Genomic DNA, 55,465 nt, shown 5'->3' with positions numbered 1-55,465 from the left:
ACGGACCAGACCACCCAGATCATCCGTCGAACCACGCGTGTCACGCTGCAGCGTGGACAGCGTCTGAGCCCCCATGTCGAACTTCATCGCGCTAACTCGCCTCCCCCGGCCACCGATCGGTCGGTGATGAACGTTTCTACCTACACCATGTTCACCGTTTGCGATCACAGTCGCAACAGCCTCACCGTCACAGCCCCGCCACAGCAGCAGTCCGACAGCCCTCCACCCGCCGATTTCCGGTTGCACGGTCCGACCGCTCGGGGCAACGTCCCCCTGACGCCGACGAAAGCGGAGCCGATGACCACACAGTCCCGCCCCCCACAGCCCCACCCCGCCCCACCCCGTGCTGTCGGGGTGAGAGCCACACCATGGCCGCCGCGGGGCGTGCTCGGGACGGGCGGATCGTGACCGCGGTGAACGTCTACCACTTCACCGGAGGGCCCCGCGTCGAGCTGACGCTCATCGGCGCGGGCGACGATGTCCGGGCCGTCCCCGTCGCGGACCTGCTGCCCGAGAGCTACGTCTGGGCCGATCAGCTGGGCGGTGCCGAGTGAGCCCCGCCCTGCCCCCGGCCCTGCGCACCCCCCGCCTCCTCCTCACCCCCTACACCCCGGACGACGAGGACGACTTCGTCGCCTTGTTCCAGGACGCCCGGGTGTCCCGGTGGATGGGGGACGGCACCGCGTCCGAGGCCGACGACCGGGCCCTGTTCGGGCGGGTCTTCAGCAAGGTGTACGCGCGGGAGCTGTTCGACGTGTGGGCGGTCCGGCGCGACGGGCGGCTGGTCGGGCACGCGGAGATCAAGCGGACCGAGGAAGTCGACGGACACGAGATCATCTACGCCCTCGCCCCCGAGGCCTGGGGCGGCGGGCTCGGGACGGAGCTGGCGCGGGCGCTCGTGGCGTACGGCTTCGAGACCCTGAGGCTCACCGAGGTGCACGCCACCGTGGACGCGCGGAACGAGCCGTCGCTGCGGCTGCTGGGCCGGCTCGGGTTCGCGCACGTCCGGGACATCGTGGAGGACGACGGCGGGCTCACTCACGTTCTGACCTGCCGTAACCCGGCGAGGGGCACCGCCCGGGGACGACAGTAAGAATCCGGCAAGAAAATCTTGCCCGGCCGTGCAACCCTTCCCGCCCTTTGCGGGTCGTACTTGGTGTCAGGACTTCTGGAGGGGGATCCGGGGGGATCGCGGGGGCCTGACGGGAGGGGAAAGCCGAGGGGCCCGGTCGACGGACCGGGCCCCTCGAAACATCTCGGTGAACGGCGGTCAGAAGAAGACGCCGCAGCGCAGCAGGACGTTGGCGTACGGCCGTGCCTCGCCCGTGCGGACGATCAGCCGGGCGCCCGCCGACAGCTCCTTGAGCCGCTCGTGCGGGACGAGATCCAGCGCGGGGAAGTGCCCGTCCAGCAGCCGCGCGGCCTGCGGGTTCGCCCGCCGTACCTCCTCCGCCGCCGTCGCCCCCTCGACCACCAGCTCGGCCAGCAGCCCCTCCAGCACCTCCGCGAACGCCGGCACCCCGGCCCGGAAGGCCAGGTCCACCACCCGGGGCCCGTCGGGGATCGGCATGCCCGCGTCGCACACCAGCACCCCGTCGCCGTGGCCGAGTTCGGCCAGCGCACCGGCGAGGTGACGGTTCAGTATTCCGGCCTTCTTCACGCCGCCCCACCTTGCTCACCCGACGCCGAGTCGCTGCCCGGCCCGCGGCCGGGGGTCCGGGGTTTGTCCCCCGGGGCAGCACCGCACAGGGCAGTGACCTCCGCCGCCGTCGGGAAGGACTCCTGCGCGCCCCTCTTCGTCACCGTCGCCGCACCGACCCGCGCCGCGTACGCCGCCGCCTCCGCCAGGGACTCGCCCGCCCCCAGCCGGTAGGCCAGCGCGGCGGTGAACGCGTCGCCCGCGCCCGTCGTGTCCACCGCCCGCACCTTCACCGACGCCACCCGCGAGACGCCCTCCGCGGACGCCACCAGCGCGCCCTCCGAGCCCAGCGTCACCACCACCGACCGCGGGCCCTTCGCGAGCAGGATCCGCGCCCAGTCCTCGGGGGTGTCCCCGACGGCCGAGTCGCCCAGGATCACCTTCGCCTCGTGCTCGTTGACGATGAGCGGGTCGCAGGCCGCCAGCACCTCCGCGGGGAGGGGGCGCGGCGGGGAGGGGTTCAGCACGAAGCGGCTGTCCGGTGCCAGGTTCCGTACGACCTCCACCACCGTCTCCAGCGGGATCTCCAACTGCGTCGAGACCACCTTGGAGCTCTGGAACAGGCACCCGGCGGCGCTCACGTCCCCGGGGGTCAGCCGGCCGTTCGCGCCCGGCGAGACGACGATGCTGTTGTCCCCGGACGGGTCGACCGTGATCAGCGCGACGCCGGTCGGCGCGTCGCCCACCAGGACGCCCACCGTGTCCACGCCGGCCTCCCGCTGCGAGTCCAGCAGCAGCCGGCCGTGGTCGTCGTCGCCGACCCGGGCCAGCAGTGCCGTACGGGCGCCGAGCCGGGCGGCGGCGACCGCCTGGTTCGCGCCCTTGCCGCCCGGGTGGACGGCCAGGTCGGAGCCGAGCACGGTCTCGCCGGCTCCGGGCCGGCGCTCCACTCCGATCACCAGGTCGGCGTTGGCCGACCCCACGACCAGGAGGTCGTAGTCGTACATGAGTTGTCTCCCCACGTCAGTGACATGGCCGGGCGGTCCGCACGCCGTGTGCGACCGCCCGGCCGTTCCCCGATGTCAGCCGCTGAAGCCGGCCACGTTCTCCTTCGTGACCACCTTCACCGGCACCTTCACCGTCTCCTCGACCTTCTTGCCCTGGAGCGCCTTCAGGGCGTTGTCCACGGCGATCTTCCCGAGCTGGGTCGGCTGCTGCGCCACGGAGGCGTACAGCGTGCCGTCCTGTACCGCCTTCAGTCCGTCAGGCGTGCCGTCGAAGCCCACGACCGAGACCGACTTGCCGGCCTTGGAGCCCAGCGCCTTGATCGCGCCGAGGGCCATCTCGTCGTTGGCGGCGATGACGCCCTGGACGTCCGGGTGCGCCTGGAGCAGGTTCGACATCACGTCCAGGCCCTTGGTGCGGTCGAAGTCGGCGGGCTGCTGGGCCACGACCTGGATGCCCGGGTAGGCCTTCAGCCCCTTGGCGAAGCCCTCGGCGCGCTCCCGGGCCGCGGACGTGCCCGCCTGGCCCTGCAGGATCACGATCTTGCCCTTGCCGCCCAGCTTCTCGGCGATGGACTTGGCCGCGAGTTCACCGCCGGCCACGTTGTCGGAGGCGACCAGGGTGTCCACCGCCGCGTTGTTGACGGTCCGGTCCACCGCGACGACCGGGATCTTCGCCTTGTCGGCGGCCTTCACCGAGTTGCTCGCGGCGTCCGAGTCCACCGGGTTGACGATGATCGCGCCCAGGTTGGAACTGGTGAAGTTCTGCAGCTGGTTGGCCTGCTGGGAGGCGTCGTTCTGGGCGTCCGTGACGGTCAGGTCGACGCCCAGCCGCTTCGCCTCGGCCTGGGCGCCCGCCCGGATCTGCACGAAGAAGGGGTTGTTGAGGGTGGACAGCGACAGGCCCATCTTCGGGGCGGACGCGGCGGAGGAGCCGTTGTGCAGGAAGGACGTGGCGCCGACGATCGCGACGGTGACCACGGCCGCGAGCGCGTACGTCGCCGCCTGCTTGCCCTTGCCTCCCTGGGAAGCACCGGCCACCGGGGTCGCCCCCGCCTTGCGCCGCAGCGTGTCGAACAGCACCGCCAGCGCGATGACGACACCGATGACGACCTGCTGCCAGAACGCGGAGACGTTCAGCAGGTTCAGCCCGTTGCGCAGCACGGCCAGGATCAGCGCGCCGATGAGCGTGCCGGACGCCTTGCCCGTACCACCCGCCAACGACGCCCCACCGATGACGACCGCGGCGATCGCGTCCAGCTCGTAGCCGTCGGCGGCCTGGGGCTGCGCGGAGGAGAGGCGGGCGGCGAGCACGACACCGGCGACGGCGGCGAAGACACCGGAGAAGGCGTAGATCGCGAGCTTCTGCTTCTTCACGCGCAGCCCGGAAAGTCGCGCGGCCTCCTCGTTGCCGCCGATCGCGTACATGGAGCGGCCGATGTAGGTCCGGCCGAGCACGAACGCGGCGATCAGGCCCATCACGACCATGACCAGGACCGGCACGGGCAGCCAGCCGCCGAGGGTGTCGCCGAGGTGGGAGACCGAGTCGGGGAAGGCGATCGGGGAGCCCTCGGAGATGACGAGGGACAGGCCGCGGGCCACGGACAGCATGGCCAGCGTGGCGATGAACGGCGGCAGCTTGCCGTAGGAGATCAGGATGCCGTTGACCAGGCCGCAGACGATGCCCGTCGCTATGGCGAGGAGGACGGCGAGGAAGACCGGGACGCCCGCCGAGGTGGCGCTCCAGGCGAGGACCGTGGCCGACAGCGCGGCGACCGAGCCGACCGACAGGTCGATGCCCGCCGAGACGATCACGAAGGTGACGCCGAAGGCGAGGATGGCGGTCACGGCCGCCTGGACACCGACGTTGAGGAGGTTGTCCGTCGTCAGGAAGTCGCCGGACAGCGCCGACATCGCGATGACGAGGACGATGAGCGCGGTGAGCGCGCCGTTGTCGAGCAGGAGGCGGCGCAGGCCGCCCGAGGCCGAGGCGCCACCCGCGCCCGTCGTGCTCTTGAGCGTGTCAGTGGCCACGGGAGGCCTCCGTTCCGGTCGTGCTGGTGATCGTGGGCGTGCTGACGGCGAGGGCCATCACGGCGTCCTGGGTCGCCTCGTCGGCGGAGAGTTCACCGGCGATCCGGCCCTGGGCCATCACCAGCACCCGGTCGCTCATGCCGAGCACCTCGGGCAGGTCGCTGGAGATCATCAGGACGGCCGCGCCGGCGGCGGTGAGTTCGTTGATCAGCTGGTAGATCTCGACCTTGGCGCCGACATCGATGCCGCGCGTCGGCTCGTCGAGGATCAGCACCTTGGTGTCGGCGAGCAGCCACTTGCCGATGACGACCTTCTGCTGGTTGCCGCCGGAGAGGGTGCGCACGTGCTGGCCGAGGCCCGCCATGCGCACGCCGAGCTGCCCGGCGATCCGCGCGGCCGCCTCGCGCTGTGCCTTGAGGTCGACGAGCCCCGCGCGGGTGGCCGACCGCAGGGTCACCAGCCCGAGATTCTCCTCCACCGACGCGTCCAGCACCAGGCCCTGGCCCTTGCGGTCCTCGGGGACGAGCCCGATGCCCGCGGTCATCGCCGCGTTGACGTCGTACTTGGCGATCGGGGCGCCGGAGACCTTCACGCTGCCCTTGTCGTACGGGTCGGCCCCGAAGACCGCCCGGACGACCTCGGTCCGCCCGGCCCCGACCAGCCCCGCGATGCCGACGACCTCGCCGGCGTGCACCTCGAAGCCGACGTCGTGGAAGACGCCGTCGCGGGTGAGCCCCTCGACGGTCAGCAACGCGGTACCGCGGTCGGCGCGCTCGCGCGGGTACTGCTGCTCGATCGAGCGCCCCACCATGAGCCGGACCAGCTCGTCCTCGGTCGTGGAGGCGGGCACCTGCCCGACGCTCTTCCCGTCGCGAATGACGGTCACCCGGTCCCCGAGGGCGGCGATCTCCTCCAGGTGATGGGTGATGAACACGATCCCGACGCCGTCCTCGCGCAGCGTGCGCACGATCGCGAAGAGCTTCTCGACCTCCTCGGAGGTGAGCACGGCGGTCGGCTCGTCCATGATCAGCACCCGGGCGTCCAGGCTGAGCGCCTTGGCGATCTCGACCATCTGCAGCCGCGCGATGCCGAGTTCGCGGACCCGCGCGCGGGGCGACACGTGTACGCCGACCCGCTTGAGCAGGACCTCGGCGTCGGCCTCCATCCGCTTCCGGTCGATCACGCCGAAGCGGCGCGGCTGCCGCCCCAGGAAGATGTTCTCGGCCACCGTCAGATCGGGTACGAGGTTGAACTCCTGGTAGATGGTGGCGATCCCGAGCCGCTCGGAGTCCTGCGCGCTCTGGATGCGCGTCTCCTCGCCGCCGACCAGGATCCGCCCGGCGTCGGGCGTGTAAGCACCGGAGAGCATCTTGATCAGCGTGCTCTTGCCCGCGCCGTTCTCACCGAGCAGCACATGCACCTCGCCCCGGCGCAAGGAGAAGTCGACGCCGTCCAGCGCGACCACACCCGGGAAGGTCTTCCGTATGCCCTCGATGCGCAGCAACTCGTCCGCGTCGCTCACGACGTGCTCCTTTGCACTGGGGTGGGGTTCTCGCCGCACGAGCGGCGTACGACGAGCCGGGCGGGGAGGGTGACGGACTCGCCCGGCCGTCCTTCGATGCGGTCGACCAGGGCCCGTACGGCTGCCCGGCCCAGCTCGCCCGTGGGCTGGGCGACCGCCGTGATCGGCGGGTCGGTGTGCACGAACCACGGGATGTCGTCGAACGCGGCCAGCGCGATGTCGTCCGGCACGCGCAGTCCACGCGCGCGTACGGCGTCCAGCGCGCCGAGCGCCATCAGGTTGTCGGCCGCGAAGACGACCTCGGGCGGCTCGGCCAGGTCGAGGAAGCCCTCGGTGACCCGGCGCCCGCTCTCCGCCTGGAAGTCGCCCTGCCCTATGTAGGCGTCGGGGAGTTCCAGCCCGCACGCGGCGAGCGCCTCGCGGAAGGCCTCCACGCGCTCCCGGCCGGTCGTGGTCGCCGCGGGACCGGCGATGATCGCGAGCCGGCGGTGCCCGAGCCCGTGCAGATGCGCCACGAGGTCCCGTACGGCGGCCCGCCCGTCCGCCCGGACGACCGGCACGTCCACGCCCGGGATCCACCGGTCCACGAAGACCATGGGCGTCCCGGCCCGCGCGGCGTCCAGCATCAGCGGCGAGCCGCCGTCCGTGGGGGAGACGAGCAGGCCGTCGATCCGGCGGTCCAGCAGGTTGCGTACGTGGTGGTCCTGGAGGTCGGGCCGCTCGTCGGCGTTGCCGATGATCACGCTGTAGCCGAGCGCGCGGGCCTCCTCCTCGACGGAGCGGGCCAGTTCGGTGAAGTACGGGTTCAGTACGTCGCTGATGACCAGCCCGAGGGTGTGGGTCTGGTCGGTGCGCAGGGAGCGGGCGACGGCGTTCGGGCGGTAGCCCAGGGCCTCGACGGCGGCGAGCACGCGGGTGCGTGCGTCGGCGCTGACCGACGGGTGGTCGTTCAGGACGCGCGAGACCGTGGCGACGGAGACGCCCGCCTCGGCAGCGACGTCCTTGATGCTCGCCATCGCCGCTCCACCTCCTTGTGGAAACGGGACCCGTGGACGGGTCCGTGGAATCGATTACATCGACGGGTGGATGGAATCGATTACACGCCGGTAAATCAAGACCCCCAGGACACCTCTTGACCGGATCGTGATGTCGCGGCCGGTCCGGCGGCGGTCCACGCTGGAGGGAGGAGGCCGTTTTCCCGAGGCCCGGCCGGGCCGGAGCGGAGGAGCCATGACAGCGGCGACCCGGAGCGACGTACCCGTCGCCCTCGAAGGCGACGGAGTGGAACTGCGCATCATGCCGATCGGCGGCGGCCTGTCGGTGGGCTACATCACCCTGCCCCAGGGCACCGACATGGGCCCGGCGCTCAAGGGCATGCCCGACGACGCGTGCCAGTGCCCGCACTGGGGCTACCTGCTGAAGGGCCGGATCAGGATGCGCACGGCCGCCGGCGAGGAGGAGTACGTGGCGGGGCAGGCCTACTACTGGGGCCCCGGCCATGTGCCGGTGGCCCTGGAGGACAGCGAGTTCGTGGAGTTCTCGCCGAGTGAGGACTTCCAGCGGGTGATCGACCATGTGGTGGCGCAGGCGGGGTGAGCGGGGAAACCGGCGGGCTCGGGTGAGCCGGGGGATCGGCCGGGTCGGGTGAGCCGGGGGGATCCGCAGGGCCGGGTGAGCCGGGGAATGCGCCGGGCCCGGGTGAGCCGGGGAATCAGCCGGGCCGGTCGAGGCGGGGAATCGGCCGGGCCGGTCGAGGCGGGGAATCCGCCGAGCCCGTTAGCCCGGGAATCCGCTGGGCGGGGTGAGCCAGGAAAGCCGCCGGGCCGGGTGACCCGGGAAATAGCCAGGCCCGTTGCCCGGGAATCCGCCGGGTCGGTTGAACCGGGAAGTTCGTCGGGCCCGGGCCGATGAGTTTCGCCGGCCCGGGCGGTCTTCCCCTGGCACCGGTCGATCTCAGGAGGAGCGCTGTGTCCCAGCTGCTGCGCGTGCAGAACTTCAACGTCTCGAGTGACGGGTACGGTGCCGGGGAGCACCAGAGCCTGGAGCGGCCGTTCGGCCACGCCGACCCCGGGCAGATGTTCGCCTGGGCCGGTGCGACGGCGAGCTGGCCGAACCGCACCGACCCCGGCGGCAGCCGCGGCCTGGACGACTACCTCACGCGCGACTTCCACAACAACATCGGCGCCGAGATCATGGGGCGCAACAAGTTCAGCCCGCACCGCGGCCCGTGGCAGGACCACGAGTGGAAGGGCTGGTGGGGCGAGGAACCCCCGTTCCACACGCCGGTGTTCGTCATGACCCACTACGAGCGGCCCTCGTTCACCCTCTCCGACACCACGTTCCACTTCGTCGGCGGCGACCCGGCCGAGGTCCTGGAGCAGGCGCGCGAGGCGGCCGGGGGCAAGGACGTCCGGCTCGGCGGCGGGGCGGCCACCATCCGGGAGTTCCTCGACGCCGGCCTGGTGGACACGCTGCACGTGGCGGTCTCGCCCGGCGTGGTCATCGGGTCCGGCTCACAGCTCTGGGAGTCCCCCGAGGAACTGCTCGACCGCTTCCACTGCGATGTGGTGCCGAGCCCGAGCGGGGTGGTCCATCACCTGTTCTGGCGGAAGTGACGGCAGCTCAGACGCCCTTGCCCCAGTCCAGCCGGTCGGCGAGCCCGGCGGCGGTGAAGGCGGCGGCCAGTTCCTCGCGGCCCTCGGTGAAGTGGGCCCAGCTGTCGTAATGGACGGGGACGACCCGACGGGCGCCGAGGATCTCGGCGGCTTCGGCGGCCATCGCGCTGTCCAGGACGAGGACCTGGTTGTCGAAGAGCACGGGGAAGCGGGGAGCCCCGGCGAAGAGGACGGCGGTGTCGACGGGGGCGAAGCGGTCGGCGATCGCGCGGACCGCGTCGAGGGAGGCGTTGTCGCCGCTGACGTAGACGGTGGGCAGTCCCTCGCCGGTCAGGACGAAGCCGACGACCTGGCCGGTGACCGGCTCGACCTCCTCGCGGCGGCCGGGGCCGTGCAGCGCGGGGACGCCGGTCACGGTGACCGTGCCGCCGTCGGGCCGGTCCAGCTCGACGGACTCCCAGTCGGCGAGACCCTTGGCCCTCTCTCCCAGGCTCTCGCCCAGGCGCTTGCCGCCGCCGGGCGTGGTCAGGGTCAGGGGTATGCCCGCGAGCAGGGCCCGGCCGCTGGTGTCGAGGTTGTCGTCGTGCTCGTCGTGGGAGAGCAGTACGACGTCGACGCGGCCGAGGTCGGCGGGGGTGGCGGCGGAGGGCGCGGTCTTGGTCAGGATCCGCTCGCCGTCGCGGAAGTAGTCGCCGGGAGCGTCGAAGGTCGGGTCGGTCAGGAAGCGCAGACCGCCGTACTCGAAGAGGGCGGTCGGGCCGCCGAAGACGCGGACGGGGAAGCGGTCGGCCGTCACGGGAAGAGAGGACACGGAGACACCTCACGGATAGACGTGGTTGAACCGTGAGAAGACCGTAGCCGTTTCTCACGGATGGAGGCAACCCGTACCATGAGAAGCGTGGAAGAGTCCGTGATCGAGCAACCCGCTCCGCCCCCCGCGCAGGGCGAGCAGGAGCACCCCTCCCTCGCCCTCGCCAACACCGCGATGGCGCTGCCCGGCGGGCACACGATCGACCTCCTGGGCACCCCCGCGCAGGCGAACCACTGGCTGACGGAGCGCGGCCTCGCCCCGGTCGACGCGGGTATGCGGGAGATGTGCGCGGCCCAACTGCGCTCGCTGCGCGAACAGATCAGATCGCTGTTCGCCTCCCGCGCCGAGGGGCTGCCCGCCCTCCCCGCAGCCGTCTCTGCCATCAACGACGCGATGACCCGGGTCCCCACCGCCCCGCTGCTGCGCTGGGACGACGAGACCGGCCCCTACCGCACGGCGCCCCACCCCACCACCGCGATCGTCGACCTGGCCCTGGCCACCCTGGCCGCCGACGCCGCCGACCTGCTCACCTCCCCCGACGCCGAACGCCTCACCGCGTGTGGCTCCCCGCCCTGCAACCGCTTTCTGCTCCGCCACGGCCGCCGCCAGTGGTGCTCGACCCGTTGCGGGGACCGGGCACGGGCGGCTCGGGCGTACGCCCGTCGCAGCAAGGGGGGCTGACCCGCCCGCGGCCGGGACGGCGCTTCAGCCGAGGGCAGAGCGGAGGCGTGGCCTACGCGCAACTGATCAGCAGCGCGGCCCCTGTTGCCTCGACCCAGAAGTAGAACCAGGACGGACAGAACGCCGACGGCCGTTCCACCGCACGCGCCACGAGCCGCCCGAACGCCATCCCGGCCAGTGACACGGCCACCGTGAGAACCACTCCCGACCGCAGACCGCCGGCGGCGCCGAGGACCGTCCAGGCGAGGAGCGCACCGACGGCGACGCCGAACCCCCCATACACCGCCCGGACTTCGGCACGGGCCTCCGGACCGGTCAGTTCGATCCCGAAGGGCCGGATGAGCGCGCCGGGGGCGACGAGCCCGAAGAGGCCCATCCCCAGGAAGAACAGGGCGACGGCGCCGATGAGGAGAGAGGACATGGTGAGGAGGGTGCCGCCGGTGCGCACGGGCCTCAATTACCTCCCGGGTCATGCGCGGGGCTGCGTACGAGCCGCCCTCCTCTGCTCTCCGCGATCCGCTTGACGTCCCGCAGTGACTCGGTCAGCCGCCGGGCCAGATAGTGCAGTTCCACGCTCGTCACCCGGCGCTCCGTGAGGAGTTCGCAGGCATGGCCCAGCAACTCGCCCGCCATGCCGAGCTGCACGTTCTCGATCTCGTCGGCGAGCCGCGAGACGTAGCCGGTCCCGTCGCCGACGAGGTAGCACGGCCGGCCCTCGGGGCTCGCCCACGGCAGCAGCCGGCCGCCCGCGTTGTGGTGATCTGCTCCGTCGCTCATGCGCTGGCCCCCACGCGCAGGTAAGGGCGGACCAGTTGGTTGTCCTCGCCCCGGAGCGGGCGCTCGTCGGGGAGCCGGGCTGCCGGGCAGACGTACGGGCACACGGGCGGTGCCGCCGATCGCCGTCGCCTCCCTCGGGGAGGGAACAGGAGACGGAGGAGCGGCTCCAGGAGTTGGGCGATGAGGTCTGTCACGACTGCCTGCCTTCTCTCACCTGGGGTGACTGCGTTCTGTGGTGAATCGCTCACAGAGTGGGGTCGGCTCTGGCTACGCTGCCAGGGGTCGGAGCTTGACATCGCGCTTGTCAGGAAGAGGAGTTGGCCGCATGGACGAACGCCGCACGGCTCGGACACCACGTCAGAAGTACGGAGAGGAACTTCGGCTGAGGCGAACGGCCGCCCGGCTCACCCAGGAGGAACTGGGCGACCAGGTCGTGTGCTCGCCCACGCTGATCAGCCGTTTCGAGGCCGGGCGGCGCCTGCCCAACCCCGATGACGCCCAGCGGATCGACCGGGCGCTGGGGACGGACGGGTTCTTCGTCCGCTGGCTGGCGGACCTCGACTCGGACTTCCGCGACGACTTCGCGCGTGTGGTCGAGCTGGAACAACAGGCGACAGTGATCCAGCAGTTCGCGCTCACGCTGGTGCCAGGCCTGCTCCAGACTCCTGAGTACGCGCGAGCCGTGTTCGGTGCCTATCGGCCGAACCACACCGCGAAGGAACTTGACGAGGTCGTTGTCATCAGAACGCGGCGGGGCCGACTGCTGGACGATCCGTCGAGGCCGGTCGTCTGGACGCTCCTCGACGAAGCCGTCCTCAGGCGGCGAGTCGGCGGTCCCCGCGTCATGGCCGAACAGTTGCAGAAGATCGGGGACCTGGCCGAGTCAGGACGGCTGTGTCTGCATGTCGTTCCGTACGACGTGGGCGCACACGCACTCCTCGAGAGCCTGCTCACACTCATGAGCTTCGAAGACTCCGCACCCGTGGCCTACGCCGAAGCGTTCAGGACCGGCAACTTGATGGACGATCCGGCCCTGGTGAGCACCGCGCAGTCGGCCTACGCTCTTGCACTGGGTGACGCATTGTCACAACAGGACTCACTCGCCCTCGTCAGGACGGCAGCGGAGGAACACGCGCATGGCCAGCACTGAAATCACCGGGTGGTACAAGTCCAGCTACAGCGGAGGCGAGACGCCGCAAGGCGAATGCCTCGAAGTCGCCCCCAGCCGACCTGACGTACCCGTCCGCGACAGCAAGACCCCCGACAGCCCGATCCTGCTCCTCTCACCGCCCTGCTGGACCGCGTTCGTCACCGCCCTCAAGGCCGGTCACCTCACCGCCGCAAGCTGTAGCTGACCAGCGACGCCCCCACCACCGACCCGAACGCCGGGAGCAGGAACTGCGCGAACGCCTCCCAGCCCCACGCGATCCCCGCGCACGCCGCCGTGATGTTGATGGCCAGGGACAAGATCCACAGGGCGACGCTCTGGGCCTGGGGTGACATCGTTCCTCGTCGTCATTCGGTCCGGGGAGAGGGAAACGGGCGGAGTCGAATCAGCCCGGCCCCGGACTCGGAAGGGGGCGGAATTCCGGTTCGGGTGTCCGGTTCAAAGGGGGAGTGCCGGGGGTGTTCTCGCGCGCTGCCGAAGGGCCCGGCGCCACGACCGCGTGGTCCCCGGACAGCGCCGGAGCCATCACCAGCAGCGTCAACGTGCTGACGGCGCACAGGCCGACGAGCAGCGCTCCCGCGGTGTGCGCGCGCCGAGGGGTGTCAGGGCCGGGAGGAGACATCAGCGTCACGGTCGCTCCGGAATCGAGTCCCGCCCCCCTTTGATGAACCCCTGGATTCTCCCATGGGAATGGAGAACAAAAGGGGCGTCCCGCATTCTTGAACTGTAAAGCTTCGGCGCTTTCCTGTGAATTCACCGTGAAAACTGAGCCCCTGTCCGCATACTGATCGGTCGCTTTATGTCAGGGCCTGCGAAGGCGTTTCCGGTCCGCGCCCGCCGCCGCTGTCGTACCCGGGCGGTACGGTCGGATCATGACCGATCAGGCGGGGGCCTCCCAGGCGGGCGAGCGGCGGCTGGCCACGCTGGAAGGCGTGCTGGAGCGCATCACATACGCCAACGAGGAGAACGGCTACACGGTCGCCCGGGTCGACACCGGCAGAGGCGCAGGCGACCTCCTCACGGTCGTCGGCGCGCTCCTCGGCGCCCAGGTCGGCGAGTCCCTGCGCATGGAGGGCCGCTGGGGCTCCCACCCGCAGTACGGCAAGCAGTTCCACGTGGAGAACTACACGACGGTCCTGCCGGCCACCGTCCAGGGCATCCGCCGCTACCTCGGCTCGGGTCTGGTCAAGGGCATCGGCCCGGTCTTCGCCGACCGCATCACCCAGCACTTCGGCATGGACACCCTGAAGATCATCGAGGAGGAGCCCAAGCGGCTCATCGAGGTCCCCGGCCTCGGCCCCAAGCGGACGAAGAAGATCGCCGACGCCTGGGAGGAGCAGAAGGCCATCAAGGAGGTCATGCTTTTCCTCCAGACGGTCGAGGTGTCCACGTCCATCGCGGTCCGCATCTACAAGAAGTACGGCGACGCCTCCATCTCCGTCGTGAAGAACCAGCCCTACCGGCTCGCCGCCGACGTCTGGGGCATCGGCTTCCTCACCGCCGACAAGATCGCCCAGAGCGTGGGCATCCCGCACGACAGCCCGGAGCGGGTCAAGGCGGGCCTGCAGTACGCGCTGTCCCAGTCCACCGACCAGGGACACTGCTTCCTCCCGGAGGAGCAGCTGATCAAGGACGCGGTCAAGCTGCTCCAGGTCGACACCGGCCTGGTCATCGAGTGCCTGGCCGAGCTGGCCGAGGTCCCGGAGGACGGCGGGGACCCCGGTGTCGTACGGGAGAAGGTGCCGGGCCCGGACGGCGGGGAGCCCGTCACCGCGATCTACCTCGTCCCCTTCCACCGCGCCGAACTCTCCCTGTCCGCCCAGCTGTTGCGCCTCCTGCGCACGGAGGAGGACCGGATGCCGGGCTTCCGGACGGTGGCCTGGGACAAGGCCCTCGGCTGGCTGCGCACCCGCACCGGCACCGACCTCGCCCCCGAGCAGGAGGCCGCCGTCAAGCTGGCGCTGACCGAGAAGGTGGCCGTCCTCACCGGCGGCCCCGGCTGCGGCAAGTCCTTCACGGTCCGCTCGATCGTGGAGCTGGCCCGCGCCAGGAAGGCGAAGGTCGTGCTCGCCGCCCCGACCGGCCGGGCCGCCAAGCGCCTGTCCGAGCTCACCGGCGCCGAGGCCTCCACGGTCCACCGGCTGCTGGAGCTGAAGCCCGGCGGCGACGCGGCCTACGACCGCGACCGCCCGCTCGACGCCGACCTGGTCGTCGTCGACGAGGCGTCCATGCTGGACCTGCTCCTCGCCAACAAGCTGGTGAAGGCCGTACCGCCGGGGGCGCATCTGCTGTTCGTCGGGGACGTGGACCAGCTGCCCAGCGTGGGCGCCGGCGAGGTCCTGCGCGACCTCCTGGCCGACGGCGGCCCGATCCCGGCCGTCCGCCTGACGCGGGTCTTCCGCCAGGCCCAGCAGTCCGGCGTGGTGACGAACGCGCACCGGATCAACGCCGGCCAACACCCCGTCACCGACGGCATGAAGGACTTCTTCCTCTTCGTCGAGGACGACACGGAGGCCGCCGGGCGGCTCACCGTGGACGTGGCGGCCCGTCGTATCCCCGCCAAGTTCGGCCTGGACCCGCGCCGCGACGTCCAGGTCCTCGCCCCCATGCACCGGGGCCCGGCGGGCGCGGGCACCCTGAACGGCCTGCTCCAGCAGGCCGTCACCCCGGGCCGCCCCGACGTGCCCGAGAAGAGGTTCGGCGGACGGGTGTTCCGCGTCGGCGACAAGGTCACCCAGATTCGCAACAATTACGAGAAGGGCGAGAACGGGGTCTTCAACGGCACCGTGGGCGTGGTGACCTCGCTCGACCCGGTCGACCAGCGCCTGACGGTGCTGACGGACGAGGACGAGGAGGTTCCGTACGAGTTCGACGAGCTCGACGAGCTGGCCCACGCGTACGCGGTGACGATCCACCGCTCCCAGGGCAGCGAGTACCCGGCGGTGGTCATCCCGGTCACCACGGGCGCCTGGATGATGCTCCAGCGGAACCTGCTCTACACGGCGGTCACCCGGGCCAAGCAGCTGGTCGTCCTCGTCGGTTCCCGCAAGGCGATCGGCCAGGCGGTGCGCACGGTTTCGGCGGGCCGGAGGTGCACGGCACTCGACTTCCGGCTCGGTTCCACGAAAAATGATCGATCAAATGAGTCGTGAAGGTCACAAGCCACTTCCAGAAGGGGAACACAGGGGGCAGGATGAGCAAGTTGGCGGCACTCAGTGCCGTCAGTAGGCCCGATGGTCGACCCCGAGTGCACTCTCCTGAGCCAAGTGGGGGATGGTAGAGACAGTCAGGGCACCTCGAAGATGAGGCACAACGTCGGTGAGGGAAGACGTGAGCGACAACTCTGTAGTACTGCGGTACGGCGACGGCGAGTACACCTACCCGGTGATCGACAGCACCGTCGGTGACAAGGGCTTCGACATCGGAAAGCTCCGCGCCCAGACCGGTCTGGTGACGCTGGACAGCGGTTACGGCAACACCGCCGCGTACAAATCCGCCATTACCTACCTGGACGGCGAAGCGGGCATCCTGCGGTACCGCGGCTACCCGATCGAGCAGCTGGCCGAGCGCTCCACCTTCCTGGAGGTCGCCTACCTGCTGATCAACGGCGAGCTGCCGACGGTCGACCAGCTCTCGGCGTTCAAGAACGACATCACGCAGCACACCCTGCTGCACGAGGACGTCAAGAACTTCTACAAGGGCTTCCCGCGGGACGCCCACCCGATGGCCATGCTGTCCTCGGTCGTCTCGGCGCTGTCCACGTTCTACCAGGACAGCCACAACCCGTTCGACGAGCGCCAGCGCAACCTCTCCACCATCCGCCTGCTCGCCAAGCTCCCGACGATCGCGGCGTACGCGTACAAGAAGTCGATCGGTCACCCGTTCGTCTACCCGCGCAACGACCTCGGCTACGTCGAGAACTTCCTCCGCATGACCTTCTCGGTCCCCGCGCAGGAGTACGAGCTCGACCCGGTCGTGGTCTCCGCGCTCGACAAGCTGCTGATCCTGCACGCGGACCACGAGCAGAACTGCTCGACCTCCACGGTCCGCCTGGTCGGTTCCTCGCAGGCGAACATGTTCGCCTCGATCTCCGCCGGCATCAACGCCCTGTGGGGCCCGCTGCACGGCGGCGCCAACCAGTCCGTGCTGGAGATGCTGGAGGGCATCCGCGACTCCGGCGGCGACGTGGACTCCTTCATCCGCAAGGTGAAGAACAAGGAGGACGGCGTCCGCCTGATGGGCTTCGGCCACCGGGTCTACAAGAACTTCGACCCGCGCGCCAAGATCATCAAGGCCGCCGCGCACGACGTCCTCTCCGCGCTCGGCAAGTCCGACGAGCTGCTGGACATCGCCCTGAAGCTGGAGGAGCACGCGCTCTCCGACGACTACTTCGTCTCGCGCAGCCTCTACCCGAACGTCGACTTCTACACGGGCCTGATCTACCGGGCCATGGGCTTCCCGACCGAGATGTTCACGGTCCTGTTCGCCCTCGGCCGGCTGCCGGGCTGGATCGCCCAGTGGCACGAGATGATCAAGGAGCCGGGCTCCCGCATCGGCCGCCCGCGCCAGATCTACACGGGCGTGGTCGAGCGCGACTTCGTTCCCGTCGAGGAGCGCTGAGCCGCAGTACCGCTTCGGGCCCCCGTATCCGGTTGCCGGGTGCGGGGGCTTTCGCGTGTGCGGAGCGGGCGGCGAAAAAAGAAGGCGCCCTGGAGCGCCGGTCCCCCCACGGGCCGACGACCAGGGCGCCTTCCCAGTCCCGGTTCGGATTCCCCCCACGGGATCCGGCCGGGCGTCTGTGAGGACAGCGCCTGAATCGCTGTGTGAGCACAACGAGCAAAACTCGCCGTACTGCTTGGTGTGCGATCTGCCGGGACAGCGCACGCCCGGGAGGGCCGCTCAAAGCTTCCCGGTGTACGTGCCCCGGCAACGCATCTCTGGAGAGGTCCCCCAAGACATCTCCAGATGCCAGGTGGCGCCCCCCAAGACGCTCCCTGACATCGTCAACTTAGACCTTCGAACCCCTTGAATGGTTACGTTCACATCACTGTGATCTGCGTCTCTTGCGTATGTCCGTTAGATGCGCAAGAGCCCGGATATGCCATCCGGGACTCAAGCGTAAGGATGATGCGCGAGCCTTGTGAAGAGCTTATGTGAGCCGGGCCCGGGACTCCAGAGGGGCTCAAATCACGTTCGCCGCGAACTTAGGGCGAATTCGGGGTACTTCACCGGAATGTCCGCAGTCGCAGGCTGTTCGTGACGACGAAAACGGACGAGAAGGCCATCGCGGCCCCCGCGATCATCGGGTTCAGCAGCCCCGCGGCGGCCAGGGGCAGCGCCGCCACGTTGTAGCCGAAGGCCCACACGAGGTTGCCCTTGATCGTGGCCAGCGTCCGGCGGGACAGCCGGATCGCGTCCGCGGCCACCCGCAGGTCCCCGCGCACCAGCGTCAGATCGCCCGCCTCGATCGCCGCGTCCGTGCCGGTGCCCAGGGCCAGGCCCAGGTCGGCGGTGGCCAGCGCGGCCGCGTCGTTGACGCCGTCGCCCACCATGGCCACGACCCGGCCCTCGGCCCGCAGCCGCCGTACGGCGTCCACCTTGTCCTCGGGCAGGACCTCCGCCACCACCCGGTCGATTCCGACGGCGGCGGCCACCGCCTCGGCCACCGCCCGGTTGTCCCCGGTCAGCAGCACCGGCGTGAGCCCCAGCGCCCGCAGCTCGCGCACCGCCTCGGCGCTGGTCTCCTTCACCGCGTCCGCCACGGTCAGCACGGCCCGCGCCGTCCCGTCCCAGCCGACCGGCACCGCCGTGCGCCCGGCCCGCTCGGCCGCGTCCCGCGCGCGGGCCAGCTCCGGCGGTACGACGTCGAAGAGCCGCCCCACGGCGACCTCACGGCCCTCCACACGCCCGCGTACGCCCCGCCCGGGGACGTTCCGGAACTCCTCGGCCTCCGGGAGCTGTCCGGCCCTCTCCTCGGCGCCCAGGGCGATCGCCCGGGCCACGGGGTGCTCGGAGGCGTGCTCGACGGCGCCCGCGAGTCGCAGCACCTCCTTCTCGTCGGCCCCCTCGGCGAGGTGGACCTCCTGGAGGGTCATCCGGCCGGTGGTGACCGTGCCGGTCTTGTCCAGGACGACCGTGTCGATCCGGCGCGTGGACTCCAGGACCTCCGGGCCCTTGATGAGGATGCCGAGCTGGGCGCCCCGGCCCGTGCCGACCATCAGCGCGGTCGGCGTGGCCAGGCCCAGCGCGCACGGGCAGGCGATGATCAGCACCGCGACGGCCGCGGTGAACGCGGCGACGCCGTCGCCGGTCAGCCCGAGCCACACCCCGGCCGTGCCGGCGGCGATCAGCAGCACGACCGGCACGAAGATCCCGGAGATCCGGTCGGCGAGCCGCTGCACCTCGGCCTTGCCGTTCTGCGCGTCCTCCACCAGCTTCGCCATCCGCGCGAGCTGCGTGTCGGCGCCGACCCGGGTGGCCTCGACGACGAGCCGGCCGCCCGCGTTGACCGTCGCGCCCGTGACCGTGTCCCCGGCCGCCACGTCCACCGGCACCGACTCGCCGGTCAGCATCGAGGCGTCCACCGCGGAGGTCCCCTCGACGACCGTGCCGTCGGTGGCGATCTTCTCGCCGGGCCGTACGACGAACCGGTCGCCGACGGCCAGCCGCTGCGCCGGGATCAGCACCTCGCGGCCGTCGCGGAGGACGGCGACCTCCTTGGCGCCCAGCTCCATGAGCGCCTTGAGGGCCGCTCCCGCGCGGCGCTTGGAACGGGCCTCCAGATAGCGGCCGAGCAGGATGAAGGCCGTGACGCCGGAGGCGACCTCCAGGTAGATCGAGGAGGCGCCGTCCCCGCGCGAGACGGTGAACTCGAAGGGGTGCCGCATGCCCGGCATGCCCGCGTCACCGAGGAACAGCGCCCACAGGGACCAGCCGAACGCGGCCAGCGTGCCCAGGGAGACCAGCGTGTCCATGGTGGCGGCGCCGTGCCGGGCGTTCGTCCAGGCCGCGCGGTGGAAGGGCAGTCCGCCCCAGACGACGACCGGGGCGGCCAGGGTGAGCGAGAGCCACTGCCAGTTGTCGAACTGCAGCGCCGGGACCATCGCCATCAGCACCACCGGGACGGCGAGGGCGGCGGAGACGACGAGACGCCGGCGCAGCGCCGACAGCTCGGGGTCCTCACCGGCCCCGGGCGCCTCCTCGCGCGGTGGCGCGGGCTCCTCGGCGGTGTACCCGGTCTTCACCACGGTGGCGATCAGGTCGGCGACCTCGGTGCCCGCGGGGTAGGTGACGCGGGCCTTCTCCGTCGCGTAGTTCACCGTGGCCGTGACGCCGTCCATGCGGTTGAGCTTCTTCTCGACGCGGGCCGCGCAGGAGGCGCAGGTCATCCCGCCGATGAGCAGCTCGACCTCCGCGAGGGCGGGCTCGCCGTCCGTCGGCGCCTTGGCGGTGGTGCTGGTCATGTCCGTACTCCAGGTGGTGCGGTGCGCCCGGGAAGCGGAACGGGCCGTACGGGCCGGGGCGGCGGCGTACGGCCCGTACGTCGGTACGAGTGCCAGGGCCGACGGGTCTCAGACCTGGCTGCTTGCCCGGACCGGGGTCTCAGGCCCGGCCGGCCAGCTCGAAACCGGCCTCGTCGACGGCGGCGCGCACGGCCTCGTCGTCGAGCGGGGCCGCCGAGACGACGGTGACCTCGCCGGTCTTGGCCACGGCCGTCACCGAACTGACGCCGGAGATCTGGGAGATCTCGCCGGAGACGGCGCCCTCGCAGTGGCCGCAGCTCATGCCGCTCACCTTGTAGACGGTGGTGACGGAGCCCGTGGTGTCGGTCTGGGCGGTCATGTCGTTACTCCTCGTCGAGGCGTGTGGGGCTGTGGGGTCCGCTGAGGGATCCTTACACCCCACTGTACCCCTAGGGGGTATGAGTTCACGTCGGGCGCCCGGCGAGCGGATAGCGTTCCTGCCCTGGCCGGTCATGAACGGAAGGCGGGTGGGTCCATGCGGGCCGTCGTGTTCGAGCGGTACGGGGAGACGGCCGAGGTGCGGGAGGTCGCCGATCCGCAGCCGGCGGAGCACGGGGTCGTCGTGCGGGTCGAGGCCACGGGGCTGTGCCGCAGCGACTGGCACGGCTGGCAGGGCCACGACCCCGACATCACCCTGCCGCACGTGCCCGGGCATGAACTCGCCGGGGTCGTCGAGGCGGTGGGCGCCCGGGTGGGCCGGTGGCGGCCCGGAGACCGGGTCACCGTGCCGTTCGTCTGCGCCTGCGGCACCTGCCCGTCCTGCGCGGCCGGCGACCACCAGGTGTGCGAGCGCCAGACCCAGCCCGGTTTCACGCACTGGGGCTCCTTCGCCCAGTACGTGGCGCTGGACCACGCCGACGTGAACCTCGTGGCGCTCCCCGGGGACCTGTCCTTCGCGACGGCGGCCTCCCTCGGCTGCCGGTTCGCCACGGCGTACCGCGCGGTGGTGCGGCAGGGGCGGGTCGCGGCGGGGGAGTGGGTGGCGGTGCACGGCTGCGGCGGGGTCGGGCTGTCGGCGGTGATGATCGCGGCGGCGTCGGGAGCGCGGGTCGTGGCCGTCGACGTGTCGGCCGCGGCCCTGGACCTGGCGCGGAAGTTCGGCGCGGCCCGGTGCGTGGACGCGCGAGCCGTGCCGGACACCGCGGCGGCGGTCCGCGACCTCACCGGCGGCGGCGCCCATCTCTCCCTGGACGCCCTCGGCTCACCGGTCACGTGCGCCGCCTCCGTGAACGGCCTGCGCCGCCGCGGCCGGCACGTCCAGGTCGGCCTGCTGCCCTCGCCGGACGGCACGACCCCCGTGCCGATGGCCCGCGCGATCGCCCTGGAGCTGGAACTCCTCGGCAGCCACGGCATGGCCGCGCACGGCTACCCGCCGATGCTGGAGCTGGTCCGCGGTGGTGTGCTGCGCCCCGACCTGCTCGTGACGTCCACGATCCCCCTGGCCGGGGCCCCGTCCGCGCTGGCCGCGATGGGGACGGCACCGGGAGCGGGGGCGACGGTCATCGAGCCCTGGAGCTGACGGCCTGTAGACGACCGTGCCCCACGCGGTGGTGGGGCACGGGATCGGGGCGGAGTGGATCAGTCGGCTCTTCGGGCGCGGTTGCCGGGCCTGGAGGCGACCCAGGCCCGGACGGTGTCGGCGTACCAGTAGGGCTTGCCGCCCTCGACGTGGTCGGGCGGGGGCAGCAGGCCGTGCTTGCGGTAGGACCGCACGGTGTCCGGCTGCACCCGGATGTGTGCGGCGATCTCCTTGTAGGACCAGAGCCTTCGGTCGGTCATGACGTGCACCTCCCCGCGAGCACCACGGCGGCGGCCGGGGGCGGCCGTCCGGGGGAGCCGGGTGCTGCGCTGGTGATCAACAAGCCTGTGTCCGGTCAACGACGCCCCGTGACCCGGGGCAGGGCCTGTGCGCCGGGTGTGACGGAAGGTCCGCGTACACGCGACATGCGTGACAGGAAGGGGGTGTTTGTGACACAGCCGGGGCAAAGGCGCGCGCCGGAGTGTCGGCGGGGCGCCTTGACGCGGTACCCGGACCAGGTCACGCCGAAAGCGCTGTCATGATCTGGTCCGAATGTCCGGACAAAACATTGACAGGGCTTCGTGAAGGGGGCTACAAAGCCGGGGAGAGCCGACACCGAGGGGACACCGATGGCGTACGACCTGATCACCATGGGGCGGATCGGAGTGGATCTGTATCCGCTGCAGACGGGCGTCCCGCTGCCGCAGGTCACGTCCTTCGGCAAGTTCCTCGGCGGTTCGGCGAGCAACGTCGCGGTCGCCGCGGCCCGCCTGGGACGGCACACCGCGGTGATCACCCGGACCGGCGACGACCCCTTCGGCACCTACCTGCACGAGGCGCTGAAGGGCTTCGGCGTGGACGACCGCTGGGTCACCCCCGTCCCCGGCCTGCCCACCCCGGTCACCTTCTGCGAGATCTTCCCGCCGGACGACTTCCCGCTGTACTTCTACCGGCAGCCCAAGGCCCCCGACCTGGAGATCGACGCCCACGAGCTCGACCTCGACGCGATCCGCGACGCCCGCGTCTTCTGGATCACCGGCACGGGCCTGAGCGAGGAACCCAGCAGGACGGCGACCCTCGCGGCCCTCGCCCACCGCGCCAAGTCCGGCACGACGGTCTTCGACCTCGACTGGCGCCCGATGTTCTGGACGGACCCCGAGGCCGCCCGCCCCTTCTACGAGGAGGCCCTGCGCCACACCACCGTCGCGGTCGGCAACCTCGACGAGGTGGAGGTCGCCACCGGCGTGCGCGAACCCCACGCCGCCGCCCGCGCCCTCCTGGACGCCGGTGTCGAACTGGCCGTCGTCAAGCAGGGCCCCAAGGGCGTGCTGGCCGTCAACAGCCGCGGCGAGAGCGCCGAGGTCCCGCCGCTGCCGGTGAACGTCCTCAACGGCCTCGGTGCCGGCGACGCCTTCGGCGGCTCCCTCGTCCACGGCCTGCTGGCCGGCTGGGACCTGGAGAAGACCATGCGGCACGCCAACGCCGCGGGTGCCATCGTGGCCTCCCGCCTGGAGTGCTCCTCCGCGATGCCCACCCCGGACGAGATCGAGGCGGCCGTCACCGCGGGGGCCGTCCAGTGAGCGTCGACGTCTGTGAACTCGTCCGGCTGCGCAGCCACCGCCCGGAGGCGATCGCCGAGGCCGCCGCCCGCCGCACCCGGCGCCCGCTGCTGAACGACAACGGCCGGCTGATGATCGTCGCCGCCGACCACCCGGCCCGCGGCGCCCTCGGCGTCGGCGGCCGCAGCATGGCCATGGCCAACCGCGCCGACCTCCTCGAACGCCTCTGTCTCGCCCTGTCCCGCCCGGGCGTGGACGGCGTCCTCGCCACCGCCGACATCCTCGACGACCTGCTGCTGCTCGGCGCCCTCGACGGCAAGGTCGTCATGGGCTCGATGAACCGCGGCGGCCTCCAGGGCGCCCGCTTCGAACTCGACGACCGCTTCACCGGCCACCGCCCCGAGGACATCGAGCGCCTCGGCTTCGACGCGGGCAAGCTGCTGCTGCGCATCGACTACGACGACCCGGGCTCGCTCACCACTCTGGAGTCCACCGCCCGGGCCGTCGACGCGATGGCGGCCCGCAAGCTCCCCGTCTTCGTCGAGCCGTTCATCAGCCGCCGCGACGAGACGGGCCGGCTGCGCAACGACCTGTCCGCCGAGGCCGTCACCCGGTCGATCGCCATCGCCTCGGGCCTCGGCGGCAGCTCCGCCTACACCTGGCTGAAGGTGCCGGTCACCGCCAACCCCGACGACATGGCCGAGGTCATGGCGGCCTCCACACTGCCCGCCGTCCTGCTGGGCGGCGAGGTCGGGGACGACCAGGACGGGGCGTACGAGAAGTGGCGCGTCGCCCTGCAACTGCCCACCGTGCGCGGGCTGGTGGTCGGCCGCTCCCTGCTGTACCCGGCGGACGGTGACGTGGCCGCCGCCGTGGACACCGCCGTAGGACTCCTGTGAGGGCCGCTTCATGACCAGTGAGCTGTACGTCCCCAAGGGCACCACCTCCGACGTGAACTACGTCCTGGACATCGACCCCAAGCGGGCCGGCTGGACGCACAGCAGCCTGCGGATCGTGGAGCTGACGCCCGGCGGCACGCACACCTTCACCACCGGGGACAGCGAGTGGATCGTGCTGCCCCTGTCCGGCGCGTGCACCGTGCGCGTCGAGGACGAAGAGTTCCCCCTCTCGGGCCGGGAGAACGTGTTCGCGTCGGTCACCGACTTCGCGTACGCGCCCCGTGACGCCCGGGTCCAGATCGCCTCCGGCGCGGGAGGCCGCTTTGCTTTGGCAGGAGCGAAGTGCGAGCGACAACTCCCCGCCCGCTACGGCCCCGCGCCGGAGGTCCCCGTCGAGGAACGCGGCAGCGGCACCTGCCTGCGCCGCGTCCGCAACTTCGCCTCCGCCGACGCCTTCGACTGCGACAAGCTCATCGCGGTCGAGGTGATCACACCCGGCGGCAACTGGTCCTCGTACCCGCCGCACAAGCACGACGAGCACCGGCCCGGTGAGGAGTCGGAGCTGGAGGAGATCTACTACTTCGAGATCGACGGTCCGAACGGTTTCGGCTACCAGCGCGTATTCCCCTCGCGTGAGGGCGGGTCCGACGTCCTCACGGAGGTCCGCTCCGGCGACGCCGTCCTCGTCCCCGACGGCTGGCACGGCCCGTCGATCGCCCAGCCCGGCCACGACATGTACTACCTGAACGTCATGGCCGGTCCGGGGGAGACCAGGGAGTGGCGGATCTGCTTCCACCCGGACCACACGGAGGGGTACCGATGACCACCCGCCTGACCGTCGCACAAGCGCTGGTCCGTTTCCTCGCCGCCCAGTACACCGAGCGCGACGGCGTCCGGCAGCGGCTCATCGGCGCCACCTGGGGCATCTTCGGCCACGGCAACGTCGCCGGCCTCGGCCAGGCGCTGCTGGAGCACGCCGAGGAGATGCCGTACCACCAGGGCCGCAACGAACAGGCCATGGTGCACGCGGCGGTCGGCTACGCCCGCCAGTCGAACCGCCTTTCCACGCACGCGGTGACGACCTCCATCGGCCCGGGCGCCACCAACCTGGTCACCGGCGCCGCCCTCGCCACCGTCAACCACCTGCCGGTTCTGCTCCTGCCCGGCGACATCTTCGCCACCCGCCCCGCCGACCCGGTCCTGCAGCAGCTCGAAGTGCCGTACGCCGGTGACGTGTCGGTCAACGACTGCCTGCGCCCGGTGTCGAGGTACTTCGACCGGATCACCCGCCCCGAGGCGCTGATCCCCTCGGCGCTGAACGCGATGCGCGTGCTCACCGACCCCGTCGAGACCGGCGCCGTCACCCTCGCCCTGCCGCAGGACGTGCAGGCCGAGGCGTACGACTGGCCCGAGGAGTTCTTCGCCGAGCGGGTCTGGACCGTCCGGCGCCCCGGGGCCGACCCGGCGGAACTGGCCGAGGCCGTGCGGACGATCCGGGCGGCCAAGCGGCCCCTGGTCGTCGCGGGCGGCGGCGTCCACCACAGCCGCGCCGAGGAGGCGCTCGCCGAGTTCGCCGAGACCACCGGCATCCCGGTCGCCTCCACCCAGGCCGGCAAGGGCTCCCTGCGCCACGACCACCCCCAGGACGTCGGCGGCATCGGCCACACCGGCACGGCCACGGCGGACGAACTGGCCCGCACGGCCGACCTGGTGATCGGCGTCGGCACCCGCTACACCGACTTCACCACCGCCTCCGGCACCCTCTTCGCGAACCCGGACGTCCGGTTCCTGAACCTCAACATCGCCCCCTTCGACGGCCACAAGCTCGCCGGGCAGGCCCTGATCGCGGACGCCCGCAGCGGCCTTCAGGAACTCACCGACGCCCTGCGCCTGCACGCGCACCGGGTCGCCGGCACCTACGCCACCGAGTACACCGAGGACAAGGAGCGCTGGGAACAGCGCGTCGACGCCTGCTACGAGGTGGACGAGCCCGACATCCGCCCGACCCAGCCGCAGGTCCTCGGCGCCCTGGACGAACTCGTCGACGAGTCGGACATCCTCATCAACGCGGCCGGCTCCCTCCCCGGCGACCTGCACAAACTCTGGCGGACCCGGTCCCGCGACCAGTACCACCTGGAGTACGGCTACTCCTGCATGGGCTACGAGATCCCGGCCGCGATCGGCGTGAAGCTGGCCGCCCCGGACCGGCCCGTGTGGGCCCTGGTCGGCGACGGCACGTACCTGATGATGCCGACGGAGATCGTCACGGCCGTGCAGGAGGGCGTCGCGATCAAGGTCCTGATCATCCAGAACCACGGCTACGCCTCGATCGGCGGCCTGTCCGAGTCGGTCGGCGGCGAGCGCTTCGGCACGGCCTACCGCTACCCGGCCGAGGACGGCACGTTCACCGGCCCGCCGCTGCCCGTCGACCTCGCCGCCAACGCGGCCAGCCTCGGCATGCGCGTGCTGCGCGCCAAGACCGTGCGGGACCTGCGGGAGGCCCTCGCCGAGGCCCGGGCCGCCGACACTCCCACATGTGTCTACGTGGAGACCCAAACGGCAGACACAGTGTCGGGCGCGCCCCCGGCGCAGGCCTGGTGGGATGTACCCGTGGCCGAGACCGCGACACGACCGTCCGCGGTCAAGGCACGTGAGCTGTACGAACGGCACGTCTCCACCCGACGCCGCCATCTGTGAAGGAGTTCCCGGCCATGACGAAGATCGTCAACCACTGGATCGGCGGCAAGACCGTCGAAGGCGCCTCGGGCACGCACGGGCCGGTGACCAACCCGGCGACCGGCGAGGTCACGACGAAGGTCGCGTTCGCCTCGGTCGACGAGGTGGACGCGGCGGTCGCCGCCGCCAAGGAGGCCTTCGCCACCTGGGGCCAGTCCTCCCTGGCCCAGCGCACCTCGATCCTCTTCAAGTTCCGGGCGCTGCTCGACGCCCACCGCGACGAGATCGCCGAGCTGATCACCGCCGAGCACGGCAAGGTCCACTCCGACGCCCTCGGCGAGGTCGCCCGCGGCCTGGAGATCGTCGACCTGGCCTGCGGCATCAACGTGCAGCTGAAGGGCGAGCTGTCGACGCAGGTGGCGAGCCGCGTCGACGTCTCGTCCCTCCGCCAGCCGCTCGGCGTCGTCGCGGGCATCACGCCGTTCAACTTCCCGGCGATGGTGCCGATGTGGATGTTCCCGATCGCCATCGCGTGCGGCAACACGTTCGTGCTGAAGCCGTCGGAGAAGGACCCGTCGGCGTCCGTCAAGCTCGCCGAACTGCTGGCGGAGGCCGGTCTCCCCGACGGCGTCTTCAACGTCGTCCACGGCGACAAGGTGGCCGTCGACCGCCTCCTGGAGCACCCGGACGTCAAGGCCGTCTCCTTCGTCGGCTCCACCCCGATCGCCCGCTACATCCACACCACCGCCTCCGCCAACGGCAAGCGCGTCCAGGCGCTCGGCGGCGCCAAGAACCACATGCTGGTCCTGCCGGACGCCGACCTGGACGCGGCTGCCGACGCGGCGGTGAGCGCGGCCTACGGCTCCGCCGGCGAGCGCTGCATGGCCATCTCCGCGGTCGTCGCGGTCGGCGCCATCGGCGACGAACTGGTGGAGAAGATCCGCGAGCGCGCCGAGAAGATCAAGATCGGCCCCGGCGACGACCCGACGTCGGAGATGGGCCCGCTCATCACGAAGGTCCACCGCGACAAGGTCGCCTCCTACGTCGAGGGCGCGGCGGCCGAAGGCTGCGAGGTCGTCCTCGACGGCACCGGCTACACCGTCGACGGCTTCGAGGACGGCCACTGGATCGGCATCTCCCTGCTCGACAAGGTGCCGACCAGCGCCAAGGCCTACCAGGACGAGATCTTCGGCCCGGTCCTGTGCGTGCTGCGCACGGAGACCTACGAGGAGGCCCTGGACCTCATCAACAACTCGCCGTTCGGCAACGGCACCGCGATCTTCACGCGGGACGGCGGCGCGGCCCGCCGCTTCCAGCTGGAGGTCGAGGCCGGCATGGTCGGCGTGAACGTCCCGATCCCGGTCCCCGTGGGCTACCACAGCTTCGGCGGCTGGAAGGACTCGCTCTTCGGCGACCACCACATCTACGGCAACGACGGCACGCACTTCTACACCCGCGGCAAGGTCGTCACCACGCGCTGGCCGGACCCGGCCGACGCCCCGACGGGCGTGGACCTGGGCTTCCCGCGCAACCACTGACCCTCGCGCCCGGGGCCGTCCGCATGGCGGACGGCCCCATTTTTTTGCGCACCCGCCCTGCGGTTCCCGCACCCGCCACGCCCGTGGCGCGGAAAGCCTCGATGCAACGTTAACGCGCAAATGACTGTGGCCCATGGCCCAGCAGGACCCGACCTACCTCCTCTGGACAGGCGGCATCACCACAGCGGCCACCCTGTACTGGGCCCTGTACCTCCGCCCGCGCAGGGAGACCCGCTGGCTGGTGTCAGTACCGGAGGCGTAGGGGCCTGCTTTTCAGGGGCGCGGGGAACTGCGCGAAAGGCCACAACGCACCCCGCGCCCGGCAACGCACAGCCCCCCTCGAGCTCGAAGCCGTACACCACGCGCAGTACGCCGAAAACTCCGTGTACACCCCTGGAAGGCCCCGCACTTCGGTCTCCGGTCGACAACTCATCGACAGCTTCACCCCGTACCGTTGACGCATGGATCTTCGACTGCCCGGACTGAACGGGCTGCTTCGGAGGCCTCGGAGGCTCCTCGCCGCCGGGGCCGCCGTCGTCGTTCTCGCGGGCGCGGGGACGTGGACGGCCGTCGCCGGCGACGAAGCGCCCCCGGTGCACCGCACGGACCGGCTCCTGGACACCGGGGACGGCGTGCGCATCGACACCTCCTTCTTCACCTCCGGAGGAGCCGGCCGCCGCCCCGCCGTCCTGCTCGGGCACGGCTTCGGCGGCAGCAAGAACGACGTCCGGCAGCAGGCCCAGGACCTCGCCCGGGACGGCTACGCGGTGCTGACCTGGTCGGCCCGCGGCTTCGGCAGGTCCAACGGGAAGATCGGGCTGAACGACCCCAAGGGCGAGGTCGCCGACGTCTCCAAGCTCATCGACTGGCTGGCGCAGCAGCCCCAGGTCGAGCTCGACAAGAAGGGCGACCCCCGCGTCGGCATGGCCGGTGGTTCCTACGGCGGCGCCATCGCCCTGCTCACGGCCGGCCACGACCGGCGCGTGGACGCCATCGCCCCGGCGATCACGTACTGGAACCTCGCCGACGCGCTGTTCCCGAACGGCGTGTTCAAGAAGCTGTGGGCCGGCATCTTCGTCAACTCCGGCGGCGGCTGCGAGAAGTTCGAGCCCGCGCTGTGCCGGATGTACGAGCGGGTCGCCGAGTCCGGCAAGCCGGACGCCGAGGCGCGCAAGCTGCTGGACGAGCGCTCGCCGTCCGCCGTCGGCAAGGACATCAAGGTGCCGACGCTGCTGATGCAGGGCCAGTCCGACTCCCTCTTCCCGCTCGGCCAGGCCGACCAGGCGGCGAAGGCCATCCGCGCGGGCGGCGCCCCCGTCGACGTCGACTGGATCGCCGGCGGCCACGACGGCGGCGACATGGAGACCGGCCGCGTCCAGGACCGCGTGAAGACCTGGTTCGACCGCTACCTGAAGGACGACAAGAGCGCCGACACCGGCCCCGCCTTCCGCGTCACCCGCACCCTCGGCCTGGGCTCCGGCGACGGCGAACCCCGCCTCACCGGCGTGACCTCGGACCGCTACCCCGGCCTGGAGAGCAAGCAGCGCTCCATCGCCCTGACCGGCCGCGAGCAGAGCTTCGACAACCCGCCCGGCGCCAGCCCGCCCGGCGTCTCCGCCCTCCCCGGCCTCGGCGGCGCCGGCGGCCTGAGCCGGCTGTCCACCCTCGGCATCGGCGTCTCCCTCGACTTCCCCGGCCAGTTCGCCGCGTTCGAGTCGGCGCCACAGCGCGAGGACCTCCAGATCACCGGTTCGCCCACCGCCACCGTCCACGTCAAGTCCACCAGCGACGACGCCGTCCTCTTCGCCAAGGTCTACGACGTCGGCCCCGGCGGCACCCAGCCGGTGCTGCCCTCCCAGCTCGTCACCCCCATCAGGGTCGAGGGCGCCAAGGCAGGCAAGGACGTCACGATCACGCTCCCGGCGATCGACCACGAGATCGACGACGGCCACCGCCTGCGCCTGGTCCTCGCCTCCACCGACCTCGGCTACGCCTCCCCGGCGGCCCCGGCGACCTACACCGTCTCCCTCAAGGGCGACCTGAAGGTCCCCTCGGGTCTCGGCCAGAGCAACACGCAGGGCCCGCTGCCCGCGTGGGTGTGGTGGCTGCCGCCGGCCGGCGCCGGCATCGCCCTGGCGCTGGTCCTCACGGGCCGCCGCCGTACCGCCGCCCCGGCACCGCCGGACCCCGAACTCGCCGACGTCCCCCTCCAGATCACCGGCCTGACCAAGCGGTACGCCAAGTCCTCCGACCGGTACGCCGTCAAGGACCTGTCGTTCCGCGTGGAGAAGGGCCAGGTCCTGGGCCTCCTCGGCCCCAACGGAGCGGGCAAGACGACCACCCTGCGCATGCTGATGGGCCTCATCAAGCCCGACGCCGGCGAGATCCGCGTCTTCGGCCACGCCATCAGCGCGGGCGCCCCGGTGCTCTCCCGGGTCGGCGCCTTCGTCGAGGGCGCGGGCTTCCTGCCGCACCTGTCCGGCCGCGAGAACCTGGAGCTGTACTGGCGCGCCACCGGCCGCCCCGCCGAGGACGCGCACATGGAGGAGGCCCTGCAGATCGCGGGCCTGGGCGACGCGCTCGCCCGCGCGGTACGCACCTACTCGCAGGGCATGCGCCAGCGCCTCGCCATCGCCCAGGCCATGCTCGGCCTGCCCGACCTGCTCATCCTCGACGAGCCGACCAACGGCCTCGACCCGCCCCAGATCCGTGAGATGCGCGAGGTGATGATCCGCTACGCCGCCGCCGGCCGCACGGTCATCGTCTCCAGCCACCTCCTCGCCGAGGTGGAGCAGACCTGCACCCACCTGGTCGTGATGGACCACGGGCAGCTCGTCCAGGCGGGCCCGGTCGCGGACATCGTCGGCTCGGGCGACACGCTCCTGGTGGGCACGGCCACGCCCGTGGACGAGCCCGTCGTCGAGAAGGTCGCCGCGCTGCCGGGCGTCGCCTCGGCCGTACGCGCCGACGAGGGCCTCCTCGTCCAGCTCGACGCCGACGGCACCCCGCAGCGCCTGGTCGCCGACCTCGTACGGCTGGACGTGGCCGTGCGCTCGGTCGGCCCGCACCGCCGCCTGGAGGACGCCTTCCTCACCCTGATCGGAGCCGAAGCATGAGCACGCTCGCCGAGCCGCCCGCCGAGGTCGCCGACGGCTACCGCGCGGGCCGCACCCTGCCCTTCCGCGTCGAGCTGGTCCGGCAGCTGAAGCGGCGCCGCACCCAGGTCATGGGCGGCGTCCTGTTCGCCCTGCCGATCGTCCTGCTCGTCGCCTTCCAGGTCGGCGGCGAGCCGGGCGGCGGCAACCAGCGGGTGAACCTCATGGACACGGCGACCGCGTCCGGGGCCAACTTCGCCGCGGTCAACCTCTTCGCCTCCGCCGGGTTCCTGCTCGTCATCCCCGTCGCCCTGTTCTGCGGCGACACGGTCGCCTCGGAGGCGAGCTGGTCGTCCCTGCGCTACCTGCTCGCGGCGCCCGTGCCCCGGGCCCGGCTGCTGTGGTCCAAGCTCTCCGTGGGGCTCACGCTCAGCCTGGCCGCGCTCGTCCTGCTGCCGGTCGTCGCCCTGGCCGTCGGCACGGCCGCCTACGGCTGGGGCCCGCTCCAGCTGCCCACCGGCGGCACGCTTCCGACCGGCACCGCCGCCCAGCGCCTGCTGATCGTCGTCGCGTACATCATGGTGTCCCAACTGGTCACCGCCGCCCTGGCGTTCTGGCTGTCGACCCGCACGGACGCCCCGCTCGGCGCGGTCGGCGGCGCGGTGTTCCTCACCATCATCGGCAGCGTCCTCGACGAGGTGACGGCCCTCGGCGACTGGCGCGACTTCCTGCCCGCGCACTGGCAGTACGCCTGGCTCGACGCCGTCCGGCCGCAGTTGGAGTGGACGGACATGATCCAGGGCACCTCCCTCTCGGTAACGTACGCGCTCGTGCTGTTCGCCCTGGCCTTCCGCGGTTTCGCCCGCAAGGACATCGTCTCCTAGGTCAACGGAGGATCACCCACCGGTCTCGAAGGGCCGCCTCCGTGGCCGCTTCGAGACGCTTCCGCAACGCTCCGTACCGCACGTTCCGGCCCCCCGCGCCGTCACAGTCGCAAGAAGCCGACGCCAACGGACCCAGGGGGTACGGACGATGGAGCGGTACCGGACACGAAAACTGCTGCTCGCCCTCGCGGCGGCGGGCGGTCTGCTGCTCACCGCGTGCAGCGGGGGCGGCGACACCGGCGACAGCAGCGCCGCCGACCGCGGCGACCACACCGCGGGCCCGCCCGCCGCCGCCCACGGCGACCAGGACGGCACCGACGAGCGGGACGAGCGCCGGGAGGACCCCGACCACCTCTCCACCTTCGCCCTCGACGTCGACACCGCCTCCTACGACTACACACGCCGCGCCCTCGCCGACGGCCGGCTGCCCGACCCGTCGACGGTCCGCCCCGAGGAGTTCGTCAACAGCTTCCGCCAGGACTACGAACGCCCCGACGGCGACGGCTTCTCGGTCACCGTCGACGGCGCCCGCACCGACGACGAGGACTGGTCCCTGGTCCGCGTCGGCCTCGCCACCCGCACCGCGGAACGCGGCGGCGAACGCCCGCCCGCCGCCCTGACGTTCGTCATCGACGTCTCCGGCTCCATGGCCGAACCGGGCCGCCTGGACCTCGCCCAGGAGTCCCTCGCCGTGATGACGGACCGGCTGCGCGACGACGACTCGGTCGCGCTCGTCACCTTCAGCGACGAGGCCGAGACCGTCCTGCCCATGACCCGCCTCGACGGCAACCGCGACGAGATCCAGGACGCCATCGACGACCTGGACATCCAGAACTCCACCAACCTCGGCGCCGGCGTCGAGACCGGCTACGAGACCGCCGTCGAGGGCCTGCGCGAAGGCGCCACCAACCGGGTCGTCCTGGTCTCCGACGCCCTCGCCAACACCGGCGACACCGACGCGGACAGCATCCTGGAGAAGATCGCCGGCGAACGCCGCGAGCACGGCATCACCCTCTTCGGCGTCGGCGTCGGCAGCGACTACGGCGACGACCTCATGGAGACCCTCGCCGACAAGGGCGACGGCCACACCGTCTACGTGTCCGACGAGGACGAGGCCCGCAAGGTCTTCTGCGAGGAACTCCCGCGCCACATCGACCTCACCGCCCGCGACGCCAAGGCCCAGGTCGCCTTCGACCCGGAGACGGTGGAGGAGTTCCGCCTGGTCGGCTACGACAACCGCCGGGTCGCCGACGAGGACTTCCGCGACGACCGCGTCGACGGCGGCGAGGTCGGCCCCGGCCACACCGTCACCGCGCTGTACGCCGTCCGCACCGAGCCCGGCGCCGAGGGCCACCTCGCCACCGCCACCGTCCGCTGGCTCGACCCCGGCACCCGCGCCCCGCACGAGGAGAGCGGCGACCTGGAGGCCGACGCCCTCGACGACTCCGTCTGGAGCGCGAGCCGCGGTCTGAAGACCGCCGCCACGGCCGCCTACTTCGCCGACGTCCTCGGCCACGACGGCCCCTCCCTGCCCGGCGCCCCCCGGCTCGGCGAACTCTCCGAGCACGCCGACGACCTGGCCGACCGCACGGAGGACGAGGAGCTCCGCCGGCTCGCCGAGGCGATCGGCACCGCGAACCGCCTGAAGTGACCCCGGCCCATTGACCTATCCTTACGCCTGAGTAAGTTGACTCCAGAGTAAGGACTCGTGCAGGCGCGTGAGTACGAGCGGCAGCACGTCAGCCTCATCCGCGACCGGGAGCCGTCATGGGCGTACGCAAGGATCTGAAACGGGCGAAGCAGCGCACCGACCTGGCGATCCGCACGAAGGCGGAGACCGTCCGGGACGAGCGGGGCGTCGTCCGCGAGGCCCGCGTGGCCCCGCTCGCGCCCCGCCCGACGACCGGCAGCATCGCCGACCTCCCGTACACCAACGCGGCCGAGGCCCCCGACGCCGTGGTCCTGCGCCGCGAACGGCACGGCAGCTGGCAGCCCGTCACGGCGGCGGCCTTCGCCCGCGAGGTCACCGCCGTGGCCAAGGGCCTGATCGCGGCCGGCCTCGAACCGGGCAGCCGCGTCGCGGTGATGTCCCGCACCCGCTACGAGTGGACGGTCCTGGACTTCGCGATCTGGTCCGCCGGCGGCCAGACCGTCCCGGTCTACGCCACCTCCTCCGCCGACCAGGTGGAGTGGATCGTCCGCGACTCGGGCGCCCGCTACGTCGTCACGGAGACGGCCGAGAACGCCGACACGGTCCGGACCGGCACGGCGGACCATCCGCAACCCCCGCGCGTCTGGCAACTCGACGGCGGCGCCCTCGACGACCTCACCGCCCTCGGCCGGGACGTGACCGACGAGGAGGTCACCAAGCGCCGCACGGCCCTGACCCCCGACACCACCGCAACCCTCTGCTACACCTCCGGCACCACCGGCCGCCCCAAGGGCTGCGTCCTCACCCACGCCAACCTGCACGCCGAGGCCGCCAACACCGTCGAACTGCTGCACCCCATGTTCAAGGAGGTCACCGGCGAGACCGCCTCGACGCTCCTCTTCCTGCCGCTCGCCCACATCCTCGGCCGCACCCTGCAGATCGCCTGCCTGATGGGCCGCATCGAGATCGGCCACTGCCCGAGCATCAAACCCGACGAACTCCGCCCGGCCCTCAGGGCGTTCCGCCCCACCTTCCTGGTCGGCGTCCCGTACCTGTTCGAGAAGATCCACGACACCGGCCGCGCCACCGCCGAGAAGCTCGGCCGCGGCTCCTCCTTCGACCGCGCCCACCGCATCGCCGTCCGCTTCGGCCAGGCCCACATGAACAGGTTCCTGGGGAAGGGCAAGGGCCCGGGCCCCGGCCTGTACGCCGCGTGGGCCCTGTACGACCTGCTGGTCTACCGCCGCATCCGCAAGGAACTCGGCGGCCGCATGCGCTACGCCATCAGCGGCGGCAGTCCCTTGGACCGCGAGCTCAACCTGTTCTTCTACGCGGCCGGCATCCTGATCTACGAGGGCTACGGCCTCACCGAGACGACCGCCGCCGCCACCATCGTCCCGCCCCTGGCCCCCCGCCCCGGCACGGTCGGCCTGCCGGTCCCCGGCACCGCCGTCCGCATCGCCGACGACGGCGAGGTCCTCATCAAGGGCGGCATCGTCTTCGGCGCCTACTGGAACAACCCGGCCGCGACCGGCGAGGTCCTGGACGACGGCTGGTTCGCCACCGGCGACCTAGGCTCCCTCGACGAGGACGGCTACCTCACCATCACCGGCCGCAAGAAGGACATCCTCGTCACCACCGGCGGCAAGAACGTCTCCCCGGCCGTCCTGGAGGACCGCCTGCGCAGCCGCCCGCCCATCGGCCAGTGCCTCGTCGTCGGCGACAACCGCCCCTACGTCGCCGCCCTGATCACCCTCGACCCCGACGCCCTCGCCCACTGGCTCGCCGTCCGCAAACTGCCCGCCGACACCCCGCTGTCCGAGCTCGTCCACGACGAACGCCTGCGCGCCGACGTCCAGAAGGCCGTCGATCACGCCAACGAGGCCGTCTCGCGCGCCGAGTCGATCCGCGCCTTCGCCCTCGTCGAGGGCGACTTCACCGAGGAGAACGGGCTGCTGACCCCGTCCCTGAAGGTCAAGCGCCAGGCGGCGACGGCCGCGTACGCGGAGCAGATCGAGGCGCTGTACGCGAAGCAGCGCTGAACACGAACGGGCGGGCCGCCGAGCATCCGCTCGACGACCCGCCCGCTGCCGGGGGCCGGTGCGTCAGCCGCCGTTCGCCGACAGGACCGACACGTCCTCCAGCAGGTGCGCCAGCGCCCCGTCGCGCTTGGCCACGGTGGAGTTCTCGGCACACTGCTGCTGCTGGTGGTCCGACAGGATCGGGATGTCCTGGATCGGGATACCGATGAGCGCGCCCACACCGATCGGCAGGTCGTTCACGGCGATGCACGGCTTGTTGAAGGAGCCCTGGATCAGCGCCATCTGCGGGCTCATGTTGCCGTACGTGGACGAATTGCCGAAGCTCTGCATCGCCCCGTTGCCGTTCACGCTGGACGGACCACTGTCGTCGCCCACAGCCAGCGCCTGCGGGGCCGCGGCGGCGGAGGCTCCCATGACGGAAGCGGCGATCGCCGCGGTGGCAATAACCTTCTTGATCACTGACCAGTCCTTTCTGAGGAAACCCCGTCCTCCGGAGCGTTCTGGTCAACTGCACGGGCGGAGCATGGTTTCTCCTCATCACTCTGTCAGCCCATGCCAGGACAGTTTGTGTGTTCTTCGTTCCCGGTGATTATCGGGGCTTTTCGGCGCTGCGGGCCAACCGGGTGAACACCCGCAACCAAATATCCGGAGCCCGGTTGATGAGGCCGTAGGACATGCGTCGCTACGAGGAAAGGAACGCGAAGTGCTCAAGAAGGCAATGGTCGCCGCGGCGGCCGCCGCCTCTGTCATCGGAATGTCGGTGGCGGCAGCTCCCCAGGCTCTTGCCGTCGGGGACGACTCCGGACCGTCCGTCGCCAACGGCAACGGCGCCTCGTCGTCGTTCGGCAACTCGGCGACCAAGGGCGACATGAGCCCCCAGCTCTCGCTGGTCGACGGGACGCTCAACAAGCCCTGCGTCGCCGTTCAGGACCTCGACGTCGGCGTCGCACTTCTCATCGGCGTGGTGGTCCAGGACATCCCGATCCTGTCGGACCACGTCCAGCAGCAGTGCGCGGACAACTCCACGAACTCCAAGCGGGACGGCGCGCTCAACCACATCCTGGAGGACCTGTCGGTCCTGTCGGCGAACGGCGACTGACCCGTATTCGTACGCCGCCCGGGCGGCCCGCCGGATCCACGGCGGGCCGCCCGGCCGTATCCGCAACTTTTGGTCGGGCATTCGAGTGAATTACCCGACGCCGTACGTTCCTTAGTTTCTCCCGATGTCAATTCCTCGTTTGCAGGCTGCAGGTCATGGTGGGCATGACCGCAGAGAAGGGAAAGTTCATGAAGAAGAGCGCTGCTGTCGTCGCGGGCGCGATCATGGCTCTGGGCATGGCCACCCCGGCTGTCGCCGACGCCGGCGCCCAGGGTGCCGCGGTCGGTTCTCCGGGTGTCCTCTCCGGCAACGTGGTCCAGATTCCCGTGCACATCCCGATCAACGTGTGCGGCAACACCGTGGACATCATCGCCGCGCTGAACCCGGCGTTCGGCAACGAGTGCGAGAACGACTGACGCCGTAACGCACCGGCAGCACCGGCTGCGATCTGGCCGGCCCTGGGACAACACCATTCGTTCCAGGGCCGGCTTTTCCCACTTCTACCAGCAGGAAGACCACGAGATTGCGACAGACCCTGAGCAGGGGAATGGTCGCGGCAGCGGCCGCGACGAGCATCCTGTCCCTGTGCGGCGGCTCCGCCCTCGCCGACGCGTCGGCCGACGGAGCGGCCAAGGGCTCACCGGGCGCCGCGTCCGGCAATAACGTCCAGGCCCCGGTCCACGTACCGGTGAACGCCTGCGGCAACACCGTCGACGTGATCGCCGCGCTCAACCCGGCCTTCGGCAACTCCTGCGCCAGCGACGCGGAGAAGGACCGGGGCCACGGCGACGGCGGTTACGGGGACAAGGGACGCGGCGACGAGGGGCGGGAGGACGAGGGCCGGGGCGACGAGGAGCACGGCGACGACGGCCGCGACGGACCCGGCGGCCACGACTCCTCCGGCACCTCCGAGGACGGCAGGAGCGGTCACTCACCCGGTGCCGGCTCCGGCGAGGGCTCCCGCGGCGGCGACGGTGACGGTGGGTACGGCGACGGCGGTTACGGCTACGGCGACACACCCCCGACCAAGCCCCCGCACACGCCCCCGGCCCAGCCCCCGACGAAACCCCCGCACACCCCACCGGCCAAGCCCCCGCACACGCCCCCTCCGGGCGGCCACCACACGCCTCCCCCGGGGGACCACCACACGCCCCCTCCGGGCGGCCACCACACCCCGCCGCCCCCCGGCGGGGAGCACACACCCCCTGGTGGGGAGCACACACCCCCCGGCGGGGCGGAGCAGCCGCCCGGTCTCCCCGAGACCGGTGCCGGGGAACTGCTCGGTGCCGCGGCCACCAGTGCCGCGCTGATCGCGGGCGGCGCCGTGCTGTACCGGCGCGGCCGGGCCGCGTCGCACCGCTGACACACAGCGGGTGCCGGACGCTCGGCGTCCGGCACCCGTGGAGGCCTGTGGGATCAGCACTTGCCCGGGAAGAAGAACCCGAGCAGCGGGATGCCCAGCAGGGTCAGACCAAGGCTGTCGTGCTTGTCGCACTCCCTGGAGTCCGAGTGGTCGCGCTGGTGGTGGACGTTCGCTTCGGCGGCGGTCGCGGTGCCGCCGAGAACGGCGGCACTGAGGGCGAGGCTGCACAGCACCGTGGTGGTGCGCTTCATGTGAGTCATAGGACTAAAGTAGGCATTTCTCTACAAAAGGCACGTACTTCTATCGCGCCAGTCGGGTGAAGCGCCCCGCCGGGACCCGGCGCAGACGGTCCCGGAGGCGGTCGCACACGCGGCCCGCGGCATGCCGCCCCCACAGCTGCCACATCGCCCACCCGGGGGCCCGGTCGTCCGGGGCGTGCCACGCCAGTTCGCGGCCGGCGGGCGCGGGCCGCAGCGCGCTCAGCGGCGCGTAGTTCTCCACCACGAACGCCCGGCCCGGCCGCGGCGCCCCCTCCGGCAGCGGACGGTGCGTCAGGTCCAGGTGCAGGGCCCGTACGACGTCCAGGCCCGCCGTGTCCGTGAAGAGGCGGAACTGCGCCCCGGGGCGCGGGTTGAAGTCGAGCAGGTGGTAGCGGCCCGTCGTGCCGCAGCGGCGGAAGTCCAGGTCGAGGATGCCGCGGTAGCCCAGCGCCTCGGTGATCCGCTCGGCGAGCACGTGCACCTCGGGGTTCTCCGTCCAGCGGCCCACCGACGTCAGCCCCGCTCCCCGCGGCCGGGCGCGCTGCTTGCGGCCGGTGCCGCCGGCCCGCACCAGCCCGCCGCTGTCGGCGTACCCGTGGAAGAACCAGTCGCGGTCCGGCCCCGGCGGCAGGAACGCCTGGAGGAGCAGCCGGCTGCCCGCCTCCCCGGCGCGCGCGTACAGGTCCCGGGCCTGCTGCGCGGAGCGCACCAGCACGGTGCTGCGCAGGCCGCTGTCCGCCGGCACCAGCCAGGGTCTGCTCCACTTCGCGACCGCGGGCAGCCCGAGCCGGGCGACGGCCGAGGCGGCCTGGCGGGCGCTGTCCGGGACGAGCGTCTCGGGGTGCGCGACGTCCAGCGCGGCGCACATCCCGGCCAGTTCCGCCTTGTCGGCGACCCGCTCGGGCAGCGCGCCCGGCATCGCGGGCAGCAGGTACACGGACGCCAGTTCCGCCCGCATCCGGCCCACCGCGACGGCGCCCGCGTCGTCCATCGGGATCAGCACGGCCGGACGCCCGACGCGGGCGGCGACGCGGTGCAGCACGCGTGCGACCTCGGCCGGGGAGGCCCCGGGCGGCGGCGGTGCGTGCACCCCGCGCACGAAGCAGGACCGGCGTACGGGACTGGCCGCGCAGTCGGCGACCACGTGCACCTCCACGCCCGCCCGGCCGAGCGAGCGCACGGCACCCAGCGTTCCGTGGTGAAAGGGATTCCGGTCGATCCGCAGCAGAACCGCGGGGACGCGAATGTCGAGCAGCGACACGGGCTTTTCCTTCGAACTGGGTCACCGGTGCGGGCGAGGGGAACACTCGAAAGCCTTAGTGGCGGTGGCGTGAATCCGTTTCATATGACTGGGTGTCAGTAAGCGGAGTCCAACGAAAAGGGGCGGCCATGGCCACACAGCAGCGGCGCGCACGGTCCCGGCGGCTGGCATTCGTCGCGGCGGCGGTCGCCGTGTCGGCGGCCCTGGCGTCCGGCCACACGGTCGCCGCGGGCCCGGGGGCGGCACGGTCCGACGAGCCGCAGTCCACACCGGCGCCCGTGGCCACCCCCGTCACGCCATCGACCACACCAGCCGCACCCGCCGCACCCGCCGCGCCAACCGCGCCTGCCACGCCCACCGCACCAGCGGCCCCCACTGTCCCCGCGTTCGGCGCCTACCTCGACTACGGCCCCCGGGGCGTGACCCGGATGGCCCAGCTCAGCACCTGGCTCGGCGGGGCCGAACTGCGCGTCGGGCACACGTACCTGCCGGGCGACCGCTGGAGCAACATCGAGGGCCGGCCCGGCTTCCTCGACGTGTGGGCGAACTGGCGGCGCGAGAAGGCCGACCGGCTGCTCGTCCTCAACGTGCCCATGCTGGAGCGCAACGAGGAGGGCGTGCCCGACCACGAGGTGCGCCGGCTGCTGCGCGAGGGCGCGGCCGGCCGGTTCGACCACCACTTCCGCGCGCTCGCCGAGCGGCTCGTCGAGCTGGGGGTGCCGGACACGGTCCTCGTGCTCGGCTGGGAGATGAACGGCGTCACGTACACCCATCGCTGCGGACCGGACCCGGAGGCCTGGAAGCAGTACTGGAACAGGATCGTCACCACCATGCGCGCGGTGCCGGGCCAGAAGTTCCGGTTCGACTTCACGCCGAGTCGCGGCCGCGACGCCGTTCCCTGGACGCAGTGCTATCCGGGCGACGACACGGTCGACATCATCGGCATGGACGCCTACGACCAGCCGCGCGGAATGTCGTTCGACGAACAGGTGAAGGAGCCTTACGGGCTTCAGGAGCACGTGGAATTCGCGAAGGCCCACGGCAAGGCCATTTCCTTTCCGGAATGGGGACTGTTCCGCAACGGCGACAACGCCGAGTACATGAAGCGCATGCTCGCGTGGATGGACGAGCACAAGCCGCTGTACCAGACCCTGACGGACTACTGCCCGCACGGCGTGTGGCAGTGCGACGACAACCCGAGGGCGTCCGAGGTCTACCGGTCCTTCCTCTTCGGCCGCGACGACGCCCCGGACCCGGCCCCCACGACCCCGGCCCTGCCACCGGCCCCGACCCCCACACCGCAGCCGACCCGGCCCACTCCGGAGCGTCCGGCCGACTGCTCGCCGCTGGACCTCGGCGACTGGGTCGAGTACTGGATCGGCGGGAAGCTGTGCCTGCGCCTCGACTGGTGGTCGCGTACCGGGTAGCCGTGGGCAAGGCGCTCGGTCCGCGGCGGCGGGCCCGGTCAGGGCCGGCCGCCGCGGTCGCGTTCCCGCAGGCGGCGCAGCAGCTCCTTGCCCCGCCGCCGCGCGGACGCGGCGCACAGCGCCGCCGACAGCAGGGGTGCCGTGCGCCGCCGGGCCAGCAGCAGCCGCTGGTTCACCACCGTCTCGGGGCGCCAGTGGTGCTTGTAGGGCTCGTTGCCGCGCAGCAGGCTCAGCGTGCCGAGCGTGCCGTCCTTGGTGTGGGTGGCGGTCGAGTCGAGCAGCATCGCCGCCACGTCCGCCTTGTGCTCGCGCAACCGCGGATGGGCCCCGTACAGATAGCCGCCCGCGAGCCGCGCCGAGAGCAGCGTCAGGTCCACCGCCACCACCTCGTCGTCCAGCCGGAACTCGGTGACCACCGCGTCCCCGGAGCGCGCCATCGGCCCGACCGACCGCACCAGGTGCTCACGGAACCGCGTCCGCAGGTGTTCCGGCGTCACCTTCCGCCCCTGCCACTGCAGCCGGTGCAGCTCCAGCAGCCGCAGCAGCGCCGCCTCCACCTCGCCGGGGTCGACGACCCGGCGCTGGATGCCGAGCGCGTCCAGCCGGCGCAGCTTGGCGCGCAGCCGCTGCTGGGTCTTGGACGGCAGCCGGGCGATCAGTTCGTCCATCGGCACGGCCGGCAGCTCCAGGCACACCGAGTCGTCGACCCGGCCGCGGGGCCCGGGCCAGCGCTCGTAGACCCGTTCGGCGGCACCGCCGGGCCGGACCTCGCGCAGGTCGATCAGCGCGGTGCGGGCGGCGGCCGCGAGCGCGTCGGTGAGCGCGGCCACGGCCGCCTCGCCGTGCTCGTCGTCGACCAGCACGTCCTCGTAGTCGGAGATCGCCCCGCCGAGCGGCACCAGCGCCGGCAGCGGACGCCGTACCAGCCTCAGCGGCGCGGCGGCGACCAGGTCACCGCCGTCGCCGTCCCGCACCAGCACCAGCCGCAGCCGCCCGCGCCCGCCGTACGACACCCACCAGGAGTGCAGCCAGGCGTGGCTCTGGAAGGGGGTGGCGGCGGCGTAGCGCCGGTTCAGCCGGTCCCAGTCGGCGGCGAGGCCGGCGAAGGCACGCTCGTCGGTGACGAGTTCGGCGGTGTACGTCACAGCTGTCCGTGGGCGTCGGCGGCGACGGCCGGGCCGGGCACGGCGGCGGGCGGTCCGGCCTGGTCGGCGGCCCGCCGGGGGCGGACCAGCAGCGCCAGCCCGCCGAGCAGGCCGCCCGCGCTCGCGCCGACCAGTCCCGTCACCGAGGCGGTCGCCGAGGACGGCTCGGCGGGCGGCAGGGCGCGGGCGAACTGCCGGAGTTCGACGTGGGTGGACCGCTCGGCGTCCTCCGCGTGCCGGGTCAGCGCCCGGGCCACGGCGTTCGCGATGTCGGCGGCCAGGTCCGGACGGGCGGAGGTCGCCGTGACCGCCACCATCGGCGCGTCCGGCGAGGTCGCCGTCCGGACGCTGTCCTGGAGCGTCCGCACGGGCACGCCCGCCCACACCGGCGCGTCCCCGAGCACGGCGAGCTGCGGGGCGACCCGGCCGTAGGCCTGGGCGAAGCCGAGGGCGGTGGCGGTGTCGGACTTCGCCGTCGGCACGGCGACGACATAGCTGGTCGCCGTGTACTCCGGTGTCCTGACCAGGCCGTAGGTGCCGCCGAGCAGCCCCCCCGCCACGGCCCCGGCCGTGAGCAGGGACCAGGGGGGCAGGGACCTGGCGAGGGTGGTGACCGGGCGGTGCTGCCGTGTGGGGGTGTCGGTCATGAGGTGCGGGCTTCCTGGAACGAGGGGGACAGGGGGCGGGAGACCGCGTCGGCGTACACGTCCATGAGCCGGGCGGCGCTGCGGGTGATGCAGTAGTGGCGGGCGGCCTCGGGCACCGTGCGCGGCCCCGGGCCCTGCCGGCGTAGGTCCGCCAGGGCCCGGGCGTACGCGTCGGGGCCGCCGGTGACGTGCCGGGCGGTGGGAGCGGCGGTCGGGGGCAGGTCCTGCAGGGCCGGGCAGGAGGCGTAGAGCACCGGCAGGCCGGACGCCAGTGCCTCCACGACGGCCAGGCCGAAGGCCTCCTCCGGGGACGGTGAGGCGAGGACGTCCATCGCGGCGGTCAGCGACGGCAGGTCGGGTCCGTCCGAGCCGTCCGGGACGCAGGGGCGTTCGCCGGTGAACAGCACCCGGTCGGCGACCCCGGCGGCCCGGGCCGTGCGGCGCAGCACGTCCTCCTCGGGGCCGCCGCCGACCAGCAGCAGCCGGTGGTCGTCGGGGAGTTGGGCCAGTGCCCGGATCAGGACGCCGAAGCGCTTGCCGGGGGCGAGGCGGCCGACGGCGCCGATGACGTACGCGTCGTCCGGCAGGCCGAGCCGGCGGCGCGTGTCCTGGCGGCGGGCCGGGTCGAAGCGGAAGCGGGCCAGGTCGATGCCGTTGGGCACGACCTCGATGCGCGGCCCGGGCACGCCCCAGCGCCTCAGCCGCTCGGCGACCGTGGGGGAGACGGCGACCGTCGTACGGCCGAGCCGTTCGCCCGCGAGGTACAGGGCGCGGACCCCCGCGTTGAGCGGGCGGCCCTCCATCTGCGAGGCGCCGAGCGAGTGCTCGGTGGCGACGACCGCCCGGACCCCGGCGAGGCGCGCGGCGATCCGGCCGTAGAGGCAGGCGCGGTACAGGTGGGTGTGCACGAGCTGGTAGCCGCCCGCGCGGATGACCCGCACCAGGCGGGCCAGGGCGCCGAGGTCGCGGTTGCCCGCCATGCCGAGGTGGTGCACGCGCACCCCGTCGGCGCGCAGCCCGGCGGCCACCGGGCCCGGGTTGGTCAGGGTCACCACGTCGCAGTCGACGGGCAGGTGCCGCAGCAGCAGCCGCAGTTGCTGCTCGGCGCCGCCGACGCCGAGGCCGGTGATGATGTGCAGGGCTCTCACCGCGGCTCCTCCACGGGTCGGCGGCGCAGCCGGTGCAGCCGGTGCTTCAGGAACAGCCGTACGGCGGTGTCGTTCTGGCCGATGTGCGCCCGGGGCAGGGCGTGCGGGCCGCCGAGCGGGCCGGGGTCGATCGCGCAGCCGTAGGTGTAGCCCGCGTCCCGTACGGCGTCGACGGCCCGCCGGTCGACCGTGCCGTAGGGGTAGCAGAAGCCGGCGGGCGGGGTGCCGGTCAGCTCCGCGAGCACCGTCCTGCTGCCCTCGACCTCCGACGTCAGGGCGATGTCGTCCGCCTCGGTGAGGTCGACGTGGGTGAGGCCGTGCGAGCCGATCTCGATGCCCTCGGCCGCCGCGTGCCGGACGCCGTCGGCGGTCAGCAGCGGCTTGCGAGGGCCCAGCGGGTCCCAGGCGTTGTCGCCGCCGAGCCGGCCGGGCAGCACGAACAGGGTGGCGCCGCAGCCGTGGCGGCGCAGCACGGGCAGGGCCTCGGTGACGAAGTCGGCGTATCCGTCGTCGAAGGTGAGCCCGACCAGGTCGCGGCCCGCGCCGCGGGCCCGGGCGGCGAGCAGCTCGGCCATCGACACGCCGCGCAGCCCGCGCCGCCGCAGCCAGCCGAGCTGCCGGTCCAGCCGCTCGGGGGTGACGGTGATGCGGTACGGGTCGTCCGAGGGGTCGCCGACGGAGTGGTACATCGCCACGAACGGGGCCGGGCCGGGTCTGGCGCGGGTGCCGGTGTCCGGGGAGTCAACGGGAGCGGCCATGAGGGAGCCTTCGTGAGACGGAACGGAGGGACTTCAGCGCGGTGACGCAGCCCTGGTCGCCCAGGGCCCGGCCGAGCAGGAGGAAGACGGCGGCGACGGTGAGCGCGCCGGCGGTGAGAGCGAGGACGGGGGAGCCGAAGCGGCCCGCGGCCCAGGCGCCCGCGAGCGTCGCGGCCACCGCCGCGCCGACCGGGCGGCCGAGCTCGCAGAGCATGCGGCAGGTGCGGATCGGGATGCTGCGGGGGCCCATGCCGGCGAGCAGCAGCGCGGCCGTGACGGTGATGCCGGCGGCGTTGGCGGCGGCGATCCCCATGACGCCCCAGGGGCCCACCGCCCAGGCGCCGGCACCGGCGGTGACGACGAGACCCGCCGCCATCGCGCCGAGCGGGTACCAGGTGGCCCGGCCCGCCGAGAAGTAGGAGCGGATCAGGGCGCCGACCAGGGTCTGCGCCAGCAGGCCGAAGGCGTACACGCGCATCACCCGGACCGTGGCCGTCGTGTCCCGGCCGGTGAACGCGCCGCGCTGGAAGAGCAGTTCGATGATCTGCGGGGCGCAGGCCACGACGACCGACGCACCGGCCAGCACCAGGCACGCGGCCAGGGCGAGATCGCGTTCCACGCGGGCGCGGGCCCGCTCGGTGTCGCCGTCGGCCAGGGCGCGGGCGACCACCGGGAAGGTGACCGTGCACAGCATCAGCGACAGCGTCATGGGGATCTGGGCGACCTTCTGCGCGTAGTTCAGGTGCGAGATGGCGCCGGCGGGCAGGGTGGAGCCGAGGAACCGCTCGATCAGGACCTGGGACTGCCGGCACAGCGCGAACAGCAGGACGGCGGCGAGCAGGGCCAGTCCCATCGGACGCCCGCCGCCCTCCCCACCGGCCGGCCCGGCCGCCGACCGTCCGCGCAACTCGCGCCACAGCACCGGCAGTTGGGCGACGACCATCAGACAGCCGCCCGCCGCCACGCCGAACGCCGCGGCGCGCACGCCCCACCGCCCGCCGAGCACGAGCACCGCGGTGATGATGCCGGTGTTGTAGGCGACGTAGATCGCCGCCGGGGCGAGGAACCGGCGGTGGGCGCGCAGGGCCGCGCTGCAGTACCCGGCCAGCCCGAAGGTCAGCGCGCAGGTGGCGGTGAGCCGGGTGCAGTCCACGGCGAGCGCGGGGTCGGGCAGGCCCGGGGCCAGGACGCGCACGACCTGCGGGGCGCAGACGGCCAGGAGCGCGGCGACGGCGGCGAAGGCCAGGGCCAGCCGGGGCAGCGTACCGGCGACCAGCGCACGCACCGGGTCGCCGGGAACGCCCTGCGCGCGCCGGGCCAGGGCCATGCTGAACGCCGGGATCAGCGCGATGGCCAGCCCGTCCTCGATGAGCAGCGTGGCCGCGAACTCCGGCACGGTCCACGCCACGAGAAACGCGTCCGTCGCACTCCCCGCCCCGAACATCCGCGCCAACGCCTGATCCCGCACCAGCCCGAGCAGGGCCCCGGCGGCGGAGAGGACGGCGGTGAGCAGCGTGGCCCGGGCGAGAAACCCGCGGGTGACGGGGGCGTCGGCGGGGGACGGGTGGCGGGTGGCCGAAGGGGCGGTTGCGGCGGGCACTCGGGGGCCGGGGGAAGTGGGGGAGGGGGCGGATGCCCCGGCGGCAGCCGAGGGCTCGGGGGCGGTGGGGGTTCTGCTCGGGGCTGAGCTCCGGGAGGTGGCCCGGGCCTCGCTCGCGGCCGAAGTCCGCGAGGCGGTCGGGGCTTTGCTAGGGGCTGGAGTCGGGGAGGCGGCCCGGGGCTCGCTCGTGGCCGAGGGACGTGGGGCAGCCGAGGCCGCCCCGTTCGCGGTCGTGGGCCGGGGCAGCGGCGTCTCTCCGCTCGCGTCCCTCTGTTCGGGCGTCACCGTCATCGTGCCGGGGCCTCCTCCGTCAGACCCCGGGCGTCCGCCCCGGCCTGGTCCCGGTCGGGCACCGCCGGGGCGTCGACGGCGGACAGGCCCCACCACGCCGCCAGGCCGAAGCACATCGCGGTGAGGACCGTCGACGGGCCCCCGATGTCGGCGTAGGCGAAGTCGGTCAGCTGCCAGACCAGCAGGCCGCAGGCGATCAGGCCGCAGTCGAGGCCCGGTCCGCAAGCCCGGCGGGTCCGCCACAGGGCGCGCACCGCGCACAGCAGCAGCGCCAGCCAGCTGCCCGCCAGGGCCAGGAGACCGATCAGCCCCTGCTCGGCCAGGATGAGCAGGTACATGTTGTGGGGCGACAGCAGCGGCTGCTTGCGGAAGCCCGCGCCCGCGCCCTCCGTGTCGCTGCCCGCGGAGAGGGCCAGCGAGGCGTGGGAGTCGCGGTGTTCGGGGAACCCCTTCAGCCCCACCCCGGCCAGCGGATGCTCGCGCCACATGCCGGTCGCCGCCGCCCACATGGTGTACCGGTCGGTCACCGACTGGTCGGGCGCGTCCGCGACCCGCGAGATGCTGCTGATCCGCTCCTGCAGCATCGCCGTACCGAGCCCGAAGCCCCCCACCAGGACGACGCTCACCGCGGCCACCACCGCCCCGGCCGCCAGTGCCCGCCGCAGCCCGGCCAGCAGCAGTTGCGCCGCGACCGTCACCGCCGTAGCGATCCACGCCCCGCGGCTGAAGGACAGCGCGAGCGGCGGCAGCAGCGCCAGCGCGCAGGCCAGCGCGACGATCCGCTGCCGTACGGGCGCGGCCCCGAGCGCGAGACCCACCGCGCACACCAGCCCGAGGGAGACGACCGTGGCCATGCCCATCACGTCCTGCGCCCCGAACGTGCCCACGGCCCGCACCGGCCGCCCCTGGTACGAGGCACCGGTCCCGGTCGCGTACTGGTGCACGCCGACCGCCCCCTGCCACCCCGCCAGTGCCACGAACGCCCAGGCGAGCAGCCGGAAGTCGCCCCGGTCCCGGACCAGCAGCAGCACGGCGGCCGGGACCAGCACGAAGACCTGGAGGTAGCGGCCGAGGCCGACGAGCCCCTCGCCCGGCGACGCCGCGCCCATCGCGGCGACGGCGGCACCGAGCACCGGAAGGCCCAGCACCACGGCCGCCGCGGGGGACAGCGGCCGCCGCCGGTCCCGTACGACACGGACCGCGCAGTACAGCACCACCAGCGCGGACACCGCGTCGGCGGGTCCGGCACCGCCCTCGCCGCCCGGCCCCAGCGGCAGCGCGAGCAGGACGACGACGGCCAGCAGCGGCAGGACGGGCGCGTGCGCCCCAGCCCGGATCATCGCCCGCTCAGCTCCCCGTCGGACGCACGAGCGCGGCGGCCGTACGCAGCAGGAGGCAGACGTCCTGCCACAGCGACCAGTCGTCGATGTACGCGTTGTCGAACCGCGCCCGGTCCTCGATCGAGGTGTCGCCGCGCAGCCCGTGCACCTGGGCCAGACCGGTGATGCCGGTCCGCACCCGGTGGCGGTCCGCGTAACCGGGGTGGGTCTGGCCGAACTTGGCGACGAAGTAGGGGCGTTCGGGCCGCGGGCCGACCAGGCTCATGTCGCCGCGCAGGACGTTCCACAGCTGGAGCAGCTCGTCCAGCGAGGTGCGGCGCAGGAAACGGCAGAACCACGGCATGCGGCGTTCGTCCGCCACGCTCCAGCGGGTCGCCGACTCGTGCTCGTCGACCGGGCGGTGGGTGCGGAACTTCAGCAGCGTGAAGGGCCGGCCGTCCTTGCCGATCCGCTCCTGCCGGAAGACGACCCCCGGCCCGTCGGTCGTCCGCAGCACCGCCGCGCACACCAGCAGCAGCGGGCTGACCAGGAGGAGCAGCACCCCGGACACGACGACGTCCAGAACCCGTTTGGCGGCACTGCCGCGCTGCCCGGCCCCGAGGTCCAGGCGACGGCAGGAGAACCCGGCGAGCCGGTCCCGCGACCGGTACGACGGCACGTCCGGGTCGACCTCCCACACCGCGCAGCCCGACTCGGCCAGCGCCCGCAACAGCGCCCCCTGCCCGGCCCGCACCGACGGGTGCACGACCAGCACCTCGCACACCCCGTTCTGGACGATCGCCCGCTGCACCTCCTCGCCCGTGGTCAGCACCGGCAGCCCCTCACCGCCGTCCGGCTCCTCGGCGACGACCCCCACCGGCCGCACCCCGTACCGGGGATGCCGCAGCACGGCCGCGGCCACGCGCTGCGCGGTGGCCGCGGGCCCGATGACGAGCGCGGCCCGCGGCCGGCGCAGCAGGCCGGCGCGCCGCCAGGCGTGCACCGCGCCGCGCCCGGCGCAGCTCGCCGCGGTCTGGAGCAGGAAACCGGTGAGCAGCGTCCGGACGGACAGCGCGTGGTGCGGGGCGTACGCCGCCGCGAACGCCCCGAGCGCCAGCCAGGCCACGGCGATCCGGCCGCACACGGCGGGCAGTTCGTCCAGCACGGCGGGCACGCGCGCGGGCCGGTGCGGGCGCGGCAGCAGCGAGGCGGCCACCAGCACCGCCACGAGCAGCGGGCGGCGCTGGCCGCCGGTGAGCGCCAGCACGCCCAGCACGGCGGCGGCGCCGTCCGCGGCGAGCAGGGGCAGCGGTGACGCGGCCCGGACCGCGGGCCGCCGGACGGGGAGGCGGAAGCCCGCCGCGGCGCCGCGCGGCGGCAGGAGCGTCACGGGCGTGAATCCGGGGTCCCGCGGCTGCCCGGCGGGAGGGGGAACGGTGCTTTCCGCGGTCACGAGTGGACTGACTCCCTGTACTCGGTGGACACGGCGTCCGCGTCCAGGAGTTCGCGGTACACGTCCGCGACCGCCTGGGCCGTGCGGCGCACGTCGTGTGTGGACAGGACGTGCCGGCGCGCCCGCCGGCCGAGCGACTCGCGCAGCGGCGGATCGAGCAGCAGCGCGGCGAGGGCCCCGGCCAGTGCCGCCGGGGCGACGGCGGGGACCAGGCAGTGCGGGGTGTGGCCGGGGGGCAGGCTCTCGCGGGCCCCGCCGACGTCCGTCACGACCACCGGCCGTCCGCACGCCATGGCCTCCAGCGGCGCCAGCGCCATGCCCTCCCAGCGCGACGGCAGGACGACCAGGTCCGCCGCCTGGTACCAGGGCACGACATCGGCGACGTCCCCCGTGAACAGCACGGAACGCGGCGCCAGGGCCCGCAGCCGGCCGTGGTCCGGCCCGTCGCCGACCAGCGCCAGCCGCGCTCCGGGCACCCGCCGCAGCACGGACTCCCACGCCGTCAGCAGGACGTCCTGCCCCTTCTGCCGGCACAGCCGCCCCACGCACACGACCAGCGGCGCCCCCGGATCGACGTCCGGCAGCAGCCTCGCCCGTACGGCGTCCGCGGCGGCCGGACGGAAGCGTTCGACGTCGATCCCGTTGGGGACGACACTCCACCGCCCCCGGACCCCGGCCGCCGCCCCGAGCCGGCGCTCCGCCTCGCTGACGCACACCACCCTCGCCGCCCAGCGCGCGCCCGACCGCTCCCAGCCGCGGGCGAGGGCCGCGGTGGTCCCGCCGACCGCCTCGAACGACCAGGCGTGCGGCTGGAACACGGTCGGGATCCGCCCCCGCACGGCGAGCCGCCCGGCCAGTCCGGCCTTCGCGCTGTGCGCGTGCACCAGGTCGGGCCGCACGTCCGCGACGACACGGGCCAGCCGCCGCGCCTCGCCCATCAGCGACGGCCCCGGCGAGCGCGTCGCCGCCCAGTGCCGTACGTCCGCGCCGAGCGCCGCGAGCCGGGCCGCGAGGGGGCTGTCGGGGCAGGCGACCGTGACGCGCAGGCCGGCGGCGAGCTGGGCGCGGGCCAGGTCCGTCACGACCCGGGCCACCCCGCCGTCCACGGGCTGGGTGACGTGCAGGACCCGTGGCGAAGGGTCGGTCGGTGACAGGTGCATGCGCGGTTTCCTCGCTCACGGACGGCGCTCGGGACGGCGGGAACGCGCCTCACTGCCGGATGCCGACGGCGCCGAAGAGCGCGCCGGCGCACGCCGCGTTCCGCTGGGGAACGAGCCGGAAGGCCACCTGGTCACCACCACACCGCAGGGCTTCGCGGAACGTGGTCCTTTCGACAGACGGGTCAGGGGCCGTCACGAGTGCGATCTGCTTGCTGTCGGGGTGCGTTGAGAGGTGCGCAACTGTAGTCGCCATCCGTACTATTCCGGAGAAACCGGACGAGTGTGTCGGAACCGTGAAGAGCGCCCCTGCGCCGGGATCACTCCTTTGGCGGCACAACTCGCGCGCACGCCACGCGTTGACACAACGCCGGGCATCCGCCCGGATGTTTGTGTCAACCCCCAAGGAGCACCTCTCCATGTCGCGTATCGCGAAGGGCCTGGTCCTGACCTCCGCTGCCGCTGCCGCTGTCGCGGGCAGCACCGGCATCGCCGCCGCCGACGCCGGCGCGCAGGCCGCCGCCGCCCACTCCCCGGGCGTGCTGTCCGGCAACGTCGTCCAGGTGCCGCTGCACATCCCGGTCAACGTCTGCGGCAACACGGTCGACATCATCGGCCTGCTGAACCCGGCGTTCGGCAACGAGTGCGAGAACGACTGACGTCGTTCCCGGAACACCTGGCCGGCCGCTCTCCCGTGGGACCACACGGAAGGGCGGCCGGTTCGCGTTGCGCCGAACGGGGGCGGCGGGGCGGCCCGGCGGGCGGGGCCGCGCACGCCGCCTCACCAGGGGGGACGCCGCCGGGCCGGGGGTGCGGTGCTGACCTGGGGCGTTCGCTCGGTTGCGGAGCGTTCCGGCCGCTCGCACGGTGGGCACAAAGATCCGACGCACCACCGAAAGGAACCCCCATGCGTCTGCCCGCACGGCGAATCGCGACCTCCGCGCTCTGCGCCACGCTGCTGCTCGGGGTCACCGGGCCCGCGGCCCTGGCCGCCGACAGCGCATCGGCCCCGGAGCGCGCCCACGCGGCGTCCCGGGCCCCCGTCCCCGAGGCGGACGAACTGCTCGTCCAGGTCGAGATCCTGGGTGACCTCGGCGGCGTGCTCACCCCGGTCGCCGACCTTCTGAGCGCCGTGCTCAAGGCGGACGGCGGCCAGCTGGCGCCCTCCCAGGCGGCCAAGCTCGGCACCTCGGTGCAGGACGCCATCGACCAGGCGACCGCGACCTCTCCGGCGGCCCCGCCGGCGGTGGCCCAGCCGGACGCCACAGCCCCGAGCAGCCCGCTGCCGCAGGCCAGCACGCTGCCCGCGCCCGTCGAGGACCGGGCCGAGGTGCCGGACGGACTCGCGGCCGAGGCGCTGGCCGCCCTGGAGAAGGCGACCGACGATCTGCTCAAGGCCGTGACCTCGGGCGACGCCGCCAAGGTGAACCCGGCCGTCGACTCGGTCGTGTCCAACCTCGTCGACACCGTCGCCGCCACGCTGGTCGGCAGCAGGCTGCCCGCCCCGGACCTGGCCGGCCTGCCCTCGCTGCCGAAGGCCCCCTGAGGCCCGCCTCGCCCCTTATGAAGTCGTGCCGGCCGCCAGGACCGGCACGACTTTCTGTTTCAGCGGCTTCTGTTTCAGCGGCTTTCCGTTCAGCGGCTTTCTGTTTGAACGACTCATATGAGGTTCCGGCCATGGGGTTTCCGCTCCGCGCAGACCTCGTTAGGCACGGCGTCAGAATTCCCCGCCGGCGACACCCGTCGCCGAAGAAAGGATTCACGATGAAGTCCCTGAAGGCTGCCGCCGTCGTCGCCGGTTCCCTCGTCGCCGCAGCCGGCGCCGCCCCCGCCCACGCCGCCTACGACACCGACGCCGTCACCCCCACCAGCCTCAACGGCGCCGTCAACGCGCTCACCCGGGAGCCCATCGACCCGATGCCGCTCAAGCACCAGTCGAACGCGCTCGACACCGAGAACGAGGACTCCGTGCTCAGCACGGTCAAGCAGGCGACCACGAAGCTGAACCAGAACGGCGGGCTGCTCGGCGGGCTTCCGCTGCCGAAGTGACCCCGCCCGCGCACGACGCGGCGAGCACGGCGGGCGCCGGCCGGGCGTTCGCCCTGCTGCTGGTCGTCACGGGAGCGGCGGGGCTGCTGGCGTCCTGGATCATCACCCTCGACAAGTTCAAGCTGCTCGAGGACCCGGACTTCACCCCCGGATGCAGCATCAACCCGGTCCTGTCCTGCGGCAGCGTCATGGAGAGCGACCAGGCCGAGGCCTTCGGGTTCCCCAACCCGATGCTGGGACTGGTCGCCTACGGCGTCGTCGTCTGCGTCGGCGTGAGCCTGCTGGCCGGCGCCCGGTTCCCCCGCTGGTACTGGCTGGCCTTCGACGCCGGATGCCTGTTCGGTGTGGGGTTCGTGTCGTGGCTGCAGTTCGAGTCGCTGTACCGGATCGGCGCGCTGTGCCTGTGGTGCTGCCTGGCGTGGGCCGCGACGATCCCGCTGTTCTGGTACGTGACGTCGTTCGCCGTGCGGCACGCCTTCCTGCCCGCGCCCGGCCCGGTGCGCCGCTTCCTCGACGAGTTCACCTGGCTGCCGCCGGTGCTGCACCTCGGCGTCGTCGGCATGCTGGTCCTGACGCGTTGGTGGGACTTCTGGACGAGCTGACGGACACCCCGTCCCGGGCGGTCCGTCGTATTACTGCGGCAGTCGGGGGAATTGTGCGCTGGTGCGGTTCCCCGGCTCGTTACTCGGTACGCACGCTGAGCCCCCGACACGTGAAAGGGACCGTACCCCAGATGAAGTCGACCACCCGAGGAACCCTCGCCGCAGTGATCACGTGTGTGGCGGCCGCGGCCGGCGCCGCCGCCGCGACCCCCGCCGCCGCGGTCGGCACGGTCCCCGTCCCCGTGCCGCTGGGCGGCGCCGAGAAGGCCCTCAACGTGGAACTGCCCGAGGCCACCGGGGAACTGCCCGTGCCGATGCCGGGCTCGCCCGACGGGCCCCGCTACGTCGAGGGCCGGCTCATCCCCGAGCGGGCGATCCCCCAGCTGCCGGTCCACGGCGGACTGCCCGGCGCCGACCTGCGGGCGCCCCTGCCGCACGTCCTCGGCGCCGGCTTCGACCACGTCGGCGTCGACGCCCCCGCCTCCGACCTGCGTACGCTCGCGCCCGGCGTCTCCGTCGACGCCCCGCTCAGCTCGCCCAACGCGGACGGCTTCGGCCTGCCCCAGCCGCAGCTGCCGCAGGTGGGCGTGCTGGCCCCGGTGGTGCAGGCGGTACCGACGGCGGACCTGGGTCTCGGCCCCGGGCTGTAGACCGGCCGGCCGTACCGGGTGTTCTCGTGTGGCCCCCGCGGTGGTGACCGCGGGGGCCTTCGGGCTGTTACCGCAGTGACAACCCGAGCGGAACGAGGAGCACGACATGGTCGTAGGCGTCGGTGGAGTACCGGTGGGAGCGGCGGGGGACGGGGGCGCCGCGGGCACCCGGCGGGGTGTGCTGCGCGGCCTGGCGGCCGCGGCGGCCGGCGCCGTGCTGGCCCCCGTCGCCGTGGCCGCCTGGCCCGAGGAGTCCGACGGCAGGAACACGGACGTGCGGGCCGGTGACGGCATGTTCGAGGAGACCTACCGGGGCCGCCTCATCCGCGGCGTGCCGATCCCCTCCCCGGCGCAGGAGGTCGGTGACGTGGACTGGCACGTCACCGTGGACGGGCGGCCGTTGCACCTGATGCGCCGCGCCGACGGCAGCTGGCTGAGCATGGTCGACCACTACCGCTCTTATCCCACCCCGCTGGCGGCGACCCGCGCCGCCGTCGACGAAATGGGCCCGGGGCAGCGCCTGCGCGACCTGCCCGGCCACGGCCCGGGACACCAGGACGGGGGAGCCCATGGCGTACACGCGTAAGGACGTCAGCACCCTGACGCGCACCGAGAGGCGCCGGTTCGTCAAGGCGATGCTGGAGGTGAAGCGGCGGGGCGAGTACGACGAGTTCGTGCGCACGCACATCGAGTACTACACCGCCGACGGCGAGGACGGCCTGCGCACGGCCCACATGGCGCCCTCCTTCCTGCCCTGGCACCGGCAGTTCCTGCTGGAGCTGGAGAAGGCGCTGCGCCGGGTCGACGCGTCGGTGTCCGTGCCGTACTGGGACTGGACCCGCGACCGCACGACCACATCGGTGCCCTGGACCGCCGACCTCCTCGGCGGCAACGGGCGGCGCTCCGACCGCCAGGTGATGACCGGGCCGTTCGCTTACGCGGAGGGCAACTGGACCATCAGGGAGGGCGTGACCGACGAGGAGTTCCTCACCCGGGACCTCGGCCGCGCCCGCGACCCGATCAAGCTGCCCACCAGGAGCGAGCTGGAACGGGCCCTGAAGGACCCGGTGTACGACGTCTCGCCCTGGGACTCGACGGCGGGCAAGGGCTTCCGCAACAAGCTGGAGGGGTGGGGGAGCGGGCGGGGCAGCGCCTCCTGGTACAACCACAACCGCGTGCACCGCTGGGTCGGCGGGGTCATGGTCGGCGGCGCGTCCGTCAACGACCCGGTCTTCTGGCTGCACCACGCCTTCATCGACCTGGTGTGGTCCCGCTGGCAGCGGCGCCACCGCAACCACCGCTACCTGCCGGCGAAGCCGCCCGGACCGGACAGCGCGCAGTACCGGCGGGTGGTGGCGCGGCACGAGAAGCTGCCGCCGTGGGACGTGACGCCGGACCAGCTGGAAGACCACGGGCGGATCTACCGGTACGCGTGAGCCGGTGGCGCGGCTTCGGCCGGTCGTCCTGCTCATGCGGAGAGCCCCGGCGCTCGACGTGCCGGGGCTCTCCGTGGGTGCACGGGGGTGCGCAGTGATCAGTGGCCGTACCCGTAGCCACCGTGGTGGCCCTTGTGGTCGTCCTTGTTTTCGCACTCGTTGC

At 72.6% G+C, this 55,465-nt stretch carries 53 protein-coding genes and 2 pseudogenes (1 of these 55 only partly in view); 31 read left to right on the top strand and 24 right to left on the bottom strand.

Annotation, left to right across the window (positions count from 1 at the left end):
- Positions 1 to 347: 347 nt before the first annotated feature.
- Both ABZ386_RS34590 and ABZ386_RS34585 read left to right on the top strand, forming a co-directional pair.
- Positions 348 to 554 (top strand): annotated as a pseudogene (locus ABZ386_RS34590) (cytidine deaminase); the annotation flags it as partial.
- Between the two features lie 8 nt (positions 555 to 562).
- Positions 563 to 1,093 carry a GNAT family N-acetyltransferase gene (locus ABZ386_RS34585; protein WP_358967553.1) on the top strand — a complete coding sequence of 177 codons (531 nt, stop codon included), beginning with the start codon at positions 563 to 565 and terminating at the stop codon, positions 1,091 to 1,093.
- Positions 1,094 to 1,270: 177 nt separating this feature from the next.
- Here ABZ386_RS34585 and rbsD read toward each other — a convergent pair whose 3' ends face one another.
- From rbsD to ABZ386_RS34560, 5 genes are all read right to left on the bottom strand, one after another.
- Complete coding sequence (gene rbsD, locus ABZ386_RS34580; RefSeq protein ID WP_356500912.1) at positions 1,271 to 1,660, bottom strand: D-ribose pyranase; 390 nt, start codon at positions 1,658 to 1,660, stop codon at positions 1,271 to 1,273.
- Positions 1,657 to 2,646, bottom strand: coding sequence for a ribokinase (locus ABZ386_RS34575; protein ID WP_358967542.1), 990 nt, complete (start codon positions 2,644 to 2,646; stop codon positions 1,657 to 1,659). Before ABZ386_RS34575 ends, rbsD begins: the two co-directional genes overlap by 4 nt.
- Before the next feature lie 75 nt (positions 2,647 to 2,721).
- Complete coding sequence (locus ABZ386_RS34570; RefSeq protein WP_358967539.1) at positions 2,722 to 4,677, bottom strand: substrate-binding domain-containing protein; 1,956 nt, start codon at positions 4,675 to 4,677, stop codon at positions 2,722 to 2,724.
- Positions 4,667 to 6,199 carry a sugar ABC transporter ATP-binding protein gene (locus tag ABZ386_RS34565; protein WP_356500904.1) on the bottom strand — a complete coding sequence of 511 codons (1,533 nt, stop codon included), beginning with the start codon at positions 6,197 to 6,199 and terminating at the stop codon, positions 4,667 to 4,669. Before ABZ386_RS34565 ends, ABZ386_RS34570 begins: the two co-directional genes overlap by 11 nt.
- Positions 6,196 to 7,215: a LacI family DNA-binding transcriptional regulator gene (locus tag ABZ386_RS34560; RefSeq protein WP_351346587.1), complete on the bottom strand. Its 1,020-nt coding sequence runs from the start codon at positions 7,213 to 7,215 to the stop codon at positions 6,196 to 6,198. The genes ABZ386_RS34565 and ABZ386_RS34560 overlap by 4 nt, the downstream gene beginning before the upstream one ends.
- Before the next feature lie 214 nt (positions 7,216 to 7,429).
- Here ABZ386_RS34560 and ABZ386_RS34555 point away from each other — a divergent pair, with 214 nt between their 5' ends.
- Complete coding sequence (locus ABZ386_RS34555; protein ID WP_114252735.1) at positions 7,430 to 7,795, top strand: hypothetical protein; 366 nt, start codon at positions 7,430 to 7,432, stop codon at positions 7,793 to 7,795.
- A gap of 371 nt (positions 7,796 to 8,166) precedes the next feature.
- Positions 8,167 to 8,814: a dihydrofolate reductase family protein gene (locus tag ABZ386_RS34550; protein WP_356669094.1), complete on the top strand. Its 648-nt coding sequence runs from the start codon at positions 8,167 to 8,169 to the stop codon at positions 8,812 to 8,814.
- A gap of 7 nt (positions 8,815 to 8,821) precedes the next feature.
- On the opposite strand, the gene ABZ386_RS34545 is transcribed toward ABZ386_RS34550, so the two are convergent.
- The gene (locus ABZ386_RS34545; RefSeq protein ID WP_356500900.1) at positions 8,822 to 9,625 is read right to left on the bottom strand and encodes an MBL fold metallo-hydrolase; all 804 of its coding nucleotides are present in this window, start codon (positions 9,623 to 9,625) and stop codon (positions 8,822 to 8,824) included.
- A 78-nt stretch (positions 9,626 to 9,703) separates the two neighbouring features.
- Between ABZ386_RS34545 and ABZ386_RS34540 the strand changes: the two genes are divergently transcribed.
- Entirely contained in the window at positions 9,704 to 10,306 is a 603-nt protein-coding gene (locus ABZ386_RS34540) for a CGNR zinc finger domain-containing protein (protein WP_351346580.1), read from the top strand.
- A 52-nt stretch (positions 10,307 to 10,358) separates the two neighbouring features.
- Here ABZ386_RS34540 and ABZ386_RS34535 read toward each other — a convergent pair whose 3' ends face one another.
- Both ABZ386_RS34535 and ABZ386_RS34530 read right to left on the bottom strand, forming a co-directional pair.
- Positions 10,359 to 10,727, bottom strand: coding sequence for a DUF4345 family protein (locus ABZ386_RS34535; RefSeq protein ID WP_351346578.1), 369 nt, complete (start codon positions 10,725 to 10,727; stop codon positions 10,359 to 10,361).
- 32 nt (positions 10,728 to 10,759) lie between these two features.
- Complete coding sequence (locus ABZ386_RS34530) at positions 10,760 to 11,083, bottom strand: hypothetical protein (protein WP_358967534.1); 324 nt, start codon at positions 11,081 to 11,083, stop codon at positions 10,760 to 10,762.
- Positions 11,084 to 11,408: 325 nt separating this feature from the next.
- On the opposite strand from ABZ386_RS34530, the gene ABZ386_RS34525 reads away from it, so the two are divergent.
- Together ABZ386_RS34525 and ABZ386_RS34520 are read left to right on the top strand one after the other, a co-directional pair.
- Positions 11,409 to 12,233: a helix-turn-helix transcriptional regulator gene (locus ABZ386_RS34525; RefSeq protein ID WP_358967532.1), complete on the top strand. Its 825-nt coding sequence runs from the start codon at positions 11,409 to 11,411 to the stop codon at positions 12,231 to 12,233.
- A complete protein-coding gene (locus ABZ386_RS34520; protein ID WP_351346572.1) occupies positions 12,220 to 12,438 on the top strand; it encodes a DUF397 domain-containing protein in 219 nt (72 codons plus the stop codon). The genes ABZ386_RS34525 and ABZ386_RS34520 overlap by 14 nt, the downstream gene beginning before the upstream one ends.
- On the opposite strand, the gene ABZ386_RS34515 is transcribed toward ABZ386_RS34520, so the two are convergent.
- Entirely contained in the window at positions 12,416 to 12,586 is a 171-nt protein-coding gene (locus tag ABZ386_RS34515; protein ID WP_351346570.1) for a hypothetical protein, read from the bottom strand. The two genes, ABZ386_RS34520 and ABZ386_RS34515, sit on opposite strands and share 23 nt — an antisense overlap.
- Before the next feature lie 537 nt (positions 12,587 to 13,123).
- On the opposite strand from ABZ386_RS34515, the gene ABZ386_RS34510 reads away from it, so the two are divergent.
- Positions 13,124 to 15,403: an ATP-dependent RecD-like DNA helicase gene (locus ABZ386_RS34510; protein ID WP_355716889.1), complete on the top strand. Its 2,280-nt coding sequence runs from the start codon at positions 13,124 to 13,126 to the stop codon at positions 15,401 to 15,403.
- Between the two features lie 178 nt (positions 15,404 to 15,581).
- On the top strand, positions 15,582 to 16,871 hold the full coding sequence (locus ABZ386_RS34505) for a citrate synthase (RefSeq protein WP_114252723.1): 1,290 nt from the start codon (positions 15,582 to 15,584) through the stop codon (positions 16,869 to 16,871).
- A 605-nt stretch (positions 16,872 to 17,476) separates the two neighbouring features.
- Here ABZ386_RS34505 and ABZ386_RS34500 read toward each other — a convergent pair.
- A complete protein-coding gene (locus ABZ386_RS34500; protein WP_358967529.1) occupies positions 17,477 to 19,714 on the bottom strand; it encodes a heavy metal translocating P-type ATPase in 2,238 nt (745 codons plus the stop codon).
- 139 nt (positions 19,715 to 19,853) lie between these two features.
- On the bottom strand, positions 19,854 to 20,093 hold the full coding sequence (locus tag ABZ386_RS34495; protein ID WP_114252719.1) for a heavy-metal-associated domain-containing protein: 240 nt from the start codon (positions 20,091 to 20,093) through the stop codon (positions 19,854 to 19,856).
- Between the two features lie 156 nt (positions 20,094 to 20,249).
- Here ABZ386_RS34495 and ABZ386_RS34490 point away from each other — a divergent pair, with 156 nt between their 5' ends.
- Positions 20,250 to 21,293 carry a zinc-dependent alcohol dehydrogenase family protein gene (locus tag ABZ386_RS34490; protein ID WP_356617767.1) on the top strand — a complete coding sequence of 348 codons (1,044 nt, stop codon included), beginning with the start codon at positions 20,250 to 20,252 and terminating at the stop codon, positions 21,291 to 21,293.
- 59 nt (positions 21,294 to 21,352) lie between these two features.
- On the opposite strand, the gene ABZ386_RS34485 is transcribed toward ABZ386_RS34490, so the two are convergent.
- A complete protein-coding gene (locus tag ABZ386_RS34485) occupies positions 21,353 to 21,553 on the bottom strand; it encodes a MerR family transcriptional regulator (RefSeq protein ID WP_114252715.1) in 201 nt (66 codons plus the stop codon).
- 369 nt (positions 21,554 to 21,922) lie between these two features.
- Here ABZ386_RS34485 and iolC point away from each other — a divergent pair, with 369 nt between their 5' ends.
- From iolC to ABZ386_RS34435, 10 genes and pseudogenes are all read left to right on the top strand, one after another.
- Positions 21,923 to 22,873 (top strand): 5-dehydro-2-deoxygluconokinase, encoded by a 951-nt coding sequence (gene iolC / locus ABZ386_RS34480; RefSeq protein WP_351346561.1) that lies wholly within the window; start codon positions 21,923 to 21,925, stop codon positions 22,871 to 22,873.
- Positions 22,870 to 23,751 carry a deoxyribose-phosphate aldolase gene (locus ABZ386_RS34475; RefSeq protein WP_358967526.1) on the top strand — a complete coding sequence of 294 codons (882 nt, stop codon included), beginning with the start codon at positions 22,870 to 22,872 and terminating at the stop codon, positions 23,749 to 23,751. The genes iolC and ABZ386_RS34475 overlap by 4 nt, the downstream gene beginning before the upstream one ends.
- Positions 23,752 to 23,761: 10 nt before the next feature.
- Positions 23,762 to 24,574, top strand: a complete 813-nt coding sequence (iolB, locus tag ABZ386_RS34470; RefSeq protein ID WP_351346557.1) for a 5-deoxy-glucuronate isomerase — start codon at positions 23,762 to 23,764, stop codon at positions 24,572 to 24,574.
- Positions 24,571 to 26,448, top strand: a complete 1,878-nt coding sequence (gene iolD / locus ABZ386_RS34465; protein ID WP_351346555.1) for a 3D-(3,5/4)-trihydroxycyclohexane-1,2-dione acylhydrolase (decyclizing) — start codon at positions 24,571 to 24,573, stop codon at positions 26,446 to 26,448. The genes iolB and iolD overlap by 4 nt, the downstream gene beginning before the upstream one ends.
- Before the next feature lie 14 nt (positions 26,449 to 26,462).
- Positions 26,463 to 27,965 (top strand): CoA-acylating methylmalonate-semialdehyde dehydrogenase, encoded by a 1,503-nt coding sequence (mmsA, locus tag ABZ386_RS34460; protein WP_351346553.1) that lies wholly within the window; start codon positions 26,463 to 26,465, stop codon positions 27,963 to 27,965.
- 133 nt (positions 27,966 to 28,098) lie between these two features.
- Positions 28,099 to 28,227 (top strand): annotated as a pseudogene (locus tag ABZ386_RS34455) (hypothetical protein); the annotation flags it as partial.
- 199 nt (positions 28,228 to 28,426) lie between these two features.
- Positions 28,427 to 31,081 (top strand): CocE/NonD family hydrolase, encoded by a 2,655-nt coding sequence (locus tag ABZ386_RS34450; RefSeq protein ID WP_358967523.1) that lies wholly within the window; start codon positions 28,427 to 28,429, stop codon positions 31,079 to 31,081.
- On the top strand, positions 31,078 to 31,944 hold the full coding sequence (locus ABZ386_RS34445) for an ABC transporter permease (RefSeq protein ID WP_351346549.1): 867 nt from the start codon (positions 31,078 to 31,080) through the stop codon (positions 31,942 to 31,944). The genes ABZ386_RS34450 and ABZ386_RS34445 overlap by 4 nt, the downstream gene beginning before the upstream one ends.
- Positions 31,945 to 32,092: 148 nt before the next feature.
- Positions 32,093 to 33,595: a von Willebrand factor type A domain-containing protein gene (locus ABZ386_RS34440; RefSeq protein ID WP_358967520.1), complete on the top strand. Its 1,503-nt coding sequence runs from the start codon at positions 32,093 to 32,095 to the stop codon at positions 33,593 to 33,595.
- A gap of 116 nt (positions 33,596 to 33,711) precedes the next feature.
- On the top strand, positions 33,712 to 35,637 hold the full coding sequence (locus tag ABZ386_RS34435) for an AMP-binding protein (protein ID WP_358967517.1): 1,926 nt from the start codon (positions 33,712 to 33,714) through the stop codon (positions 35,635 to 35,637).
- 63 nt (positions 35,638 to 35,700) lie between these two features.
- Here the strand turns inward: ABZ386_RS34435 and ABZ386_RS34430 are convergent, their stop codons facing one another.
- Entirely contained in the window at positions 35,701 to 36,096 is a 396-nt protein-coding gene (locus ABZ386_RS34430; protein WP_351346543.1) for a rodlin, read from the bottom strand.
- 244 nt (positions 36,097 to 36,340) lie between these two features.
- Here ABZ386_RS34430 and ABZ386_RS34425 point away from each other — a divergent pair, with 244 nt between their 5' ends.
- The 3 genes from ABZ386_RS34425 (at position 36,341) to ABZ386_RS34415 (ending at position 38,099) form a co-directional block, all read left to right on the top strand.
- Positions 36,341 to 36,736 (top strand): rodlin, encoded by a 396-nt coding sequence (locus ABZ386_RS34425; protein WP_344538212.1) that lies wholly within the window; start codon positions 36,341 to 36,343, stop codon positions 36,734 to 36,736.
- Between the two features lie 164 nt (positions 36,737 to 36,900).
- On the top strand, positions 36,901 to 37,152 hold the full coding sequence (locus ABZ386_RS34420) for a chaplin (protein ID WP_232840473.1): 252 nt from the start codon (positions 36,901 to 36,903) through the stop codon (positions 37,150 to 37,152).
- Positions 37,153 to 37,283: 131 nt separating this feature from the next.
- Positions 37,284 to 38,099 (top strand): chaplin, encoded by an 816-nt coding sequence (locus ABZ386_RS34415; protein ID WP_358967514.1) that lies wholly within the window; start codon positions 37,284 to 37,286, stop codon positions 38,097 to 38,099.
- Between the two features lie 53 nt (positions 38,100 to 38,152).
- Here the strand turns inward: ABZ386_RS34415 and ABZ386_RS34410 are convergent, their stop codons facing one another.
- Positions 38,153 to 38,359: a hypothetical protein gene (locus tag ABZ386_RS34410; RefSeq protein ID WP_157993106.1), complete on the bottom strand. Its 207-nt coding sequence runs from the start codon at positions 38,357 to 38,359 to the stop codon at positions 38,153 to 38,155.
- A 40-nt stretch (positions 38,360 to 38,399) separates the two neighbouring features.
- Entirely contained in the window at positions 38,400 to 39,620 is a 1,221-nt protein-coding gene (locus tag ABZ386_RS34405; protein ID WP_355727156.1) for an ATP-grasp domain-containing protein, read from the bottom strand.
- Between the two features lie 128 nt (positions 39,621 to 39,748).
- Here ABZ386_RS34405 and ABZ386_RS34400 point away from each other — a divergent pair, with 128 nt between their 5' ends.
- Positions 39,749 to 41,047: a glycosyl hydrolase gene (locus ABZ386_RS34400; protein WP_358967511.1), complete on the top strand. Its 1,299-nt coding sequence runs from the start codon at positions 39,749 to 39,751 to the stop codon at positions 41,045 to 41,047.
- 38 nt (positions 41,048 to 41,085) lie between these two features.
- On the opposite strand, the gene ABZ386_RS34395 is transcribed toward ABZ386_RS34400, so the two are convergent.
- The 8 genes from ABZ386_RS34395 to ABZ386_RS34360 form a co-directional block, all read right to left on the bottom strand.
- Positions 41,086 to 42,192 carry a GNAT family N-acetyltransferase gene (locus ABZ386_RS34395; RefSeq protein ID WP_358967508.1) on the bottom strand — a complete coding sequence of 369 codons (1,107 nt, stop codon included), beginning with the start codon at positions 42,190 to 42,192 and terminating at the stop codon, positions 41,086 to 41,088.
- Positions 42,189 to 42,839 carry a lipopolysaccharide biosynthesis protein gene (locus ABZ386_RS34390; RefSeq protein ID WP_358967505.1) on the bottom strand — a complete coding sequence of 217 codons (651 nt, stop codon included), beginning with the start codon at positions 42,837 to 42,839 and terminating at the stop codon, positions 42,189 to 42,191. Before ABZ386_RS34390 ends, ABZ386_RS34395 begins: the two co-directional genes overlap by 4 nt.
- Positions 42,836 to 43,987: a glycosyltransferase gene (locus ABZ386_RS34385; RefSeq protein WP_358967502.1), complete on the bottom strand. Its 1,152-nt coding sequence runs from the start codon at positions 43,985 to 43,987 to the stop codon at positions 42,836 to 42,838. Before ABZ386_RS34385 ends, ABZ386_RS34390 begins: the two co-directional genes overlap by 4 nt.
- Entirely contained in the window at positions 43,984 to 44,745 is a 762-nt protein-coding gene (locus ABZ386_RS34380) for a polysaccharide deacetylase family protein (RefSeq protein WP_351346528.1), read from the bottom strand. Before ABZ386_RS34380 ends, ABZ386_RS34385 begins: the two co-directional genes overlap by 4 nt.
- Entirely contained in the window at positions 44,729 to 46,345 is a 1,617-nt protein-coding gene (locus tag ABZ386_RS34375) for a lipid II flippase MurJ (protein ID WP_358967499.1), read from the bottom strand. Before ABZ386_RS34375 ends, ABZ386_RS34380 begins: the two co-directional genes overlap by 17 nt.
- Positions 46,346 to 46,632: 287 nt before the next feature.
- The gene (locus ABZ386_RS34370) at positions 46,633 to 47,976 is read right to left on the bottom strand and encodes an O-antigen ligase family protein (RefSeq protein ID WP_358967496.1); all 1,344 of its coding nucleotides are present in this window, start codon (positions 47,974 to 47,976) and stop codon (positions 46,633 to 46,635) included.
- Positions 47,977 to 47,983: 7 nt separating this feature from the next.
- A complete protein-coding gene (locus tag ABZ386_RS34365) occupies positions 47,984 to 49,408 on the bottom strand; it encodes an exopolysaccharide biosynthesis polyprenyl glycosylphosphotransferase (RefSeq protein WP_356500867.1) in 1,425 nt (474 codons plus the stop codon).
- Positions 49,405 to 50,568, bottom strand: a complete 1,164-nt coding sequence (locus ABZ386_RS34360) for a glycosyltransferase family 4 protein (RefSeq protein ID WP_358967493.1) — start codon at positions 50,566 to 50,568, stop codon at positions 49,405 to 49,407. The genes ABZ386_RS34365 and ABZ386_RS34360 overlap by 4 nt, the downstream gene beginning before the upstream one ends.
- A 416-nt stretch (positions 50,569 to 50,984) precedes the next feature.
- Between ABZ386_RS34360 and chpG the strand changes: the two genes are divergently transcribed.
- From chpG to ABZ386_RS34325, 7 genes are all read left to right on the top strand, one after another.
- Positions 50,985 to 51,224, top strand: coding sequence for a chaplin ChpG (gene chpG / locus ABZ386_RS34355; RefSeq protein ID WP_062926927.1), 240 nt, complete (start codon positions 50,985 to 50,987; stop codon positions 51,222 to 51,224).
- A 248-nt stretch (positions 51,225 to 51,472) separates the two neighbouring features.
- Positions 51,473 to 52,111 (top strand): hypothetical protein, encoded by a 639-nt coding sequence (locus ABZ386_RS34350; RefSeq protein WP_351346518.1) that lies wholly within the window; start codon positions 51,473 to 51,475, stop codon positions 52,109 to 52,111.
- A 218-nt stretch (positions 52,112 to 52,329) separates the two neighbouring features.
- Entirely contained in the window at positions 52,330 to 52,614 is a 285-nt protein-coding gene (locus tag ABZ386_RS34345; protein ID WP_114252661.1) for a hypothetical protein, read from the top strand.
- The gene (locus ABZ386_RS34340; protein ID WP_358967490.1) at positions 52,611 to 53,216 is read left to right on the top strand and encodes a vitamin K epoxide reductase family protein; all 606 of its coding nucleotides are present in this window, start codon (positions 52,611 to 52,613) and stop codon (positions 53,214 to 53,216) included. The genes ABZ386_RS34345 and ABZ386_RS34340 overlap by 4 nt, the downstream gene beginning before the upstream one ends.
- Before the next feature lie 131 nt (positions 53,217 to 53,347).
- Entirely contained in the window at positions 53,348 to 53,866 is a 519-nt protein-coding gene (locus tag ABZ386_RS34335; RefSeq protein WP_356500863.1) for a hypothetical protein, read from the top strand.
- Between the two features lie 106 nt (positions 53,867 to 53,972).
- The gene (locus ABZ386_RS34330) at positions 53,973 to 54,452 is read left to right on the top strand and encodes a tyrosinase family oxidase copper chaperone (protein ID WP_351346511.1); all 480 of its coding nucleotides are present in this window, start codon (positions 53,973 to 53,975) and stop codon (positions 54,450 to 54,452) included.
- Entirely contained in the window at positions 54,436 to 55,302 is an 867-nt protein-coding gene (locus ABZ386_RS34325) for a tyrosinase family protein (RefSeq protein ID WP_351346509.1), read from the top strand. Before ABZ386_RS34330 ends, ABZ386_RS34325 begins: the two co-directional genes overlap by 17 nt.
- Positions 55,303 to 55,400: 98 nt before the next feature.
- Here ABZ386_RS34325 and ABZ386_RS34320 read toward each other — a convergent pair whose 3' ends face one another.
- Positions 55,401 to 55,465 carry the 3' end of a chaplin gene (locus ABZ386_RS34320; protein ID WP_351346507.1) on the bottom strand. 217 nt of this gene lie beyond the right edge of the window, so the window shows 65 of its 282 coding nt (coding positions 218-282); its start codon lies beyond the right edge, outside the window; it ends in the stop codon at positions 55,401 to 55,403.

It is taken from the genome of Streptomyces sp. NPDC006140 (assembly GCF_040628815.1).
Classification (GTDB): domain Bacteria; phylum Actinomycetota; class Actinomycetes; order Streptomycetales; family Streptomycetaceae; genus Streptomyces.
The sequence above is the reverse complement of the archived record's forward strand: the minus strand, read 5'-3'. Positions and strand labels throughout refer to the sequence as shown.

Bases quoted from the DNA above. Each gene is read 5' to 3' on its own strand.
- iolC (WP_351346561.1), top strand. From the start codon at position 21,923: ATGGCGTACGACCTGATCACCATGGGGCGGATCGGAGTGGATCTGTAT.
- ABZ386_RS34520 (WP_351346572.1), top strand. From the start codon at position 12,220: ATGGCCAGCACTGAAATCACCGGGTGGTACAAGTCCAGCTACAGCGGA.
- ABZ386_RS34575 (WP_358967542.1), bottom strand. From the start codon at position 2,646: ATGTACGACTACGACCTCCTGGTCGTGGGGTCGGCCAACGCCGACCTG.
- ABZ386_RS34440 (WP_358967520.1), top strand. From the start codon at position 32,093: ATGGAGCGGTACCGGACACGAAAACTGCTGCTCGCCCTCGCGGCGGCG.
- ABZ386_RS34415 (WP_358967514.1), top strand. From the start codon at position 37,284: ATGGTCGCGGCAGCGGCCGCGACGAGCATCCTGTCCCTGTGCGGCGGC.
- ABZ386_RS34540 (WP_351346580.1), top strand. From the start codon at position 9,704: ATGAGAAGCGTGGAAGAGTCCGTGATCGAGCAACCCGCTCCGCCCCCC.
- ABZ386_RS34370 (WP_358967496.1), bottom strand. From the start codon at position 47,976: ATGATCCGGGCTGGGGCGCACGCGCCCGTCCTGCCGCTGCTGGCCGTC.
- ABZ386_RS34435 (WP_358967517.1), top strand. From the start codon at position 33,712: ATGGGCGTACGCAAGGATCTGAAACGGGCGAAGCAGCGCACCGACCTG.
- ABZ386_RS34515 (WP_351346570.1), bottom strand. From the start codon at position 12,586: ATGTCACCCCAGGCCCAGAGCGTCGCCCTGTGGATCTTGTCCCTGGCC.
- iolB (WP_351346557.1), top strand. From the start codon at position 23,762: ATGACCAGTGAGCTGTACGTCCCCAAGGGCACCACCTCCGACGTGAAC.
- ABZ386_RS34555 (WP_114252735.1), top strand. From the start codon at position 7,430: ATGACAGCGGCGACCCGGAGCGACGTACCCGTCGCCCTCGAAGGCGAC.
- ABZ386_RS34325 (WP_351346509.1), top strand. From the start codon at position 54,436: ATGGCGTACACGCGTAAGGACGTCAGCACCCTGACGCGCACCGAGAGG.
- ABZ386_RS34445 (WP_351346549.1), top strand. From the start codon at position 31,078: ATGAGCACGCTCGCCGAGCCGCCCGCCGAGGTCGCCGACGGCTACCGC.
- ABZ386_RS34345 (WP_114252661.1), top strand. From the start codon at position 52,330: ATGAAGTCCCTGAAGGCTGCCGCCGTCGTCGCCGGTTCCCTCGTCGCC.
- ABZ386_RS34495 (WP_114252719.1), bottom strand. From the start codon at position 20,093: ATGACCGCCCAGACCGACACCACGGGCTCCGTCACCACCGTCTACAAG.
- mmsA (WP_351346553.1), top strand. From the start codon at position 26,463: ATGACGAAGATCGTCAACCACTGGATCGGCGGCAAGACCGTCGAAGGC.
- ABZ386_RS34350 (WP_351346518.1), top strand. From the start codon at position 51,473: ATGCGTCTGCCCGCACGGCGAATCGCGACCTCCGCGCTCTGCGCCACG.
- ABZ386_RS34560 (WP_351346587.1), bottom strand. From the start codon at position 7,215: ATGGCGAGCATCAAGGACGTCGCTGCCGAGGCGGGCGTCTCCGTCGCC.
- ABZ386_RS34420 (WP_232840473.1), top strand. From the start codon at position 36,901: ATGACCGCAGAGAAGGGAAAGTTCATGAAGAAGAGCGCTGCTGTCGTC.
- ABZ386_RS34390 (WP_358967505.1), bottom strand. From the start codon at position 42,839: ATGACCGACACCCCCACACGGCAGCACCGCCCGGTCACCACCCTCGCC.
- ABZ386_RS34485 (WP_114252715.1), bottom strand. From the start codon at position 21,553: ATGACCGACCGAAGGCTCTGGTCCTACAAGGAGATCGCCGCACACATC.
- ABZ386_RS34360 (WP_358967493.1), bottom strand. From the start codon at position 50,568: ATGCACCTGTCACCGACCGACCCTTCGCCACGGGTCCTGCACGTCACC.
- ABZ386_RS34490 (WP_356617767.1), top strand. From the start codon at position 20,250: ATGCGGGCCGTCGTGTTCGAGCGGTACGGGGAGACGGCCGAGGTGCGG.
- ABZ386_RS34450 (WP_358967523.1), top strand. From the start codon at position 28,427: ATGGATCTTCGACTGCCCGGACTGAACGGGCTGCTTCGGAGGCCTCGG.
- ABZ386_RS34380 (WP_351346528.1), bottom strand. From the start codon at position 44,745: ATGGCCGCTCCCGTTGACTCCCCGGACACCGGCACCCGCGCCAGACCC.
- ABZ386_RS34335 (WP_356500863.1), top strand. From the start codon at position 53,348: ATGAAGTCGACCACCCGAGGAACCCTCGCCGCAGTGATCACGTGTGTG.
- ABZ386_RS34410 (WP_157993106.1), bottom strand. From the start codon at position 38,359: ATGACTCACATGAAGCGCACCACCACGGTGCTGTGCAGCCTCGCCCTC.
- ABZ386_RS34535 (WP_351346578.1), bottom strand. From the start codon at position 10,727: ATGTCCTCTCTCCTCATCGGCGCCGTCGCCCTGTTCTTCCTGGGGATG.
- iolD (WP_351346555.1), top strand. From the start codon at position 24,571: ATGACCACCCGCCTGACCGTCGCACAAGCGCTGGTCCGTTTCCTCGCC.
- ABZ386_RS34510 (WP_355716889.1), top strand. From the start codon at position 13,124: ATGACCGATCAGGCGGGGGCCTCCCAGGCGGGCGAGCGGCGGCTGGCC.
- chpG (WP_062926927.1), top strand. From the start codon at position 50,985: ATGTCGCGTATCGCGAAGGGCCTGGTCCTGACCTCCGCTGCCGCTGCC.
- ABZ386_RS34330 (WP_351346511.1), top strand. From the start codon at position 53,973: ATGGTCGTAGGCGTCGGTGGAGTACCGGTGGGAGCGGCGGGGGACGGG.
- ABZ386_RS34400 (WP_358967511.1), top strand. From the start codon at position 39,749: ATGGCCACACAGCAGCGGCGCGCACGGTCCCGGCGGCTGGCATTCGTC.
- ABZ386_RS34500 (WP_358967529.1), bottom strand. From the start codon at position 19,714: ATGACCAGCACCACCGCCAAGGCGCCGACGGACGGCGAGCCCGCCCTC.
- ABZ386_RS34525 (WP_358967532.1), top strand. From the start codon at position 11,409: ATGGACGAACGCCGCACGGCTCGGACACCACGTCAGAAGTACGGAGAG.
- ABZ386_RS34530 (WP_358967534.1), bottom strand. From the start codon at position 11,083: ATGAGCGACGGAGCAGATCACCACAACGCGGGCGGCCGGCTGCTGCCG.